Below are 57671 nucleotides of genomic sequence, written 5' to 3' on the forward strand. Positions count from 1 at the left end.
GACTTGCTTGCTTTGTTTCGCTGCGTCATCAGCTGAGGAGGCGAACTATACCCACCCCGCCCCACCTCGTCAACACCTCAAAACCAGAACAATCACACAAAGTGAACAAGTCATTGATTATAAAGCAACCACAAATGAAAAAAAGTTGGCCGCAAGAATGAATAAGCACTTTCGCCATAGCGGTATACTGCCGCTTTCTATTACGGAATAGACTTTTGCTGCGGCTAAGTCTGCGTTTCTCCCATGACACACACCACCGATAACGATGATTTCCTGTGGCTGGAAAGCCTGAGCTCCCAAGAAAGCAGTAATTGGGTCACGCAGCAGAATGCTGCCAGCCGTGCGCGCCTGGATAGCGATCCACGTTTCGAGGGGCTACAGGCCAGCATCCTTGGCAATCTGCGCGACACCCGCCAGATTCCGTTTTTTGCCGAGCACGATGGCTGGCTCTACAACTTCCATCAGGACGAGCAGCACCCGCGCGGTGTTTATCGCCGAACAACCTTAGATAGCTACCGTAATAACCATCAGGAATGGCAGATCGTTATTGATGTTGACCAGTTGGCCGCAGAGGAAGAGGTCGACTGGTATATGGATGGCGTATCGCACTACACCTTGCAACCGACACGGGTGTTGCTGAGCCTGACACCGGGTGGCAGCGATGCCACGGTCACCCGCGAATACGATCTGGACACTCAGGCCTTGGTCGAAGGGGGCTTTGCCTTCCCTTATGGCAAGAATCATATTGCCTGGCGTGATCTGGACAGCGTGTTTGTCTGCCCGGCATGGGAAGAGCCCCAATTGAGCCGCGCCGGTTATCCGCGTGAAGCCTGGCTGCTGGAGCGTGGCCAATCCTGGGAGGAGGCCAGCCTGCTGCTGGAGCTGGATGAAGAGGCGATGATGGTTGCCGCCTGGCGTTTTCTGGACGCCGGCGGCAATGCCGCCGCTACTACGCCGGTCGCATTCGACATCATCGAGGCATCGGATAGCTTCTATAGCAAGACTTACTATCTGTTGAATCAGGACCGCCTGTTTGCCCTGCCCTTGCCACCGCGTGCCGAGATCGAGGCGTACAGTCATGGCGATCTGATCGTGAAACTGGCCGAAGATTGGACCTTTGCTGGCCAGCACCATGCAGCGGGCAGCCTGCTGGCGGTCGCTTGCAGTGCCGAAAACGGCAAAGTTGGCCGCATCAGCACCCTGTTTACGCCGGGAGAGCGCCAATCGGTCGAGATGGTGGAGGCGACACTGAATCTGCTGGCCATTATCGTGATCGACAATGTGAAAAGCCGGCTGCTGACCTTGCGTCAGCAAGATGGTGAGTGGCTGCCTCACGCCAATCCCTTGCCGACTGGTGGCGTCATCGAGTTCGCCGATCAGCCGTGGCACAGCGATCTGCTGTATTACAGCTATAGCGATTTTCTGACGCCGGCTGGGCTGTATCGCGTCGACCTTGCGGCCAACCTTGCGCCGGAAGTGCTGCGTCAGCAGCCACCCGCATTTGATGCCAGCGGCTATCTGGCCGAACAGCTGCATGCACGTGCGCCGGATGGCACCGACATCCCCTACTTTGTTGTACACAAAGGTGAGCTGGCACGCGATGGCCATGCGCCCACGTTGCTATATGGCTATGGCGGTTTTGAAGTGCCGATGATGCCCTACTATATGGACAACTTCGGCCCGCAATGGCTGGAAAAGGGCGGCGTGTTTGTGGTGGCGAATATTCGCGGTGGTGGCGAGTTCGGCCCGGCCTGGCATCAGGCGGCGCAAGGTACAAAACGCCAGGTCAGCTTCGATGACTTTATTGCGGTTGCCGAAGACCTGATCTCGCGCGGCATCACCAGTCCGCGCCGGCTCGGTATCGAAGGTGGCAGCAATGGCGGCCTGCTGGTCGGTGCCTGCATGGTGCAACGACCGGAACTGTTCAACGCCGTGGTCTGCGAAGTGCCGCTATTGGACATGTTGCGCTACACCGAGCTGCTGGCCGGTGCCAGCTGGATAGACGAATACGGCGACCCGGCCGATCCGGATGAGCGTGCCGCGCTGGCCGCCTACTCGCCGTATCACCATATTGCGGCCAACGTTCAGTACCCGCTGGCGCTATTCACCACCAGCAGCAAGGATGACCGCGTACATCCGGCCCACGCGCGCAAGATGGTGGCGAAGATGCAGGCCATGGGGCACGAGGTGCTGTTCTACGAAACCGATGGCGGCGGACACGGCGGCAATACCGGACAGGAACAGACCGCGGCCGAGCTGGCACGGGTGCTGATTTATCTGTATCAGCAGTTGTTTGATTGATCAGCTGACTCCACTGCAAACGAAGCCGGCCCTGCTGACAGCAGCACCGGCTTTTTCATGCATGCTGGCATTGCCCGGATCAGCCAGCCTAACGGACAAGCTCCTTGCCTGCACCACCCCTCGCCCTTACCATGCCGGAATCATCAGACTCCCGTCATGAGTACCATGTCCGATCACAACCAGTTTGATCTGCTGCGCAGCCGGCGCTTTCTGCCGCTGTTCATTACCCAGTTTCTGGGTGCCTTCAACGACAATCTGCTGAAAAACGCCATCGTGGTGCTGATCAGCTTTCACGGCCTCAGCCTGTCGCACTTGCCGGCTGAAGTTACCATCCAGTTGGCCGCGGGGCTGTTCATCCTGCCGTTCTTTCTGTTCTCGGCCAGCAGCGGGCTGATTTGCGACAAATACGACAAGGCGCGGGTCGCGCGCTGGGTCAAGCAGCTCGAGATTGCCATCATGCTGGTGGCGGCTGTCGGCTTCTGGCTCGGCAATGGCCTGATCCTGCTATCCACACTATTTTTGATGGGTTGCCATTCCACCCTGTTCGGCCCGCTGAAATACAGCGTGCTGCCGCAGTATCTGCACAAGGATGAACTGGTCGGCGGCAATGGCCTGATCGAGATGGGCACCTTTGTTTCCATTATTCTTGGCCAGATTGCCGGCACGGTGCTGATCGACCTCGACCCGCAGCGCAATATCATCATTGGCGCGCTGCTGCTGTGTGCCTTGGCCGGCTATCAGTCTGCCCGCGCCATGCCACCCGCACCCAGCACCAATCCGGATCTGAAGCTCGACTGGGGCATCTTGCGGCCAACCTGGCAGATCATCCGCGAGGCCAAGCGCGATCGCGCCATCTGGCTGGCACTGATGGGCATTTCCTGGTTCTGGTTTCTCGGTGCGCTGTATCTGTCCAAGCTGCCGACCTTTGCCGACAAGGTGCTACACGGTGATGCCAGCGTCTACACCCTGCTGATGACACTGTTTTCGCTCGGTGTCGGCCTGGGTTCGATGTGGTGCGAAAAGCTGTCCGGCAAGCAGGTCGAGCTGGGCCTGGTGCCATTCGGCTCGCTGGGGCTGTGCCTGTTCGGTATCGACCTTTACTTTGCTACGCCGCTGCCAGCCGCCAGCCTGCTTGACTGGCAAAGTTTTGCCGCCGACAGCAGCCATTGGCGGCTGATGGCAGACTTCACCCTGATCGGCGTATTTGGCGGGTTTTACATCGTGCCGCTGTATGCGCTGATCCAGAGTCGCAGCGCGCCCGAATTCCGCTCGCGCACCATTGCAGCCAACAATATCCTGAACTCGCTGTTCATGGTCGGCAGTGCCGTTTTCGCTGCGGTACTGGCGATTAGCGGCATGGACACGCCGACAGTGCTGCTTATTGCCGCCATCCTCAATATCGTGGTGGCCATCTACATCTACAGCCTGCTGCCGGAGTTCCTGATGCGCTTTCTGGTCTGGCTGGGCATCAGCACGCTGTATCGCATCGACGAGCAGGATCTGGAGCAGATTCCCGAAGACGGCCCCTGCGTACTGGTCTGCAACCACGTCAGCTTCATGGATGCGCTGATTCTGGCCGGCTGCGTGCGCCGCCCTATCCGCTTTGTGATGGATCACCAGATCTTCAAGGTGCCGGTGCTGAACTTCATTTTCCGCACCGCGCGGGCGATTCCGATTGCGCCGGCCAAGGAAGACCCGCAGGCCAAGCAAAGAGCGTTTGATGAAGTGGCTGCGGCGCTGGCCGCCGGCGAGGTGGTCTGCATCTTCCCCGAAGGCAAGATCACCTACGATGGCAAGATCAATCCGTTCAAATCCGGTATCGAGGAAATCGTCGAGCGCACGCCGGTGCCGGTGGTACCGCTGGCGCTGTGCGGCATGTGGGGCAGTTTTTTCTCGCGCCGCTACGGCCCGGCCATGCTGAGTTGGCCGCGCCGCATCCGTTCGCGCATCGCCCTGCGCGCCCTGCCGCCGGTGCCGGCCAGCGCAGTCAGTGCGGCCAACTTGCAGCAACAAGTCAGCCAGTTGCGAGGTGACTGGCAATAGCCGCCGGGCGGCTTGCCAGCCGGCAAGCCGCGTGCCAAAGTGTCAAACATAATCAACAAGCCTTAAATAATATCGACACAGAGGAAAATCATGAGCCGCATTGCCGACATCATTCTGTTCCATCAGCAAGACATCACGCCTGACGAGTTTGCCGCCCCGCCAGAACGACGCCTGGCCGGCGAATGCCAGCAAAGTGTCGAGCTGCATTACAGTGATCCGACCGGCCAGTTTCATGCCGGCCTGTGGTCGGGTGGCGTCGGTGCCTGGCGCGTGCGCTACACCGAGAGCGAGTTCTGTACCCTGCTGGAAGGCCGCGTTCGCCTGCATGATGATGGCGGCGGCACCGTCGAGATTGTGGCGGGCCAGCACTTCGTGATTCCGGCCGGTTTCAGCGGCATCTGGGAAGTCATCGAACCGGCGAAGAAAACCTTCGCGGTCTTCGAGGAAGACCGGCTGGCACGCAAGGACTAGCGCCAAAGGTTGGCCGCAAGCCGCCGGCTCGCCACAGCAAATGCAAAAGCCGCAAACGGATGTCGTTTGCGGCTTTTTTCATCGCGACACAGGCAGCATCAGCCTGCGCTCAGAAGCGTTCGCCTTCCGGCAGGTAACGCCACTGGCCCGGGGCTAATTTGCCAAGGCGCACGCGGCCGATACGGATGCGCTGCACCGCCTCGACACGCAAGCCGACGGCTGCGCACATGCGCTGGATGTGGCGGCGTTTCTGGTCTTTCAGGATGAAACACAGCTGCTGCTCGCTCTGGCGGCTGACGCGCAGCGCACCGAGCAACTCGCCCTCGTCGCTCAGGCCTTTTTTCAGCCGCGCCAGCACGCCTTCGTCCAGGCGGCCATGCACCCAGACCAGGAATTCCTGCTCGTACTCGTTGGCTTTCAGCTTGCGCAGAATCCGCCCGTCCTGGCTCAGCACCAGCAGACCATGAGCATCGGCATCCAGCCAGCAACCTGCGGCCAACCTTTGCTGATGACGCTTGAGGAACACCAGCCCGCTGCGATCTTCGCTGCTGCGGCTGTCTTCCTTGATCAGGAACCACGCCGGCTGCTCGCCCGGGCGCTGGGCCGGGCCGCTGACAAAACCTGCCGGCTTGTTGAGCAGAATCGTCACGCGCTCGGCCTGCTGCTGATGTGCGGCAGCATCCAGCGTGATCTGCTGTTGCGGCAAGACGCGGCTGCCCAGCACATTGACCACCACGCCATCCACGCGCACCAGTCCTTGCTCGATATATTCATCAGCCTCGCGGCGCGAGCACAGACCGAGCTCGGTCATGCGTTTGGAGAGTCGTACGCTATCGTCAGACATGGTGTGGTTTCCGGTAATGGGCAGGGTGGCGGATTATCCGCTGATTCGCGGCCGAGGCCAATGAAAAGAGTATGGCCCCGAACATTGCCGGGGCCATCTTTATTTTCAGTCGCTGACGACCTGCCTGATCTGCTCGATACCGGCCGGATCATCCAGCGTGGTCAGATCGCCCGGATCCCGCCCTTCGGCCAGCGCCTGTATCGAACGGCGCAACACCTTGCCCGAACGGGTTTTTGGCAGCTGATTGACGAAATAGACACGCGCCGGATTGGCAATCGCCCCCAGCTGTGCCGCCACCAGTGCAATCACCTCTTTTTCGAGCGCGGCGCGACTGCTGCCATCGGCCAGCAAGGCCGGGTTACGCACCACGGCAAACGCCTGCGGCACCTGGCCTTTCAGACTGTCCTGCACGCCCACCACCGCCACCTCGGCAATCGCGGCATGACTGCTGACGGCCTCTTCAATCTCGCGGGTACCCAGACGATGACCGGCGACATTGATCACATCATCGGTACGGCCAAGAATGGTGAAATAACCGTCTTCGTCCTTGATGCCCCAGTCAAAGCTCGAATACACCAGCCGGTCCGGAAACAGCGAAAAGTAGGTATCAACAAAACGCTGATTCTGCTGCCAGATGGTGCTCATGAAGCCTGGCGGCATCGGCGGCAGCACACCAATCACGCCCTTCTCGCCGGGGCCGACTTCTTCGCCAGTCTGCTCGTTAAAAAGGCGCACATCGTAGCCATACACCGGCAGGCCGGGGCTGCCAAACTTCACCGCCTTGTCCTCCACCCCGCGACACAAGGTCAGCATTGGCCAACCGGTTTCGGTCTGCCAGTAGTTGTCGAGTACAGGGACATTCAACTCGCCGGCAATCCAGCTGGCGGTCGGCTCATCCAGCGGCTCGCCGGCCAGAAACAGCGCACGCAGACTCGACAGATCATATTTGTGCAACCAGGCTGCATCCTGCTTTTTCAGCACACGAATCGCGGTCGGCGCCGAGAACATCACCGAGACACGGTATTTCTCGACCAGTTGCCACCAGATGCCCGCATCTGGCCGGATCGGCAGACCTTCATACACCAGCGTGCTCATGCCGCAGATCAGCGGCCCGTAGACAATATAGGAGTGGCCTACCACCCAGCCGATATCCGAGGTGCTGAAATAACACTCGCCAGCCTTGCCGCCATAGATGTATTCCATGCTGGCGGCCAGGGCCACCGCATAGCCGCCGGTATCACGCTGCACGCCCTTGGGCTTGCCGGTGGTGCCCGAGGTATACAGGATGTAACTCGGATGGCTGGACTCTACCCACACCACGTCAGCACGGGCATCTCGGTATTGCTCGCGCAGGGTCGCGTAATCCAGATCACGACCCGGCTTCATCATCGGCGCCTCGGCCAGCCCGCGATTAACCACCAGCACTTTGCCCGGCGCGGCAGGGCCAGCCAGTGACAACGCTTCGTCGACCAGCGGCTTGTAGGCAATCACCTTGCCGCCGCGCATGCCGGCATCAGCCGTAATCATGACTTTGGGCGCGGCGTCCTCGATACGGGTCGCGAGGCTAGCGGAGGCAAAGCCGCCAAACACTACCGAATGGATCGCCCCCAGCCGGGTGGAGGCCAACATGGCAAAGATGGCTTCGGGGATCATCGGCATGTAAATCAGCACCCGATCACCCTTTTCCACCCCTTGCGCCTGCAGGATCGCGGCAAAACGGGAGACTTCCTCATGCAACTCGGTAAAACTGTACTGCCGCTCTTGTCCGGTTTCGGTCGACACATAGATCAGCGCCGGCTGATCGGCGCGCTCGGGCAAATGCCGGTCCACCGCGTTGTAGCAGAGATTGGTTTCACCGCCGGCAAACCATTGCCTGAACGGTGGCTGATCATGCTGCAAGGCTTGATCGAACGGTTTATGCCAGTGGATGCGGCCAGCTTCGGCAGCCCAGAACCCCGCCGGGTCCTGAGTCGAGCGCTGGTGAAAGTCCTGATACGAGCTCATGTCGGGAGTTCTCCTGTGTCTGCCGTGTTGGCACGGTCTTAACAACCAAGCGGTTGCTTGGTTCAACATAAAGCCTTTTTGTTACTGTGGTCAATCAATCGCTATGCTGGAAGAACAACGATCAAGTGTGCCCGTTGCAGAAAAACCCTGCCGCCTGCCCGCCATGCAAACTGGCTGATTCAGGTACAAAGTATGGCAAAGCTGTCGCTGATGACTGGCTTGAATCACGCGGTCTGGGTTAGGCTTGGCTTACTTCTATTTTCATCGTTTCCGGGATGCCAAGATGGACATCAAGCACTACATGAATATTGTCGGACAAGCCGCGCGTAAAGCCAGCCGCGCCATTGCCCGCGCCGATAGCCAGCAGAAGAACCGCGCACTGTTTGCCATCGCCGATGCAATCGAGCGTGATCTGGAACGACTGATTGCGGCCAACATGCAGGATCTGGACAAGGCACGACTGAATGGTCTGGAAGACGCCATGCTCGATCGCCTGACGCTGTCGGAGAAAACCATCCGCAGCATGGCCGATGGCGTGCGCCAGATCGCCGCCCTGCCCGACCCGGTTGGCGAGATGGATGATTTCAGCTTCCGCCCGTCCGGCATCCAGCTGGGCAAGATGCGCGTACCGTTGGGCGTGATCGGCATCATTTATGAAGCGCGCCCGAACGTCACCGCCGATGCGGCAGCGCTGTGCCTGAAGGCTGGCAATGCCGTGATCCTGCGTGGCGGTTCCGAGGCTTTCCACAGTAATCAGGCGATTGCCGCCTGCGTTCACGAAGGCCTGCGTCTGGCCGACCTGCCTTTGCATGTGGTGCAGGTAATCGAAACAACCGACCGCGCTGCCGTGGGCGAGCTGATCACCATGAGCGAGTACGTGGATGTGATCGTTCCGCGTGGTGGCAAGGGCCTGATCCAGCGCATCAGCAACGAAGCGCGCGTGCCGGTGATCAAGCATCTGGACGGCAACTGTCATGTCTATATCGATGACACGGCCAATCCGGAAAAAGCTTTCCAGATTGCGCTGAATGCCAAGACCCACCGTTATGGCACCTGCAACACCATGGAGACTTTGCTGGTGCATACCGCCTTTGCCGGATTCATTCTGCCAAGGTTGGCCGCAGCCTACTGGGAGAAAGGTGTCGAGCTGCGCGGATGCGAGCGCACGCAAGGCATACTCGGCGACAAGGTAGTACCGGCCTGCGAAGCCGACTGGGAAACCGAGTATCTGGCACCGGTGCTGGCTATCCGTGTTGTCGAGGATATGCACGAGGCTATCGAGCACATCAACCAGTACGGCAGCCATCACACCGATGCCATCGTCTCGGAAGACTACAGCCGCACCCGCCAATTCCTGCGCGAGGTAGATTCGGCCAGCGTCATGGTGAATGCCAGCACACGCTTTGCCGACGGTTATGAATACGGGCTTGGTGCCGAAATCGGCATTTCCACCGACAAGATCCATGCACGCGGCCCGGTCGGCCTGATCGGCCTGACCAGCCAGAAGTGGATCGTGCTCGGCGACGGTCAGATCCGTCAGTGAGCACGGCTATGTAACAGGGGGTTCCATGACAGAGCCGGCATCAGAAAGTCTGAATGTCCGCATCCTGCATGAGCGCATCAGGCTGGTCGCTAACCGCAGTTTTGTGGCCAGCCTGAGCACCCCTGTGGCAGCCTCCCTGTTACTTGTCATTTCCCGCCTCGAGAATCTGCAACAGGCCAGTGCTTTTCTCTGGTGGTTCGGATGGCTGCTATTCGCCGTGCTGCACAGCCTCAGCCTGACCTGGCCGATCTGGCGTCACGGGCGCACACCGCCAGAAGGCATGCGCTGGTTACGGCATTATTGTTTCAGCAAGTGGCTGCTCGGCACTTGCTGGGGCATCGTGGTCTGGTTTCTGCTGCCGGAAGCCAGTACTGCCATGACGCTGATGGTCTATCTGGTCTTGTGTGGTGTCGCGGCCGTCGTTGTCATTGTCCAGTCCATGTTCTGGTCGGCGGCGATGAGCTTTCTGTGCGGCATACTCTTGCCCATCATCATTCACGCACAACAACCGGAACACACGGTACTGGATTCATACGTTGCCATCTCGGGCACGGTTTACCTGATCCTGTTAGGCATTTACAGCCTGACCATCAATCGCCAGCTGATACGCGGCATACGGGCCATTGTCGAGGCCAATCAGCTGAGCAGCGAACTGATGGATGCCAATATCCGGACAGAACAGGCTCTCGCGGCGCTACAGGACGAGCACCGCAGACTGCAACATGCCCTGTCGACGATTACCCAGATGGCCAGACATGATGAACTGACCCAGCTACTCAACAGAAGAGCCATTCTGGCCTTGCTGCAGCAGTTCATGATGGAGGATGGGCCACTCTGCCTGGTGATGTTTGATATTGATCACTTCAAGAGAATCAACGACGAGCATGGTCACGACATGGGAGATCAGGTGCTGCAAGGCATGGCCAAACGGATATCTTCAACACTGCACTCTGGAGAGTATCTGGCCCGTCTGGGAGGGGAAGAGTTCTTGCTGGTATTCAGCATGAATGCAAGGGAAGCGTTACGGCGCTGCGAGTCGATCCGTACCCTGCTGATCAGCACACCGTTGGTTGAGACGCCACCTCTGATGATTACCGCATCTTTTGGTCTCGCCGATCGGCACCCGTCTGAATCACTTAGCGAATGGCTGAAACGCGCCGACCTGGCCATGTATGCGGCCAAACACGCAGGCAGAAACCGCATTCACGCATGGCATAACCAGACATCCGAAGACTGAAGACAATAACAATCAGGCTGGAACCGCCTGTGGCGCCAAGGAGCGTTCAGCCAGAATTTCAATTGCGTGAACACGAGTAACACCTGGCATCTGGCGCTGTAATTCAACGATCCAGAGCTCGACTTTTTGCCTGTCGCCATGTGCCATACGCAACAAGGCGCCATAAGCGCGACCAGTAAGATGTGTCTCCTGCTCGACGGCAACGGATTGGGTGTGCGCGGCATAGCGACGCTGCATCTGGCTATTGCGCAATAATGTGCGTACTTTTGCCTGCTCCCTCGCCGGGCGGATAAAGAAAACCCAGTAAAGAACCGCAAAAAATACCAATGCACCGACAACAAACCAAGTAAACAATGCAAGCACTCCTTCAAGCTGAGATACGAGTCTACTGCCAAAGGGTTTTAAATCAAATCCGTAAAAATACTAAATCATGAACTGTTAAACCTGTTTCAAGCATTTGTTTCCTATCAAGTTTATTTACATAAATTGCTGCAATAGACTCAACAACTGGCCACAATAGTATGACTATTGTTTACAGGGGAAGTTGCTCATGTACCGCCATATCACTATCGCTCTTGATGGAAGCCACAATGCCAATCCGGCGCTGATCGAGGCGGTGCGCCTGGCACAGCTATGCAAGGCACGACTCTCTCTCGTGCACGTTGTTTCCGTGCATGATTTTGCCATCGAAAATGTCGGGCTACTGGATAGCCAGGCCTTGTATGACGAAGCCCGCCAGCAAGGCAGCAAGATTCTGGAGGAGGCCGGCAAGCTGGCCGAAAGTCAGGGTGTACAAGCCGTTCCGGTGTTACTGGATGCCGCAGAAGGCGGTGCCGCGCTCGCCAGTGTGCTGGTCAGCTATACCCAAGCTGAAAACAGCGACCTGTTGGTAATTGGCACGCATGGTCGCAAAGGCTGGAAACACCTGCTGATGGGCAGTTTTGCCGAAGATGTGATGCGCCGCACCGCTGTACCACTGCTGGTTGTACGCAACCCGGAAGACGACGACAACCCTGCCGTCGTCACCGCAGGCTGATCAGCCAGCTCAGGCCAGACGGCGAGCGTGGATGAAAAATTCACGGTTGCCGTCGCCACCCTTGATCGGGCTGTCAAACCAGCCCAGCCGCTGAAATCCCAGTTCGTTCACCAGCGCAGTGATGCGATCCTCGACGCCGACATACAGCTTTTCATCTCGCACAATGCCGCCATGCCCAAGGCCGCTGCGGCCAACCTCGAATTGCGGCTTGACGAGGCTAAGCAAGGTTCCGCCCGGCTTGATCATCGGCAGTGCCGATGGAAACACCAGCTGCAAGGAGATGAAGGACACATCGCAGATCATCAGATCGAACAGCTCGCCGCCATTCGCTGCCTGAATGGCCTCGTGATCCAGCGCCCGCGCATTGATGCCTTCGAAAAACACCACGCGCTCGTCCTGTTGCAGTCGTTCGGCCAGCTGGCCATGACCCACATCCACCCCCACGACGCGTCGCGCACCGTACTGCAATACGCAATCGGTAAACCCGCCTGTTGACTGGCCGACATCCAGCACCGTCCAGCCATCAATTTCCAGACCGGCCTGCTGCAAGGCACCGGCCATCTTGAGACCGCCTCGCGACACATAGCGATCCGCTTCGTCAGGCTCGATGACAAAAACACTGTCTTCGGGGAATTTCTGGCTGGCTTTGCTGATCACACGAGCCACGCCGCCATCAGAAATACTCACGCGCCCAGCCGACAGCAGGGCCTGCGCCGCCGTACGGGAAGCCGCCAAACCCTGGGCGACCAGCAGCAGATCGATACGTTGCATTGTCAGGCTCCTGAAAAACCCGAAAGCGTGAGCAAATCTGCCTGCGCTGTCAAGCCGGCAAGGCCAGGCAGAATCCCTTATCATGGCCTGACAACTTACAAGGAGAAGCATTATGGAGAGCATGCAACTGAGCCCCGCCGCGGTACGCATTCTGGGGGCACTGATCGAAAAGCAGGCCCTGACCCCGGATAGCTATCCCCTGACCCTGAATGCCTTGCAGACTGCCTGCAATCAGCTGACCAGCCGCGAACCGGTGATGCAACTGGACGAAAGCGAGCTGTCGCGCACCCTCGACGAGCTGCTGCAGGACAAGCTGATCAATGTCCGCCTGCCTGCCGGCAGCCGTGTCAGCAAGTACGAACACCGCCTCAACTATGCCTGGAATATAGACGGCGCAAAGTTGGCCGCACTGGCCATGCTGATGCTGCGCGGCCCACAGACGGCGGCCGAAATCCGCACCCGCGCCGGCCGCGTCTACAATTTCTCCGGTGCCGAAGAGGTCGAAACTGCACTGCAAGCACTGGCAGACAAGTTTCCGCCGCTGGCTCACAAAATGGCCAAGCAAGCCGGCGCACGCGAGGCACGCTGGTGCCACCTGTTGCATCCACAAGATGAAAACGACCTTGCTACCGGCAACACTCAGCAAGACAATCCGGCGCTGCAGCAACGGGTCGAGGCACTGGAGCAGACCGTGGCCGAGCTATTGCAACGCATCGAATTGCTCGAACAAACCCGCTAAGCGCACTACACAAAAAAGCCGGACAAGTCCGGCTTTTTTATTGCAGGCACTCAATGGCCAAGACTGCGACGCAAGCGTCGCATGCTCCACCATACGCCAAGTGCCACCAGCGGCACTGACAGGCCGGTTGCCAGCTCGTAATTCAGCCCCAGCCCCGCGGCCTTCAGCGCCTTGAACAGATACGACAGCAAACCGACCGCGTAATAGGTCAGCACGCCAACCGACAAGCCTTCTACGGTTTCCTGCAAACGCAGCTGGATAGCCGCCCGCTTGTCCATACTGGCCAGCAAGGCACGATTCTGCGCCTCATGCACCACCTCCACCCGTGTACGCAACAAAGCCGTGCTGCGCTGCAAGCGCGCCATCAGCCGCTCCTGCCTTTGCGCCACGGTATTACAGGTGGCCATCGCCGGTGCAAGACGGCGCTCCATAAACTCGTGAAACGGCTGCAAACCCGGCAACCGCTGTTCGCGCAATTCGGCAATACGCCGCTCGACCAGCTGGTAATACGCACGCGCAGCCGCAAAACGGTACTGGCTCTCGGCAATCAATTGCTCGCCCTGTGCCGACAGCTCGGTCAGCTCGTCCAGCAACTCGCTGTCGATGTCGCTCTGCGCCGCCATCCGCTCGGTAATGCGGCGCAGCTGGGTTCCCAGCCGGCTGATTTCCGGCGTCTGCCGCTTGGCTTCCGGCAGGGCCAGCAAAGCCAGCATGCGATAGCTCTCCATCTCGAAAAGGCGCTGCAACATGCGGCCATTCTGCGACGGCCCCATCTTGCGATCCACCACCACATAGCGGCTGAAGCCTTCCGCCAGCCGCGCATCGGGGTGCAAGCGCAAATCGGTATAGGCGAGGCCATTGCCATCACCGATTTCGGCACCAATCAGCTCATGCCCGCCAAACCAGTCCGCCGACAAGGCCTTTGGCTCGCGCTCCTGCACCGCATCCAGCAGCACCGCATGCATGGCCACCAGCAACTGCCCGGGCAATGCGGCCAACCATGACTCGGGCAGACGATCCAGCACGGTCCGCTCGAACGGGTCGCCGTGATGACCGCTGATAATGAAGGTGTAACGGACAAACTCGGTATGCAGCGCCCAACGTATCGTCAGGTCACCAGCCACCAGCGTATGTTGCGCGCCCAGCTCCTGCGGCAAGGATTGCCCCAGAAGGCTGGCCAGCTGACGGAAGGCTTGGCGCTGCGCGACGCCTTCATCATCAAACAGCAGGGATAATGTAGAAATTCGGGCCGGCGACGGAATCGCCGCCGGCGGGCGGGCATGGGCCTCGTCATTCAAGACCCGCCGCCATGGATGTGAACTGAGCTGCATGAGCATACCGGTGTGAGGTTATTGCTTTGCAGCATAAGCAGTTCCAGCCTTGCCTATCCAGCAATCACTTCACCTTTGCTGTAATTGCTACGACAAAGCAACACTGGTATTCAAGTTGCCTGATTCAGCTGACCTTGAAATAGGCAACACTCTGGTTCAGGCCATCAGCCGTGGTAACCAGCCTCGTTACATTGTCGCTAAGACTCTCGGCCGCAGAGGCACTTTGCTCGGCCGAGGCAGCGACACGCTCCATGCTGGCCGCCAGATCACGACTCGCGGTCTGCTGCTCCTGCATGGCATCGGCCACGCTCTGCGCTTGCGACGCGCTCTTGGCACTGCTGTCAGCACTCTGCGCCAGCCCTTCGCTCACGCTTTGCACATACTCGCGGCTCTTGCCCAGTGCGGCCAACCCTTCGCCGATCGCGCCTTCCAGCGTGGCAGATTGCTGATCAAGCGACGCGGTTACCCTATCGATCTCGCTGGCCGAGGCCGAAGACTTCTCCGCCAGCTTGCGTACTTCATCCGCCACTACCGCAAAGCCACGGCCCTGCTCGCCCGCTCGTGCGGCCTCAATGGCAGCATTCAGCGCCAACAGATTGGTCTGGTCGGCAATGTCACGCACTTCGCGCGTCATACCGGCAATCTCGCGGCTCTTGGTCAGGAAGCTGGCAACCAGCTCGGCCACGTTCTGCACGATCTGCTCGACGTGATTTACCTCGCCAACCAGGGTGTGCAGTTCTTCATTACCCCGTTTGGCAATCTCTGCGGTATCCCCTGCGGCCAACTTCATGCCCTGACTGACCTCAGCTACGGCAGCAATGCTTTCGGACAGTTCTTCGATAGCTGCTGCGGAGTTGGCCGACGAATGTGATTGCTCTCTTGCCGTCGCCAACAGCTGGGTAGCCAGCTGCGACAGACCATCTGCCATGTCCTGCAACTCACAGGCACCATGTTTTACCTTGCCCACACTGTGCGACAGGCTGCCGGACATATTCTGCAGCGCATCAACCACCATGCCCGTCTCATCCTTGCCACCCTGCGGGAAATGCACACTCAGATCGCCAGCAGCGACGGCCTGAACTGCACTAACCATCTCGGCCATCGGCCGGGTAATACTGCGGGTAATCAGCCAGCCAGCCAGTGCCGACAACAACAGCAACACTGCACCACTTCCAAGACTCAGATAAAAGGCTTGGGTATAGCTGTCTTCAGCTGCCTGCAAAGCTTTGCCATTCAGTTCCTGCTCGGTACGGATCAGCGCCTCAAGACTCTCGCGCCAGGGCTTCACCGCCGGAATCAGCTCCTTGTTCATGACATCGATCGCGCCAGCCGTATCGCCTGCCAGACCCAGCTGCATCATCTTGTCGATCACCGGCTCGGCATGCTGACGCAACTGGGCGGCACGCGTCATCAGTTCGCGCTCGCCATTCTGGGATGGAAACTGCTGCCAGTGCGCCTCCATCTTCTTGATGACTTCATCGTACTGGGCACGCGTCTGCGCCATCTTGTCGATGGCTTTTTGCTTGGTTGGCTGATCCGGATACATCACGGCATCACGGTAAAGGGTGCGCTGGATCTGCAGGTTATAAGTCAGCTCGGTCGCCAGTTCGACCAGCTTGTTGTGATCTTTTGCTACATCGTTCATGCGGTCGCGCATGCTGGCAAGGCCACCCAGTTGCAGCAGCAGCATCACCACGACCAGCACAATGATGGCAATAAAGGCCATCGCCAGCCGTAAACCAATCTTGATATTTCGCATCGCTTCTCATGCCAGATTGCTGAAAAAATCAATTCTGACAAGATATTGCATGCGTATTACTTTTGATTGAAATATCGTTGATTTTAATCAATTTCAATAATTGATTATTTGTTCCGTCTTGCCAGCAATGCCTCAACCGCGGCCCGCACTTCCGGTACGCGCAACTTTTCCAGGCTCTGGGCAAAAGCCTCCAGACCGGCCTCGGACAACTGGAACGATTTTTGATGTTCACGTCGCGGCACGACCGGCATTACCTTGATACGCACGCTTTTCAGCGGATAGCCCTGCTTCAGCAAGGGTTGCAACAAACTGTTACCCAAGAGTCGCAAGCGGGCTGCTACCGTGCCGTTATGCGCATAAACGACCAGTTCCCCCTCCCGCACGCAGGCCACCTGACAGAAGGAACCCAGCGTCCCCGGCAAGATCCGCTTGAAGGCCTTGTCCAGCTGCAAAATAGCATGGGCACGATCCGTCAACGAGGCCAGTCGACTATCCCCCCGCGTAAAACTGCTCAGATGCTTGCTGCTCATGGCGATATGTCTCAATAGAAAGGCTTATGCCCATTTTAACCGAGCAAGCGCCCCTTGCCGAAAACTGGCAGAGATAGCGCGAAAAGCATCTCGCCCACTATTGACGTGACAACGCAATGCCCCCATGTTGGGAGGTTATTGCTGTGCTAAACTTTAAGCCATTTTTTTCGGCCTGCTGGCCGCTGGATGTCCCGATAATGATTTCGACCCTACTCAAGAAAGTATTCGGCAGTCGTAACGATCGTCTGCTGAAGGAATACCGGCAGGTCGTGGCGCGTATCAACGCCATGGAAGGCAGCATGGCTGCCCTGACCGACGAGGCACTGGCGGCCAAGACTCCTGAATTCCGCGAACGCCTGCAAAAGGGCGAAAAACTGGATGCCCTGCTGCCGGAGGCCTTTGCCGTCTGCCGCGAAGCGTCCAAACGCGTGCTGGGCATGCGTCACTTTGATGTACAGCTGATCGGCGGCATGGTGCTGCATCACGGCAAGATTGCCGAGATGCGTACCGGTGAAGGCAAGACCCTGGTCGCCACCCTGCCGGTTTACCTGAATGCCCTGAGCGGCAATGGCGTTCACGTCATTACCGTCAACGACTACCTGGCCAGCCGCGACGCCGGCATCATGCGCAAGCTGTACAACTTCCTGGGCCTGAGCGTTGGCGTCAACCTCAGCCAGATGTCGCATGACGACAAGCAGGCTGCCTACAATGCCGACATTACCTACGGCACCAACAACGAATTCGGCTTCGACTACCTGCGCGACAATATGGTGTTCTCCATCGGCGAGAAGGTACAGCGTCCGCTGCACTACGCCGTTGTCGACGAAGTAGACTCCATCCTGATTGACGAAGCACGTACCCCGCTGATCATCTCCGGTCCGGCCGATGACAATGTGGCGATGTACCAGCTGATGAACAGCGTTCCGCCGCAGCTCATCAAGCAGGAAACCGAAGACGGCGCTGGCGATTACTGGGTCGATGAAAAGGCACACAGCGTACTGTTGTCCGAAGCCGGCCACGAACACGCCGAGCAGATCCTTGGCAATATGGGCCTGCTGCAGGAAGGCGACAGCCTGTACTCTGCGGCCAACATCAGCCTCATGCATCACCTGAATGCCGCGCTGAAAGCCCATGCCCTGTTCCAGCTTGACCAGCACTACGTGGTACAAGACGGCGAAATCGTCATCGTTGACGAATTCACCGGCCGCCTGATGGCCGGCCGTCGCTGGTCTGACGGCCTGCACCAGGCGGTCGAAGCCAAGGAAGGCGTACAGATCAACCGCGAGAACCAGACTCTCGCCTCGATCACCTTCCAGAACTACTTCCGCCTGTACAGCAAACTGGCCGGCATGACCGGTACTGCCGATACCGAAGCTTTCGAATTCCAGAACATCTATGCGCTGGAAACCGTGGTGATCCCGACCAACCGCCCGATGGTGCGCAAGGATCATCAGGACAAGATCTACCGCTCTGCCCGCGAGAAATACGCTGCAATCATTGCCGATATCAAGGAATGCCAGCAAAAAGGCCAGCCGGTACTGGTGGGTACCACCAGCATCGAAAACTCCGAGTTGGTATCGCGCCTGCTGACTGAAGCCGGCCTCGCGCACAATGTGCTGAACGCCAAGGAACATGCGCGCGAAGCCGACATCATCACCCAGGCCGGTCGTGCCGCCATGATTACCGTCGCCACCAATATGGCCGGTCGTGGCACCGACATCGTACTGGGCGGCAATCCGGAAGCCGACATCAAGGCCGTCGAAGCCGATGACAGCCTGTCCGATGCCGACAAGCATGCGCGTATCGAAACCATCCGCACCGAATGGAAAAAGCGTCAGGAGCAGGTGTTGGCCGCAGGCGGTCTCTACATCATCGGTACCGAACGCCACGAATCGCGTCGTATCGACAACCAGCTGCGCGGCCGTGCCGGCCGTCAGGGCGATGCCGGTGCCAGCCGCTTCTACCTGTCGCTGGAAGACCCGCTGCTGCGCATCTTCGCCGGCGATCGCGTCGCCATGATCATGGACAAACTCAAGATGCCGGACGGCGAAGCCATCGAGCATACCTGGGTCAGCCGCTCGATCGAGAATGCCCAGCGCAAGGTGGAAGGCCGCAACTTCGACATCCGCAAGCAATTGCTGGAATACGATGATGTAGCCAACGACCAGCGCAAGGTGATCTACCAGCAGCGTAACGAAATCCTCGCCGATCTCGACGCCTCGCAGATCATCGAAAACATGCGCAATGACGTGATCGGCGAAGCCGTCGACCAGCACATTCCGCCCGAGTCGCTCGAAGAGCAGTGGGATCTGCCCGGCCTCGAAAAACTGCTGGAAACCGAATACCAGGTGCACGCACCGGTTGCCCAGTGGATCAAGGACGAGCCGACTCTGGATATTCCTGATATCCGCGAGCGCATCCTGAATCTGGCCAGCAGCGAATACCAGCGCAAGGTCGAGCTGGCCGGCGAAACGGCCATCCGTCAGTTTGAACACAGCCTGGTGCTGCAGATGCTGGACAACAACTGGCGCGAACACTTGTCGGCGATGGATCATCTGCGTCAGGGCATCCATCTGCGCGGCTATGCGCAGAAAAACCCGAAGCAGGAATACAAGCGCGAAGCCTTCGAGCTATTCGCCGGCATGCTGGATCGCATCAAGCGCAACGTCGTCGGCGTGCTGATGACCGTGCAAGTACGTTCCGAAGCCGATGCCGAAGCCGTTGCCCCGCACGCAGTCAGCGATATGCAGATGCAGCACGCTCATGCACCGGCACTGGCCGAGGGTGAAGAGAATCCGTTCTCGCCCGAAGCCCTCGCCGCCCAAGGCCTGCGTGTTGGCCGCAACGACCCTTGCCCTTGCGGCAGCGGCAAGCGCTACAAGCAGTGTCATGGCCAGCTGAGCTAAGCCGCTACACAGCATGAAAAAAGCCGGTGCGAACAATCGCACCGGCTTTTTTATTGGCAGACAGACAAGCAAGGGCTAGCAGCCAACTGCTTGCTTCAGCTTGCCGCCTGCAACAGATGACTGCGACTGCAGGTCTTTTCCGCCAAGGCCTTGTCATGCGTAACCAGCAGCAGCGCACAACCGATACGCGCCAGTTCATCCAGCAGGCAACGCATGGTCTGCTGCTGGCTTAGCGGGTCCAGCCGTGACGTTGGTTCGTCCGCAAACAGTAGCTGTGGGCGCAGCAAGAGCACACGAATCAGCGCCAGACGCTGCAGTTCGCCTCCGGATACTTGCGATGGCAAGCGATCCAGCAAGCACTCATCCAGCTGCAAACGCGCCATCAGATCGGCCAAGGGGGCGCGGGGCAGACGATGCCGCTGCAGCAGATCAGCAAATGCCGTACGCAGGCTGATGCGCGGGGCAAATGCCTGTACCGGGTCCTGATACAGTTTCTGCAGCCCGCTGGCGCTCACACTGGCGGAACGCAAGACCCGCCCCCGATCCGGCGGCAATAGCCCGATCAGCATATTGCCCAGCGTGGTTTTACCGATGCCACTTGGCGCCAGCAGTGCCACACGCTCTGCCTGATGCAAGACAATATCCTGCGGTGCAAACAGCGGCCGCCCTGCATAGCTTTTGCCCACGCCGTCGCCACGCAGCAGCCATTCGCCGGCCGGTGGATACTCTTCCGCTGGCCAGGCCTGCGGCTCGGCTGCCAGCAGCTGTCGGCTGTAGTCATGCTGCGGCTGTCGCAATAGCTGCATAGCCTCACCCTGCTCTACCACCATGCCAGCACGCATGACCAGGATCCGGCCACCAAGGGCACGTGCCACACGGATATCGTGGGTAATCGTCAGCAGGCATTGCTCGTTGGCCAGATGCTTTCGCAATTGCCAGATCAGCGTATCGCATGCTTCCTCATCCAGCCCCTTGGAAGGCTCGTCCGCAATCAGCAAGCGGGCACCGCCTATCGTGGCTGCCGCATAGGCGGCGCGCTGTGCCATGCCTCCCGAGATCTGGTGCGGATAATGCTGAGCCGCACGACTCAAACCCAGCGTCGCCAGTGCCTGACGCGCGTACTGCCATGCGCCTGCCGGCTCCTGCCAGCGCCCCTCGGCGACCTGCGGCAACAGCCTCATGGTCGGATCCAGCGCCATCACCGGCTCCTGCGGCAGAATGGCTAGCTCGCGTCCCCATAGTTGGCGAAGGTTGGCCGCATTGGCCAGATCATACTGACGCGTGCCGCAATGCAGCTGGCCACGCGCCTGCAACTCTGGCGGCAAGGTTCCCATGATGGCATGCGCCAGCAAAGACTTGCCGGAGCCGCTCTCACCCAGAATGGTCAACGCCTGACCAGGTTCGATCGCAAGATCCAGGGCCGACAACAGGCAATGATTACCCTGATAGACCGCAACACCCGAAAGATAAATCGTACTCATGTGCGGACTCCCTCCGGTCTGGCCAATACCAGGCCACTCAAGGTCATGGCCAGCAAGCCGACCGGCGCCAGCAACAGCCACGGGGCCTCATGATAAAAAGGGAGCGCCTCGGTCATCATTTGCCCCAACTCCGGAATCGGCGGTTTGACGCCGACCCCGACAAAGCCCAGCGTAGACAAGGCCACGATCGCGGTGGCCAGTCCGAAGCTCATCATGGTCAGCAGCATCGGTGCCAACTCCGGCCACAGGTGACGCCGCACAATGTAGGGCACACCAAAGCCCAGCAACTGCGAAGCCTCGACATGTGGGCTCGCCAGAATCTGCCGGCTTCGCGCACGCACCATCCGGTAGTATTCGACCCACTGTGCCAGCGCCAGGCCGATGTAAAGCGTGATGAAGCCGCCCTGCGTCATCGCAGAGAAAATCAGCACGATAAGCAAACCCGGCAACGCCAGCACGCCATCGGCAATACTGCGCAACACCATATCCATCCAACCGCCACGCCAGGCCGACAGCACGCCCAGCAAGGAGCCCAGCGCTGCCGCCGTCAACACGCACAGCACACCCAGCCACAACGATAGTTGCGCAGCACTGGCCAACCGCGCCATCACGCTGCGACCAAGGTGGTCGCGCCCGAACGGCTCGGCAAGATCCGGCGCGGCGAGAAACCGCATCAGATCCTGCGTCGCATAATCCGGCCACAACCACGGCCCCAGCGTGGCAAACAGCACCACGCCCGCCAGCAACAGCAAGCCGCAAACTTGCGGCCAACCTTTGTTTACACCATTCATCACCTACTCCGCCGCGCCGCGTGGATCGATGGCCAGACACAACACATCGGTAGCGGTATTCATCAACACAAACAGCCATGCCAGCACCAGCGTGCAACCCTGGATCATCGGCACATCACGCCAGAAAATGGCATGCACCAGCGCGTGCCCGATACCGGGCCAGGCAAACAGGCTCTCGACCACCACCACGCCTTCGATCAGCAAGATCAGCTGCACGCTGGCGTAAGACACCACGGTCACGCCGATATTGCGCAGACCATGCCGCCAGAACACCACGCGCGGCGACAAGCCCTTTGTCAGGGCAAAACGGTAGTAGTCCGACTGCACCACCTGCACCACGCTGTCGCGCACGATGCGGGCGGTCAGTCCGGACAAGCCCAGGCCCAGTGTCAGCGCCGGCAGGATCATGTTCGCCTCCTCGCCATGCCCAGCCACCGGCAGCCAGCCCAGCTGCACCGCCAGGCCCAGCATCAGCACCAGCCCCAGCAAAAACGGCGGCAAGGCACGCATGGCCACACTCCAGGCCAGCACCAGCCGGTCAGGCCAGCCCCCGGGCCGCAAGCCGCTGATTATGCCCAGAGGCAAGCCCAACAGCACCGACATGGCCATCGCCAGCAAGGACAGCTGCAACGTCGCCCCCAGCTGCAGCGCGATGTCGTCAACGACGGCCGCACCGGTCACCAGCGACTGGCCGAGGTTCCCCGTCGCCATTTGCTGCAACCATTGCCCGAACTGCTGCCAGGCCGGCAAGTGCAGGCCCAGCTCCTGTCGTACCGATTCCGCCGCGGCCGCATTCACATAGTCGTAGCCGTAACGGCCGGCCGCGATGCGGTATGCCATGTCGCCCGGCAGCTGCTGCACGATCAGAAAGCACAGCGCAGCCACCAACAGGGACACGATCAAGGCCTGCAGCAGGCGCTGCAGCAGAATCCTGCCCAGTCCTGCAGTCAAGGTTCCGGACATTATTTCACCCACGACATGCCGGTCAGACGATAGGAACGCTCTAGCGGATCCAGCACGACACCCTGCAGCTTTTTGCTGACTGCCGCGCTCTGGCGATACCAAGCAATCGGCATTACTGGTTGCTCGCTTTGCAGAATACCGGCAACTTTCAGTCGGGCTGCTGCCGCCTGTACCGGCGTCAAACCACCATGTGCCAATGCAGCCAAGGTCTTGCTCAGCTCGGCGTTCTGCCACTTCATCACGCCCCAGTCAGCACCGTCATCGGTAAAGTCCCCCAGCAGGGTCACCAAAGGCTCCGGCACCAAAGCGTAATTGCGCGCATACAGACCAAGTTCCAGCGAACCGTCCTTATGACCAGCCGGAATCTCGCTGGAATTGCCGATCTTCACATGCAGCTGGATGCCTACCTTACGCAGTTGGTCTTGCAAGGCCGTTGCCAGCACCGGCAGCTCTGGGCGATCCGGGAAGGTGCGCAAGGTCAGCTCGAAGCGTTCGCCATTGCGCTGCAAGATGCCGTCGCTACCCGGCGTCCAGCCTGCTGCGGCCAACTGCTTGCTGGCCTGCTGCGGCTGATACGCCAGTGCAGGCAGCGCTTTCTGATGCCACTGCCCCATGCTAGGCGGAAACAACTGGGTGGCAGCCATTTGCGGGTCACGCAGCAAGGCGGTGGCCATTGCCGGGCGGTTCAGCGACTGGCTGATGGCACGACGCACCTTCACATCACTCAGGAATTTGTGCCCGCCATTGAACTTGATCTGGATGGAACGCGGCAGGGTCACAGAGGCGATATTGACGCGAGCCTGCTGCTTCAAGCGCACCAGACTGACCGGATCCAGCCCCAGTGCAATATCGGCCTGGCCACTCTCGGCCATCAATGCGCGGCTTTCGCTGCGGCCAACGGCCATATAGCTGACTTCCTTGATCGCCGGCTTTGCACCCTGCCATTGCGAAAACGCCGACACGACAACCTTTTGCGGCTGCGCCAGCAGGGTGATCCGGTAAGGGCCGCTGCCGATCACGCCCTTCACCGCCCCATCCACCGCATATGCCGCAGGCGCCAGAATCTGGGTATTGGCATGGGCAAACACCGCCGGCAATGGCGAGAATGGCTTGCTCAAGCTGACGATGACCGCATGGCCGTCGGCGCTGATCTTGCTGATCGGCGCACTTTCCATCACGCCCGGCTTTTTGCGCGCCCGCTCCAGCGCCGCCACCACGCTGGCAGCCGTAACTGGCGTGCCGTCATGAAACACTGCACCGCGACGCAGGCTGAAGCGCCAGCTCAGCTGATCGGCAGACGACTGCCACGCCGTGGCGAGGCCGGGACGCAGCTTGCCGTGATCATCCGCATCAAGCAGCGTCTCGGCCACCTGCAAGCGGGTAAACATGATGCCGTTGCTGGTGGACGGATCAATACCGTGGATTTCCCACGGGCCAACCATCTGCAATGTCTTGCCATAAGCCGGTGCCACTAAGGCCACGCCTGCCAGCAGTGCCGCCACCGCGTTCGGGAAAACCTGTTTCTTTTGCATCTTTCTACACATCGTCAAAGTATTAAGAATCAATATCAAAATGAACGTTATATTATTACAATTTTCCGATAAAGTGAATGCCGCCCGCCAGGCCCCAGAGCCGCAAAGGCTTGAGCACCAGCCCAAAAACAAACGCCGTTCATCCCCATGGTGAACGGCGTTTGATCTTGCAAGCTTGGCCGCAAGGCTGACGGCCGGATTTGATATTGAGGCGAAAAGGATCAGAAAAACCGGCGCATCTCTGCTTTAAACCGACAGTTTCAGCTGCACCGACAGCCCTGTATCCACAGCTCAGTCAGATATTCTGCATGGCCTTGTGATAGAGATTGAGTACGAAATTTCTTGGCAAGATGCGATTCAGGAAAACAAAGAGCTTGTTTTCAAAAGTCGGAATTTCACGGAATTTGCCGCGGAACAAGGCATTCAGGCCAAGTCTTGCCACTTTGACCGGAGAAATCCGGTGTTTGGCAGCAAACGTCCCCTTGCCGCCCTTGCCAAGATCACTACCGTTCAGTTTGAAAAAATCCGTATCGGTGCGTCCCGGGGACAAAACCATCAGATGCACGCCAAGCGGCTTCATTTCCATCGCCAGCGCTTCGGTAAAGTGCGCCACAAATGCCTTGCTTGCCGCATAAGCCGCCATGAGTGGCTGCGGCTGGTAGGCTGCCGTCGAGGCGACATTCAGGATATGGCCCCCACCTTGCGCACTCATGCGAGCAGCAAAATAACGACTCAGCTTGATCACTGCCATCTGATTCACCGCCAGCATGGCGTCGATGTCGGCACTCGGCAAATCAAGACACTTGCCATACAAGCCATAACCCGCATTATTGATCGCCACATCAATCCTGCCCGGATACTGCGCGAGGTTTGCCAGCAGATCGTCTTGCTGCGTCGCATCGGCCAGATCCGCCGCGATGACCAGGCTGACATTGGCAAGCCTGTCTTGCAGCTCGGCCAACTTCGCGGCATTGCGTCCATGAAGGATCAATGCGTAGCCCTGCTGCGACAATTGCTGCGCCATAGCCAGACCAATCCCTGATGTTGCACCGGTAATGAAAGCGGTTTTCATGCTGCGTCTCCTCGTGTTTGTCATCGAGTACCCAGCGTAAACCCTCCCCCTAACAGGAGAGTCAAGACGGTTTTTGCAGCGATTGCAATAAACACTCATTGTGCTGAATCACGCTCTGCTCCAGCTGTACCAGCCCCTCTAGCATGCCATTGATTTGATCCCGTTGCGCCGTCAGGCTGGCCCGCTTGATGCCGATTTCTTGCCGCAGCAAGTCCATGGGCACCAGACCTTGCCGGGTCTTGGCTTTCGCAATGGTTTGCAGTTCAAGCAAGGAAAAACCCAAGCTTTTCGCCAGGGTAATCATGCCAAGCAGCGGCACATAGCTCTGGTCATAAATCCGGTACTGCCCCTTGCGGGCCGGGGCCTTGATCAGGCCGATTTCTTCATAATGGCGAATGGCCTTGATACTCAGGCCGGTAATGTTTGCCAACTCCCCGATATACATAGCCTACCCTGCGGTGAATGCTGATAGAAACGGATTCTATCGTGCAAAATGCATATTGCAGCGCACATTGTCACGGCATGCACAACATCACTGACACACAGCACAACACCGCTGCCGCGAATCGCTGAATTGGCTTCGGGCCTTATGCTGACAACGCTACGGCTGCCGGCAGGCAACAACACAAGATGCCAAGTCCGAACTTCACCCGCAGATACACAACTTCGACTTGCCAATAAAAAACGCCGCTCATACAGGATGAGCGGCGTTTTTTATTGGCAAGGTTGGCCGCATGACTTGCGGCCAACCTTTGTTACAGCATCAGGACAGAATGCAGGAGCACTGGGTTTCTGCGTTCAGACGACGCAGCACCGGACGCTCGCCGGCACACTTGTCCACCGCCTGCGGGCAGCGGGTACGGAACACGCAACCGGATGGCGGATTCATCGGGCTTGGCAAATCGCCTTGCAGGATCTGGATCACCTTGTTGCGCTCGAGCTTAGGATCCGGAATCGGAATCGCCGACAGCAAGGCACGGGTGTACGGATGCGTCGGGTTATCGTACAGCGCGTGCTTCTCGGCCAGTTCCATTTCGCGGCCCAGATACATCACCAGGATGCGGTCGGAAATGTGCTTCACCACGGCCAGATCGTGCGCCACGAAAATCAGCGCCAGGCCCATTTCGCGTTGCAGCTCTTTCAGCAGGTTGATGATCTGCGCCTGAATCGACACGTCCAGTGCCGATACCGGCTCGTCACAGATAATCAGCTTGGGCTCGAGAATCAGCGCACGGGCGATGCCGATACGCTGGCACTGGCCACCGGAAAACTCGTGCGGGTAGCGGTTGATCATCTGCTCGCGCAAGCCGACCTTCACCATCATGGCACGCACGCGCTTCATGATTTCGTCCGGGCCCAGCTCCGGACGATGCACGCGCAGCGGCTCGCCGATGATCTGGGCAATGGTCATGCGCGGGTTCAGCGAAGCCAGCGGATCCTGGAAGATCATCTGGATGTCCTTGCGCACGTTCAGCCAGTCTTTCTTGCTGCCCTTGCGCAGGTCTTTGCCCATCCACACGATTTCACCACCGGTCTCGGCGGTATCCGGAATCAGGTTCAGGATCGCACGCGACAGGGTGGATTTGCCGCAACCGGATTCACCCACAACACCCAGTGTCTCGCCTTCGTACAGGTCGAAGCTCACGCCATCAACGGCTTTCAGCGTTCTTTTCGGTGTCCACGGCCAGTCCTTGCCGCCCTTGACCTTGAAGTGCACCTTGGCGTCGCGTACCGACAGAAGCAGTTTTTTCTCAGCCATGGCTGCTCTCCACAATCAATTCGGCAACCGGCTTGTGACAGGCGCGCAGTACCGCAGGGTTGGCCGCAGACGGCAACAGGTCAGGACGGACGTTGGCGCAATGCTCGGTGGCATGGCTGCAACGCTCGGTAAACGGACAGCCTTTTGGCATGTTAGCCATATTAGGCGGGTTGCCCGGAATGCTGACCAGTTCGCTGCCATCATGGTCCAGACGCGGCAGCGCGCCCAGCAAACCGATGGTGTACGGATGGGATGGCTGATAGAAGATATTGTCGGCGGTGCCGTATTCCATCGCGCGGCCACCATACATCACCATCACTTTTTCACACAGACCGGCTACCACGCCGAGATCGTGGGTAATCATGATGATGGCGGTACCGAAGTCACGCTGCAGATCCTTCAGCAGGCTGAGGATCTGCGCCTGAACGGTTACGTCCAGTGCGGTGGTTGGCTCGTCGGCGATCAGCACTTCCGGCTCGCACAGCAGGGCCATGGCGATCATCACGCGCTGACGCATACCGCCGGAGAACTCGTGCGGGTACATGTCGATACGACGGGCGGCTTCAGGAATGCGTACGGCTTCCAGCAGCTCGATCGCGCGCTTTTTGGCTTCGCGACGGGTCATGCCCTTGTGCAGCTCGAGTACCTCGGTCATCTGGCGCTCTACCGTCAGGTAGGGGTTCAGCGAGGTCATCGGGTCCTGGAAGATCATCGACACACGGTCACCACGAATGGTGTTGAGCTCTTTCGGGCTCATGGTCAGCAGATTCTTGCCGTTGTACAGCGCTTCACCGGTGGTGCGGCCATTCTTGGCCAAGAGGCCCATCATGGCGAGTACCGACTGGCTCTTGCCCGAACCGGATTCGCCCACGATACCCAGGGTCTGGCCGGCATCCAGCTCGAAATTGACGCCGTTTACTGCATTGACGATGCCGTCCGGAGTCTGGAACTGCACGCCAAGGTTGTTTACTTTCAGAAGACTCATGGCGTTTCCTTAACGATCTTTCGGGTCCAGCGCATCGCGCAGGCCGTCGCCGATATAGTTGGCGCAGTACAGGGTGATGGACAGCATGGCTGCCGGGAACAGCAGAATCCACGGAGTGGTTTCCATCACGCCGGTACCATCTTCGATCAGTACGCCCCAGCTGGTCATCGGCTCTTGTACGCCCAGGCCCAGGAAGGACAGTACCGACTCGGTCAGGATCACGCCCGGTACGGTTACGGTGGTGTAGATCACCACGATGCCCAGCAGGTTAGGCACGATGTGGCGGAAGATGATGTTAGGAGTGGAAACGCCGATGGCGTGTGCCGCCTCGATGAACTCCTTGGACTTGATCGACAGGGTCTGGCCACGTACTACACGCGCCATATCCATCCACGAGAACACGGTGATGGTCAGTACCACCAGGTAGAACTCGCGACCCAGCAGGGTCACCATCAGGATGGCGATTAAGAGGTAAGGCACGGCATACATCATGTCGACCAGACGCATCATGATGGCGTCAACCTTGCCACCCATGAAGCCGGCAATCGCACCCCAGGTGATGCCGATGGTCACCGACGCGATGGTTGCCAGCAGGCCAACCATCAGCGAGATACGACCACCGATCAGGCAGCGTACCAGCAAGTCACGACCCAGTTCGTCAGTGCCGAAATAGTGGGCATTCAGCATGGTCGGCGGCATGCTCATTGCATCCCAATCGGTATCCTCATAGGAATGAGGCAGGACCATGGGCCCGAAAATACAGGCCAGGGCAATGATGGTCAGCAACACCAGGCTGATGACGGCGGCCTTGTTGCGGAAGAAGCGCTCGCGCGCATCGCGCCACGGGCTGCGACCTTCAACGGCAGCGGCGTTGATGTTGGCCTCGATAACCTGGGCCAGATCACGTTGTTTCTGTTTGGAAAGCATGAAGAAATCCTCGCTAAATCACGTTGGCTGACACGCTTAGTAGCGAATCTTCGGGTCAAGCAGTGCGTAGCACAGGTCGACCAGCAGGTTGATCAGGACAGCCACCACAGTTACCAGCACCACCAGACCCAGCACCAGGGTGTAGTCACGGTTGGAGGCACCATTGATGATCAGCTTGCCAAGACCTGGCAGCGAGAACACCGACTCGGTCACCACGGCACCGGTAATGGTACCGATGGCAATCGGGCCGACTACCGAGATGACCGGCATCAGCGCAGGCTTCATCGCGTGACGCAGTACGATGGTCGCCATCGGCAGGCCTTTGGCCTTGGCCGTGCGGATAAAGTTGGAGTTCATCACTTCAATCAGGCTGCCACGCATCACACGGCCGATGGTCGACACGTTGATGAAGGTCAGCAGCGCAACCGGCAGGATCATGTAGCTCAGCTGGAAGTCGTTCCAGCCACCGGCCGGCAGCACGGACAACCAGATGGCGAACACCAGGATCAGCACCGGGCCAACCACGAAGGACGGGAAGGCACTACCCATATTGCCGATCAGCATCACGAAGTAGTCGACAATGCTGTTCTGACGCAAGGCGGCAATGGTGCCCAGCACGATGCCGATGATTACGGACAACACCAGGGCCGAACCGCCGATAAGGGCAGACACTGGCAAGGCGTTGGCCACCAGATCGTTCACGCTCCAGTCCGCATAACGGAAAGATGCACCCAGATCACCTTGCAACAGGCTCTTCAGGTACAGCAGATATTGTTGCCACAGGGGCAGATCGAGATTGTATTTGGCCTGCAAGTTGGCCAGAACCGCCGCCGAGATCTTGCGCTCGGAATCAAACGGGCCACCGGGGGTGGCATGCAACATCAGGTAACAGACGGTAATGACGAGCAACAATGTTGGGATCGTCATCAATACACGCCGGAAGGTGTAAGACCACATGGAAAAACTCTCCAGATCGGAAGCAGTTGCATGACCCCTTGGGTAAAGCGGGTCACATGACGGGTGTTCTGGCCGCAACCACCACCTCTTGTAAACCAGACCGGGTGGTCCCGAATAGGGAAACACCCGGTCGTTTTTGCCGGATCAGGTCCGGCCTGTCATCACAAGCTTAGCGCTTGATGATGTACAGATCCTTGTTGCGATAGCGATCCAGCGGGTTCTTGCCGGTGTAACCGCCCACGTATGGCTTGACCAGACGCGGAGTGGTGTACGACAGCAACGGGATGATCGGATATTCATCCATGATCATCTGGGTAGCCTGGGTCAGCAGCTTCTTGCGAGCCGCAGCATCCTTGGCCTGGTTACCCTGCTTGATCAGCTCTTCCGCTTTCGGGTTGCAGTTGGCGTTGTCGTTCTGGTCGGAACCACACTGAACCAGCGTCAGGAAGGTAGTCGCATCGTTGTAGTCAGCGATCCAGCCGTTACGCGCGATCTGGTACTCACCGTCATGACGCTTCTTCAGCAGCACCTTGAATTCCATGTTTTCCATCTCGGTGTTCAGGCCGAGCTTGGTCTTCCACTCGGAAGCAGCGAAAATCGCCATCTTCTTGTGGTATTCGGAAGTGTTGTAGGTGAACTTGATCTTGGTGCCTGGCTGAACACCAGCAGAAGCCAGCAGTTTCTTGGCTTCTTCTACACGCTTGGCCATTGGCCACTTGGCCCATGGGTAGCTGGTAGCGTCAGCACCGGCGGTACCGGAAACCACTACGCTGTATGCCGGCATCTGACCGTCGGCAGTGATCTTGGCAGCCAGAATGTCACGGTCGATAACCATGGACAGCGCCTGACGAACGCGCTTGTCCTTCATTACCGGATCCTTGTGGTTCAGGCTGTAGTAGCGCAGACCCAGCATAGGCGAATTGCGGATTTCTTTCGGCAGCTCACCCTTGTACTTTTCAAAGGTGCCTGGTGGCAGCTGGTAAACCCAGTCGTTTTCGCCGGACTGATACATCTTCACGTCAGCGAAACCATCTTCGATAGCCAGGTAGGTTACCTTGTTCAGTACCACGGACTTGGCATCCCAGTAAGTCGGGCTCTTCTCAACCACGATCTTGCTGTTTACCTGCCAGTCTTTCAGCACGAATGCGCCGTTACCAACGATCTTGCCCGGCTTGGTCCAGTCTTTGCCGTGCTTCTCGATAACGTGCTTAGGCACCGGGCCCAGCTGGTTGTTGGACATCACTTCCGGCAGGAAGGCAACCGGATACGGCGTGGTGATTTCCACGGTGTACTTGTCTACGGCCTTGACGCCAACATCGGTCAGGGCTTTCTTGCCTTCGGAGGCTTCAACGCCATTCAGCAGGAAGGCGCCATAGGTAGAAGCATAGGTAGAAGCAGTCTTCGGATCCAGGAAGCGGCGGATACCGTAAACCACGTCGTCAGCAGTCACGCCAACACCGTCAGACCACTTGGCATTCTTGCGCAGCTTGAAAGTCCAGGTAGTCGGAGCAGTCTGCTTCCAGGATTCGGCCAGACCCGGAACGATCTTGCCTTCGTTGTTGGCCGCAGTCAGGGCTTCGAACAGGTCACGAGCGATGTTGTTGGCGCCAACGGATTCGGCCAGTGCCGGATCCAGCGACTCAGGCTCGGAACCGTTGTTACGGATCAGTTCCTGCTTGGCATCCAGCTTGACGCCGGCTGGTACTTTGGCGGCGTGAGCGGCGCTAACGCCGAGGCCCAGAGCGATGGACGCAGCCAATACGCTGATAGTCATGGTTTTTTTCATATTTCTCCTGCTCTCCTTGTGTTAACCGGCGCAAGCCCATCGGCTGCAAGCCGGTTAGGTATGGATACATTACGCAAAGGCGGGGCAAATTATGCACAGCCAGAAAGTGCGTCACAAGCACTAAAACACGAACGACCAGCCACGGCGGATTGAAACCGTAGCATTTCTTTCACAAAAATCTTAATCGTCACGCGACTTCATGCCAAGATATGAGTAATACTCATCACAGGCATTTCCAGAGGACATGATCCCCTGCGCGCAACGGTACAAGAACATCGTCACCATACGTCATTTCAGCATCAACCTGCCAACTCTCTTTGCGTAAAGTCACGGTATCGCTATTGCGCGGCAGACCATAAAACGCCGGGCCATTGAAGCTGGCAAAGGCTTCCAGCTTATCGAGCGCATTTACCGATTCAAAGGCTTCGGCATACAGCTCGATGGCGGCGTGGGCGGTATACATGCCGGCACAGCCACAGCTGGCTTCCTTGGTGTGCTTGGCGTGTGGTGCGCTGTCGGTGCCGAGGAAGAACTTCGGGCTGCCGCTGGTCACTGCGGCCAACAGGGCTTCGCGATGCTGCTCGCGCTTGAGCACCGGCAGGCAGTAGTGATGCGGACGGATACCGCCGGTAAACAGCGCATTGCGGTTCATCAGCAGGTGGTGAGCAGTAACAGTTGCCGCTACGTTGGCCGCAGACTGCAGGACGAACTCGGCTGCCTGGGCCGTGGTAATGTGCTCGAACACCACACGCAGGGTCGGCAGCTTCTGCAGCAGCGGCTTCATCACGTTTTCGATGAACACCGCCTCGCGGTCGAACACATCGACGGTATGATCCGTCACCTCGCCATGTACCAGCAGCGGCATGCCGACTTCGGCCATGGCTTCCAGCGCTTCCATCGCATTGGCCACGTCACGCACACCAGCATCCGAGTTGGTGGTCGCACCGGCCGGGTACAGCTTGATGCCGTGAATGAAACCGCTGGCCTTGGCCTTGCGCACTTCTTCCGCGCTGGTTTTTTCGGTCAGATACAGCGTCATCAGCGGCTCGAACTGGCTGCCGGCCGGACGAGCCGCCAGAATGCGCTCGCGATAGGCCGCGGCCTGCTCTACCGTGGTCACCGGCGGCTTGAGGTTAGGCATGATGATGGCACGCCCCATCTGGCGACAGGTGTCGGGCAAGACCGCTTGCAGCGCTTCGCCATCACGGACATGCAAATGCCAGTCATCTGGGCGGGTAATCGTCAATTCCATGGAAAACCTTTCGGACAGAAAAAAGGCGCCACCGCTTGCAAAGCGTGGCGCCGATAGATCACTTACGGCGAATAATCAGGCGATAACGACCGGCGTCATCGGTCGTGGATTCCAGCAAGGCATTGCCGGTCTGGCGGCAGAATGCCTCGAAGTCTTTTGGTGCGCCGGGGTCGGTCGCAACCAGGGCCAACACCTGGCCAGTCTGCATGCCGGCCAGCGCCTTTTTGGCGCGCAGGATGGGCAAGGGGCAGTTCAGTCCGGACAAATCCAGATCAAGATCGGGCTGCATGAAACTTTCTCCAGCCAAGAAGCGTTACAATGAAGCCCTCTATTCTAAGGTCTGGGCAGAAAATGCCCAAGTACGGATTCCGACATGTGTGTGATAGCACTGGCTTATCAGACCGCGTCCTGCGGCCAACTGTTGTTGCTGGCCAACCGCGACGAGGCCTATGCCCGACCGACGGCAGCGCTGGACCGCTGGCCCGAACACCCCGGCATGCTGGCAGGCAAGGATTTGCAGGCTGGCGGCAGCTGGCTGGCCATCGATGATCGTGGCCGCTTTGCTGCCGTCACCCATATCCGCGAAGGCTACCCCAAGCCCGGTGCCAGCCTGTCGCGCGGCGAGCTGGTACGCCGCTTTGTCACTGGCAACGAGAGTTCGCTCGAGTTTGCCGACTGGCTGCGCGGCCAGTTGCCGAATCTGGCCCCGTTCAACCTGATCTTCGGCGATATCCGCAACTTGCTGCATTTCAACAGCCGCCAGGGCAGGCTGACCCGCCTGTCGCCCGGCATCCATGCACTGTCGAATGCCGATCTGGATACCCCGTGGTTCAAAGCCGAACAACTGCGCACCCAGCTGCAAAACTGCAAGCGCATCCCGCCCGAGCAGGACATGCTGCGCTGGCTGTCAGACCCTACCCCGGCACCGGTAGAACGACTACCCAATACCGGCGTCGGCCTGGCCATGGAAAAAACGCTCTCCCCCGTCTTTATCGTTGGCCGCGACTATGGCACGCGCGCCTCCAGCATCATTACCGTCAGTAACCGTGGCGACATCGGTTTTACCGAAGTCAGCTGGGGCCTCGGTGGCCGTGAAACCGGCCGCCGCCGCCATACCATGCGTATCGACCCGACCAGGATCAATAAATGAAAAAAAGCCTCTTGCTGCTCTCCCTGCTGTTTCTGGCCACCCAAAGCCAGGCCGAAGGTTACAACCTGAACAACCGTGGCAGCATTTCGCCAGACACCCCGTGGGAAGAAGCCGAAGCGCAGATTCCACCCTACACCCAGGCTGACTGGGCCGTGCTGGACATGCCTGACCAGATCAAGATGCAGATCTTTATCGACAAACTCTCGCTGCAGCCCGGTGCCGATGGCGTAGTCCGCTTCAGCCTGCGCCAGCTCAGCGCCAAGGGCGTCGAAAACATCAGCCGCGAAGGCATACACTGCAATCAGCGCACTTATCGCAGCTATGCCTTTGCCGACACCTATGGCAAGCGCTGGATCGTCTCGACCCGCAGCAACTGGCAAAAGCTGACCATGCACGACGCTATGCGCCGCACCCTTCTGAATAATGTCTGCCCTGGCCAGGTATTTCCGCGCGATACCGATGCCATCCTGCGCAATCTGAACAAGGACACGCTGAAACCGAACAATTTCATCGATGTCGATTGATCCGGCGCAATTTTTCACGCGCAAGCGCCAGACTGGCTTTTATAATGCCCGCTTGATCTAGCTACCCAGGAATGCATTGTGTCCGACCGTCTGGCCGTACTGCCGCAGTATCTCATCCCGAAACAGGCTCTGACCGAGCTCGCCGGCAAGGTTGCCGGCTGGCGTGGCGGCAAAATGACCACGGCGCTGATCCGCCATTTCATCCAGCGTTATCGTGTCGACATGAGCGAGGCGGCCAACCCGGATCCGGCCGCCTACGCGACATTTAACGAATTCTTTACCCGCCCGCTGCGTGCCGGCATCCGCCCGCTGGCCGCTCGTCAGCAGGTGTGCCCGGTTGATGGTGCCATCAGCCAGTTTGGCCGTATCGAGCGTGACCAGATTTTCCAGGCCAAGGGCCATCACTACAGCACCACCGCCTTGGTTGGCGGTGATGCCAGCCTTGCCGCCGCCTTTGATGACGGCGAATTCGCCACCATCTACCTGAGCCCGCGTGATTACCACCGCATTCACATGCCTTGCGATGGACGTCTGACGCGGATGATTTATGTGCCGGGCGAGCTGTTCTCGGTCAACCCGACTACCGCACGTGGTGTACCCGGACTGTTTGCCCGTAACGAGCGCGTGGTTTGCGTGTTCGACACCGCCAATGGCCCGATGGTGCTGACTCTGGTCGGTGCGACCATCGTCGGCAGCATGGCGACCGTCTGGCATGGCGTGGTTAACCCGCCGCGTCGTGGCGAAGTCACCGAGTGGCGTTATGAAGATCAGGATATCCGCCTGAAACAGGGCGAAGAGATGGGGCGTTTCCTGCTCGGTTCCACCGTGGTGCTCCTCTATCCGAAAAACAGCATGCAGTTTGTCGCCGACTGGCAGCCGGCCCGGCCGGTACGTCTGGGCGAGGCCATGAGCGTAGCCTGAGGCCCAAACAAAAACCGCCAGTGATACTGGCGGTTTTTCTTGCCTTGCGGCCAACCTTGTCAGGTTCAGGCCGTCTCGGGCAGACGATGGAAGCTGGATGGTACTTCCGACTCGTCGCCATAGCTGACAAACTCCCAGGCGTCCGGCGTATCCAGCAGCACGCGCAGCAGCTTGTTGTTCAACGCATGGCCGGACTTGTGGCCGGCAAAGGCTGCAATCAGCGGATGACCAACGATGTAAAGATCGCCAATCGCGTCCAGAATCTTGTGACGCACAAACTCGTCAGGGAAACGCAAGCCTTCCGGGTTCAGCACATACTCGTCATCGATCACGATGGCGTTATTCAGATTGCCACCCCGCCCCAGACCATGCTGGCGCATGTATTCGACTTCATGCATGAAGCCGAAAGTGCGGGCACGGCTGATCTCGTCGATATAGGAGCGGCTGGCAAAGTCGATATTGACGGTTTGCGGCGCACGATTGAAGGCCGGGTGATTGAACTCGATCGACAGCTGCACGGAAAAACCGTCATGCGGTGTCAATCTCACCCATTTGTCGCCCTCGATCACTTCGACCGGCTTGAGCACGCGGATAAAGCGCTTGGGCTTGTCCTGCTCGACGATGCCGGTACTTTGCAGCAGATAGATGAAGGGGGCAGCAGAGCCATCCATGATAGGAATCTCTGCTGCCGTCACATCAATCAGCAAATTGTCGATGCCCAGGCCCGCAAAGGCCGACATCAGGTGCTCGATGGTTCCGACACGCACACCGGCGTCATCCACCAGCGTCGAGGAGAGACGCGTGTCGTTTACCAGATCGGGCACTGCCTTGATCACAACCGGTTCCGCCAGATCGGTGCGGCGGTACACGATGCCGGTGTCAGGCGCAGCCGGATGCAGGGTCAGTTTGACCCGTTCGCCCGAATGCAAGCCAACACCGGTGGCGGTCACCGTTGATTTCAAGGTTCTCTGCAGAATCATGTTTTACTTCCAGCAAGACTATTCGACGCCGATTCTACCATGGCGCCCATTGGCGAATTATTGATTAATTCGTCAACAATCATAGCTCTCTACTATCAGTCAGCCTGTTTGCGCAGGAAGGCCGGAATATCGTAGGACTCGCTGACGCTTGGATCAGAGAAGTCTGCCGGTGCCGACGCACGACGGCGATTGCCACGCATCACGGCCGGGGTATTGCTCAGATCACCATAATCAACGTTACCGGCGATCAGATCATCAGTACCGGTTTTTACCAGCTTGATGAAGTCCTGCTGACGCTCTTCGCGCTTGATCGGCTGCTGGCCCAGGCCAGTCGCAATCAGGGTCACGCGAATTTCGTCTTCGGACATGCCTTCAACTTCGGCAGTACCAAACTTCACCTGTGCATCTTCATCGGCGTACTCGCGGATGATGCTCATGATTTCGCGGTATTCGCTCATCTTCAGGCCGCCCGGTACGGTGGAGATATTCACCAGTACGCCACGTGCGCCTTCCAGCGTGATGTTGTCCAGCAGCGGGCTGGCGACAGCCTGTTCGGCAGCCACACGCGCACGGTCAATACCGGAAGCGTAGGCAGAACCCATCATCGCCAGACCCATCTCGCTCATCACGGCGCGCACGTCGGCAAAGTCGACGTTGATCAGGCCCGGGCAGGTAATCACTTCGGAGATACCGGCAACCGCACCACGCAGCACGTCATCAGCGGCGCGGAAGGCTTCACGCATGGAGATGTCTTCGCCCAGCACATCCATCAGCTTTTCGTTAGGGATCACGATCAGCGAGTCAACGTGCTTTTTCAGCAGCTCGATACCGTCATTGGCGACCTTGTGACGCTTGCCTTCGTGTTCGAACGGACGGGTCACTACGCCAACGGTCAGAATGCCCAGTTCCTTGGCGATTTCTGCCACGACCGGGGCCGCACCAGTACCGGTACCACCACCCATGCCGGCAGTCACGAATACCATATTCGCCCCGCGCAGCATCTCGGCGATGCGCTCGCGGTCTTCCAGCGCGGCACTGCGGCCAACCTCTGGATTGGCACCGGCCCCCAGACCCTTGGTCAGGCTGTTGCCCAGTTGCAGCTTCTGTGCGGCGCTATTGCGCTTCAGTGCTTGTGCATCGGTGTTGGCACAAATGAACTCGATGCCGTTAACCTGGGCATTGATCATATTGTCAATTGCGTTGCAGCCGCCACCGCCCACGCCGATTACCTTGATCACTGCCTCACTGGCGGTGTCTTGCATTACTTCGAATACCATGCTCATTTTTTCTCTCCTGTTAAAAGATGAGCTATTCAAATCACGGGTTGCCGGCTTAGAAAGTGCCGGCGAACCATGCCTTCATACGCTGGAACATCTGGCCGACTCCTGCGGACTCGGACTTCAGTACCAGACGCGGATTCATCTGGTCCTTGCCGTACTGCAGCAGACCCACACCCGTCGAGAAGCGCGGGTTCTTCACTACTTCGGACAAGCCACCTACATACTTCGGTACGCCGATACGCACCGGCATGTGGAACACTTCTTCAGCCAGTTCCACCATGCCTGGCATCAGGCTGGCGCCACCGGTCACTACCATGCCGGAGGACAACACTTCTTCGAAACCGCTGCGGCGCAGCTCCTGCTGCACCAGCTGGAACAATTCGTCCACGCGTGGCTCGATCACCTCGGCCAGCGTCGCGCGCGACATCTGGCGCGCACCACGATCACCCACGCCCGGCACTTCGATCATTTGTGCCGGATCAGCCAGCGACACCAGCGCCACACCGTGCTGGATCTTGATGTCTTCGGCTTCCTTGGTCGGGGTCCGCAGCGCCATCGCGATATCGTTGGTGATCTGGTCACCCGCAATCGGAATCACGGCGGTATGGCGAATCGCGCCATTGGTGTACACCGCGATATCGGTGGTACCGCCACCGATATCGATCAGGCACACACCCAGTTCTTTCTCGTCTTCGGACAGCACCGCCATGGCCGAGGCCATCGGCTGCAATACCAGATCCGACACTTCAAGGCCGCAACGACGCACGCATTTGGCGACATTCTGCGCAGCCGACACCGCGCCGGTGACGATGTGCACCTTGGCTTCCAGTCGTACCCCGCTCATGCCCAGCGGCTCGCGCACGCCTTCCTGACCGTCGATGCTGTACTCCTGGGTCAGGATGTGCAGCACCTGATGATCCGGCGGAATCGTCACCGCCCGCGCGGTTTCGATCACGCGATCGATATCCATGGTGGTTACCTCGCGATCCTTGATCGCGACCATGCCGTGCGAGTTCACACTCTTGATGTGACTGCCGGCAATACCGGTAAACACCTGGTTGATCTTGCAGTCGGCCATCAGCTCGGCCTCTTCCAGCGCGCGCTGGATCGCCTGCACGGTCGACTCGATATTCACCACCATGCCACGCTTGAGCCCGCGCGAAGGCACCTGGCCCATACCGATGATGTTGATCTGGCCTTCATCCAGCACCTCAGCCACGATCGCCACGATCTTGGAAGTGCCGATGTCCAGCCCAACCAGCATGTTCTTGCTTTCTTTCGGTTTGCTCACCTTACGCTCCACCACTCAAAGCTTCTTACCCTTGACCATCGCCGGCTTGAAATCCGGCATCTTGACGGCAAACCCATTCGGATATCGCAGATCCACATACTCGATGCGATACGGCAGCGTACCCAGACTACGCGGCCAGTACTCGACAAAGCGCTGCAATCTTTCCTTGCTCTGCCCTCTGCCCAGCTCCAGCATCACACCGTTGTTCAGCTCCAGCCGCCAGGCCCGCCGCTCGCTCAGCCAGATGCGCTGTATCTGCAAATTTGCCTGCCGCAATTGCGCCGAATAGCCATTCAGCGCCTGCACCATTTCCTTTTCACTACCGGACGGCCCGTAAAACACCGGCAAAGGCTGATCGCTTGCCGCATCAAACCACCGCCCATCCTTGCTGATGAGACCGCTATCCCCCCAGCGGGCTGCCGCTTCGTGCTCGACAATGCTGATTTCCAGCTTGTCCGGCCAGGCCCGTCTGACTTGCGCTTCCTTCACCCACGGCAACTTTTCGAAAGCGGCGCGTGTCTTGTTGATATCCAGCGTAAAAAACGTACCGCTCAACTCGTGCCGCGCAATGTAGTTCAACTGCACCGGCGTCACCCTGGCAAACTGCCCGCCAATGTGAATCTTGTTGACCGGAAACAGCGGTGAATGTGTCAGCCACAACACCCCGCTGTAAACCAGTACACCAAAAGCCGTCAGCAGCAGCAGATTCGCCAGCGCCCGCAAGATGGCATGGTTATCCCACATGTGTCGCTGCCAGCACCTTCACGCACAAATCTTCGTAGCTCAGACCTTCCGCCCGCGCCGCCATCGGCACCAGGCTGTGGCTGGTCATGCCCGGGTTGGTATTGGCTTCCAGCAGGTAGATGCCACCAGCCTCATCCATCAGGAAATCAATCCGCGCCCAGCCCTGGCAACCCAGCACCTTGAAGGCCTGCAGCGCCAGTTCACGCGCGCGCGCTTCAACGTTGGCCGCAAGGCCACTCGGGCAGCGGTAAACCGTGTCATCACGGAAATACTTGGCCTGATAGTCGTAATACTCGGTCGCCGGCTCGATCTTGATGGTCGGGTAGGCCTTGCCATCAATCACCGCGCAGGTGAACTCGCCGCCACCAACAAACTTCTCGGCGATCACGATGCTGTCGTACTTGCTGGCTTCTTCATAAGCCGCTTTCAGACCGCCGTGCTCTTTTACCTTGGTAATGCCAATGCTCGAGCCTTCAGTCGATGGCTTGACGAAAATCGGCAGACCCAACTGCTGTTCGATCGCATCAAAATCACTGTCGGCAGTCAGCAGCTCGAATTCGGGGATAGGCAGACCGGCACCCTTCCACAACAGCTTGGTGCGCCACTTGTCCATGCAGATGGCCGAGGCCATCACACCGCAACCGGTATACGGCATGCCCAGTGCCTCCAGCGCGCCTTGCAGCGTGCCATCTTCGCCAAACGGGCCATGCAGGATGTTGAACACCCGCGCAAAACCTTCTTCTTTCAGCGCCGACAGCGGCTTTTCTGCCGGGTCAAACTTGTGCGCATCCACGCCCTTGCTCAGCAGGGCACTCAGCACACCCTCGCCGCTCATCAACGACACTTCGCGCTCGGCCGAGCTGCCGCCCATCATTACTGCTACTTTGCCTAATTCTTTCATCTTGCCCTCTGCCTTGCGGCCAACCTTACTCGCCTGCAGCCGCCTGCAGTTTTGCCGGAATAGCACCGATCGAGCCGGCACCCATGGTGATCACCACATCGCCATCGCGCGCCTGTTCGGTAATCACCTGCTGCATATCGGCGATCTGCTCGACAAACAGCGGCTCGACCTTGCCACCGACGCGAATCGCACGCGCCAGCGCGCGACCATCAGCAGCAACCAGCGGCGCTTCGCCAGCGGCATACACCTCGGCCAGCAGCAGGGCATCGACGGTGCCCAGTACTTTCACGAAGTCTTCAAACAGGTCACGGGTACGGCTGTAACGGTGCGGCTGGAAAGCCAGCACCAGACGACGGCCAGGGAAAGCGCCACGCACGGCGGCCAAGGTTGCCGCCATCTCGACCGGATGGTGGCCGTAGTCATCGATCAGGGTGTAAGTGCCGCCATCACGCGCCGGCAGGTCGCCGTAACGCTGGAAGCGACGGCCCACGCCGGCAAACTCGGCCAGACCTTGCTGGATCGCGGCGATATCGGCCCCGCATTCCAGACCGATCACCGTCGCCGCCAGCGCATTCAGCACATTGTGGCGACCCGGCATATTGACGGTGACGGCAAAGCGCTGATTGTCGGCCTTCACCACCACATCGAAATGCATGCGGCCGGCGTCGGCAACCACGTTTTCGGCGTAGACGTCGGCACTGTCATCGAGACCATAGGTCGTGACCGGTTTTTTCAGGGACGGCAGGATGCTGCGTACATGCTCGTCATCGACACACAGCACGGCACGACCATAGAACGGCAGGTGATGGATGAAGTCCACAAAGGCCTGCTTCAGCTTGTCAAAGCTGTGGTCGTAGGTGTCCATGTGGTCGGCGTCGATATTGGTAATCACCGACATCACCGGCTGCAGATACAGGAAGGAAGCGTCCGATTCGTCGGCCTCGGCCACCAGGAACTCGCCACTACCCAGACGGGCATTGGTGCCGGCTGCCGTCAGCTTGCCGCCGATCACGAAGGTCGGATCCAGCTTGGCCGCTGCCAGTACCGAAGCGGTCAGGCTGGTGGTGGTGGTCTTGCCGTGGGTACCGGCAATGGCGATGCCCTGCTTGAAGCGCATCAGCTCGGCCAGCATCATTGCACGCGGAATCACCGGAATATGCTGCTCGTTGGCCGCCAGCACTTCAGGGTTGTCAGCCTTCACCGCGGTGGAGGTCACCACCACGTCGGCACCCTGCATATGGCTGGCCGCATGACCAAGATGAATGGCCGCGCCCTGTGCGCTCAGCCGCTGGGTCGCGGCATTGCCGGCCATGTCGGAGCCGGAAACGGTATAACCGAGATTCAGCAGTACCTCGGCAATGCCGCACATGCCGACGCCGCCGATACCGACAAAATGTATGTGTTTGACGCGATGTTTCATCTGTTTCTACTCAAGCTGTACCCGCCACCTGGCCGGCACTGTCAGTCCTGATCAGCCAGGCGGCGGCAAAGCTCGGCGACACTGGCCGCCGCCCCCGCTCTGGCCAGGCTTCGCGCCTTTTCGGCGTAAGCCAGCAATTGTTCGCGCGACAGGCCGGACAACATTCCGGCCAGTTGCTGCGCATTCATGTCCTGCTGTGGCAGATGGATGGCGGCGCCCTGGGCTGCCATCCATGCTGCGTTATCCTTCTGGTGCGAGGTTGTCGACACCACCAGCGGCACCAGCACGCTGGCCACACCGGCCGCGCACAGCTCGCTGACGGTAATCGCACCGGCGCGGCACACTATCACATCGCACGCGGCCAACCTTTGCGGCATGTCATCCACAAAGGGCAGCAAAGTGACATCCTTGCCCACCACAAAGCCGGCGGCTTCATAAGCGGCTTTCACCTCGGCAAAATTCTTCTCGCCAGTCTGGTGTACCAGCTGCGGACGCTGCCCCGCCGGCAGCAAGGCCAGCGCCTGTGGCAAAGTCTCGTTCAGCACCTTGGCACCAAGACTGCCTCCGACAACCAGCACCTGCAGCGGGCCGCTACGGCCGGCAAAACGCTGGGCTGGCGCGGCCATTTCCTCGATCTCGCGGCGTACCGGATTGCCGGTTACCACCGCTTTCGGGTGACGGGCAGCCTCGCCGTCAAAGCCACAGGCCAGATGATCGGCAAACGGCAACAATGCCTTGTTGCTGAGCAGAAAGCCGGCATCGGCATTCACCATCACCAGCGGCTTCCACAGCAAGGCGGCGGCCAAACCTGTCGGCAGGCAGACGTAACCGCCCATGCCCAGCACCACGTCCGGGTTGTGCCGGAACATCAGCGCGAGGCTGCGCGCAAAACTCGCCACCAGGCCGAATACGCCCTTGACCGAGCCCAGCAGGCCCTTGCCACGCACGCCATGAAAAGCCAGACGCACCAGCTCGAAGCCGGTCGGCGGCACCAGCTTGTTTTCCATGCCACGCTCGGTGCCGATCCAGATCACCTTCCAGCCATGGCTTTCCAGTTCACGCGCCACGGCGATGCCGGGGACGATGTGTCCACCCGTGCCTGCCGCCATGACCATGACTGTCCGTTTTGACATTGTTTCTTCTCTTCAAATCACGCGATGCCGTGCATCGTCCAAGCCATCTTCAGCCCCGCGCCAGCGCAAGGCACCATCTATTCTTTAAAGCCGCGCATCAGCCGCCGGTTTTCGTAATCCACCCGCAGCAGAATCGCCAGCGTGGCGAGGTTACAAACCAGCGCCGAACCACCATAAGACATCAGCGGCAGGGTCAGACCCTTGGTTGGCAGCAAACCCATATTCACCCCCACATTGAAGAAGGTCTGGATCGCCAGCCAGATGCCGATACCCTGAGCCACCAGCGCCGCGTAGTAACGCTCAAGCTTTTTCGCCTCGGTGCCGATATGGAAGGCACGCCGCACAATCCATGCATACAACCCCAGCACGATACAGATACCGATGAAGCCGAACTCCTCCGAAATCACCGCCATGATGAAGTCGGTATGCGCCTCCGGCAGGTAGAACAATTTCTCGATACTGCCACCCAGGCCCACGCCATGCCATTCGCCGCGGCCGATCGCAATCAGCGAGTGGCTAAGCTGATAGCCCTTGCCATACGGGTCTTCCCACGGGTCGAGAAAACCCAGTACCCGCTTCAATCGATAGGGCGAGGTGATAATCAGCGTGATCACCGCCATGACCGCCATAAGCGCCAGACCGGCAAAAATCCGCAAGTTTACCCCGCCTAGGAACACAATGCCCATGGTGATGCACATCACCACCACCAGCGCGCCAAAGTCAGGTTGCGACAGCAGTAACAAGGCCACCGCCACAATCGCGCCCAGAATCGGCAAAAAGCCTTCACGGAAGCTGTGCAGCTTGCTGGCCTTGCGCACCGTGTAGTCGGCCGCATAAATCACCGCCGCAATCTTCATCAGCTCCGAAGGCTGGAAGTTCAGCAGCGGCAGGTTGATCCAGCGCCGCGAGCCATTCACCACCTTGCCGATGCCCGGAATCAGTACCAGCACCAACAGTACGATTGCCAGCAGAAAGAACTTGCCCGCGTATTTTTCCCAGACTGCCACCGGCACCTGAAAGGTGATCGCCGCACCGGACAGGGCGATGATCACGAAGGCCAGCTGGCGGAACAGATAAAAATAAGCGCTATCCAGCGTGGCCTCGGCGCTGGCAATCGATGCCGAAAACACCATGATCACGCTGATCGACAACAGCAAGGCAATCGCCCAGATCAGGGCCTCGTCCATGACGGTAATTGCCGATACGCTGTAGCGCCCCTGTGCCGCCTGCATCACGCCCCCTGCCCAGCCTTGATCTCTGCCACGGTATCGATAAACACCTGGGCGCGATGGGCATAATTTTTAAACATATCGAGACTGGCGCAGGCCGGCGACAGCAGTACCACATCGCCGCTTGCGGCCAACCCTGCCGCGGCACGCGTCGCGTCTTCCAGCGTGGCGCAATCCTGCAGCGACACACCGCTATCAGCCAGTGCCGCACGAATCTGTGGCGCATCACGACCAATCAACACCACCGCGCGGGCGATGCGCTGACAAGCCGGTGCCAGTGGCGAAAAATCCTGACCCTTGCCATCGCCACCGGCAATCAGCACCACCTTGCGGGTCATGCCGTTGAGCGCCGCTTCAGTCGCACCGACATTGGTGCCCTTGGAGTCATCGATAAAGGTCACGCCGGCAATCTCGTCGACAAACTCGACACGATGCGCCAGACCCTTGAAGCTTTTCACCGCCGCCAGCAACACTTCACGTTCAAGGCCGATTGCCTCGCACAGTGCCAGCGCTGCCAGTACGTTGGCCGCATTGTGCAGGCCCTGCAGTTGCATATCGGCGGTGTCGAACACCTGCTCGCCATTCACGCTCAGCCAGTACTGGCTGCCGGTCTGCTGCAAGGCGTATTCGGCCGCTTCACGCAACGAGAACCACGCCACGCGACGACCGGCACGCACCATGGCACGGCAGAATACGTCGTCACGATTCAGCACCTGCACGCCGCTGCCACTGAAAATGGCGGTCTTGCTGTGCGCGTAATCGAGCAGATCGTTATAACGGTCGAGGTGATCCTCGGAGATATTCAGTACCGTCGCCGCGTCCGCATTCAGACTGCGGGTGGTTTCCAGCTGGAAGCTCGACAGCTCGACCACCCACACGTCCGGCTGCTTGCCGCTGGCTTCACGCTCGGCCAGTGCATCCAGCACCGGCAGGCCGATATTGCCGGCAACGACGGTATCGAGGCCGGCAGCCTCGCACAGATGCCCCACCAGACTGGTCACCGTGGTTTTGCCGTTTGAGCCGGTAATCGCAATCACCTTGCTGCCGCTAGCGGCAATCGCGCGCGCCCACAGCTCGACATCGCCCACCACGTCGCCACCACGGGCGGCAAAGGCAGCAATCGCCGGCGTGCGGATGCTGACACCGGGGCTGACCACCAGCATGTCGGCGTCAAGAAAAGTGCTGTCGCTGAACGCCCCCAGACGGGTAGCCACACCAAGGTTGGCCGCAACGGTGGCGGCATTGGCCGGATTGTCGCGGCTGTCAGCGATGGTGACGCGCGCGCCATGCGCCAGCAGCCAGCGCGCGGCAGACACGCCGGTGTCGCCGAGGCCGATGACGATGATGTGGCGGTTATCAAAACGCATCACGCAATCCTTAACGCAGTTTCAGGGTGGCAAGACCTGCCAGCACCAGCATCATGGTGACAATCCAGAAGCGAACCACCACCTGGGTTTCCTTCCAGCCCTTCAGTTCGTAGTGGTGATGCAGCGGTGCCATGCGGAACACGCGCTTGCCGGTCAACTTGAACGAGGCGACCTGAATCATTACGGACAGCGCTTCCATCACGAACAGACCACCCATGATCAAGAGCACGATTTCCTGACGCACGATGACTGCTACGGTGCCCAATGCCGCGCCCAGTGCCAGCGCACCGACGTCGCCCATAAACACCTGCGCCGGATAGGCGTTGAACCACAAGAAGCCCAGACACGCGCCGCACATCGCCGCGCAGAACACCACCACTTCGTGCGCGCCCGGCACAAAAGGCATGCCCAGATATTTGGAGAACACCGCGTGGCCTGCGACATAGGCAAAAATGGCGAGGCCGGCGGCTACCATCACCACTGGCAGCGCAGCCAGACCATCGAGGCCGTCAGTCAGGTTCACCGCATTGGAGGTGCCGACAATCACGAAATAGGTCAGCACGCAGAAGCCGATGGCACCCAGCGGATAAATGACATTCTTGAAGAACGGAATGATGAACTCGGTCGAAGCCGGTAGCTTGGCGGTGGTAATCAGGAACACGCCGGCGGCAATGGCAATGGTCGACTGCCACGCCATCTTGAAGCGGGCCGACACGCCGTTCGGGTCCTTGTACACCACCTTGCGCCAGTCATCGTAAAAGCCCAGCGCACCGGTACCCAGCGTCACCGCCAGCAGCAGCCACACATACTGGTTGGACAGATCCGCCCACAGCAGCGTGGTAATCGACATCGACAGCAGAATCAGCGTGCCGCCCATGGTCGGGGTGCCGGTTTTCACCAGATGGGTTTGCGGACCATCCTTGCGCACCGCCTGACCGACCTTGAGTTCGGTCAGTTTGGCAATCACGCGCGGCCCCAGCCACAGCGATATCGCCAGCGCCGTCAGCGCGGCCATCACCGCCCGCAGCGTGACGTAGTTGAGTACATTGAATGCGCGGACATATTCGCCGAGCAGATCAGCCAGAATCAGCAGCACGTTTAATCCTTCCCGTGTTCTTGTTGTGTTTGCAGAAAATCAATCACGCGCTCCATGCGCATGAAGCGAGAGCCTTTCACCAGCACGCTGGCCTGCGGAGTGACCGCAGCTTTCAAGGAGGCATGCAGCTCATCGATATCATCAAAGTACTCTGCACCCGCGCCATAGGCAGTCGCCGCTTCACGCGCCAGCTCGCCAAGGCAGAACAGTTGCTCGATGCCCAGCGCGCGCGCATGCGCGCCGACTTCGGCATGCAGTTGCGGCGCGGTGTCGCCCAGCTCGCCGATCTGACCCATCACGAAGATGCGCGGTGCTGGATAGGCGGCCAGCACGTCAATACCGGCCTTCATTGAGTCCGGATTGGCGTTGTAACTGTCGTCGATCAGCGTCGCGCCGTTGGCCGCCCGCTTGAGCTGCAAGCGCCCCTTCACACCACCAAATGCAGCCAAGCCGGCAGCAATCGCCGCCAGCGGCACATCCAGCGCCAGCGCGACACTGGCGGCAGCCAGTGCATTGCGCACATTGTGTTCGCCGGCGGCCGGCAGCTCGATCAACTGCTCGCCTGCCGCGCAGTGCAGCACAAAGCGGCTGCCGGTGGCACTCGCGACGATGTCACGGGCAGTCACGTTGGCCGCAGCATCTAGGCCAAAACGCAGCTGGCGATGCTGGCCGGCGGCGGCATCGAAAATGGCCAGCTGGGCATCATCGGCATTGATGATGGCGATGCCGTCTGCGGTCAGCCCTTCAAAAATCTCGCTCTTGGCACGGGCAATATCGGCGGTACTGTCAAAGCCGCCGCCCAGATGGGCGCGCATGGCATTGTTGACCAGTGCCACTTGCGGCCGCGCCAGCTGGCTCAGATAACGGATTTCGCCGAAATGGTTCATGCCCATCTCGATCACGGCGTAACGATGGGCGGCAGTCAGCTTGAGCAAGGTCAGCGGCAGGCCGATGTCGTTATTGAAATTTCCGGCGGTGGCATGCACTGCGGCGTCGCCAGCGTGGGCGCGCAAAATGGCGGCAACCATTTCCTTGACGGTGGTCTTGCCGTTGGAGCCGGTGATGCCGATACGTTTCACATCCAGCGAGGCGCACCAGGCTGCGGCCAAGGTCCCCATCGCCAGACGCGGATCCGCCACGCGAATCAGGCTGCCCTCGCCCGCGTGCGGATAATCCTCGCGCACCATGGCAAACGCACCCTTGGCCAGCACCGCCGGCACGAAGTCATGCGCATCAAAACGATCGCCCTTCAGCGCGACAAACAGATCCCCCGCCTGTACTTCGCGGCTGTCCGTCACCACGCGCAGCAAGGTGGCATCAGTACCCTGCAGCTGGCCACCAGCCAGTGTGGCAGCCTTAGCGAGCGTCAGCATGCTGCTCTCCCCAGGCGGTCAGTGCATCTTCCGCCACGCGGAAGTCGGAGAACGGCTGCTTGACGCCACCGATGTCCTGATATTCTTCATGGCCCTTGCCGGCAATCAGCACCACATCACCGACGCGGGCCTGGGCAACCGCCCAGTGAATCGCGCGGGCGCGATCCAGCTCGACATGACCCGGTTTGCTCATGCCAGCCAGAATGTCGTCAAGAATCGCCTGCGGGTCTTCGAGGCGCGGGTTGTCGCTGGTGACCACGGCCACATCGGCGATCTTCTCGGCAATGCCACCCATCAGCGGGCGCTTGCCGCTATCGCGATTACCGCCGCAACCAAAGACGCAATACAGATTGCTGCCGGCCGGGCGAATGTCGGCCAGGGTGCCCAGCGCTTTTTCCAGCGCATCCGGGGTGTGGGCATAATCGACCACTACCAGCGGCTCGCGACTGGAACCGATGCGCTGCATGCGGCCACGCGCCGGCTGGATCTTGCCCAGCACCCGCGCGGCATCAGCCAGCGGGACGCCGCCTGCGCACAGGGTAGCTAGGCAGGCCAGCATGTTTTCGGCGTTGAAGCGGCCCAGCAGCGGGCTCTTGATCTCGGCCTCGCCCCACGGCGTGGCGACCCGCATCTGCAAGCCATCAAGGTTGGCCGCAAGGCTCAGCGGGCGGACTTCACCGCTATTGATGCCATAACTGATCACGCGGGTATCACTACCCTGCAGCTGGGCAATCAGCTCGCGACCGAAAGCATCATCGCTGTTGATGACGGCATTTTTCAGGCCCTGCCAGTGGAACAGCTTGGCCTTGGAGGCGCCGTACTCGGCCATCGAACCGTGATAGTCGAGATGATCGCGTGTGAGGTTGGTGAAGACAGCCGTGGCGAACTCGACGCCGTTGACGCGGAACTGGTCGAGGCCGTGGCTGGAGACTTCCATGCTGACCACCGATGCGCCTTGGCGGCGGTATTCGGCCAGTTTCTGCTGCACGGTCACCGGATCAGGCGTGGTATGGGTGGTTTCGGTCAAGGCACCATAAAAACCGTTACCGACCGTACCGATCAAGGCAGCCTTCTCGCCCAACAAGGCATGAGCCTGCGCCAGCCAATGGGAAATCGAGGTCTTGCCATTGGTACCGGTAATGCCGATTACCTGCATCTGGCGGCTGGGGTTGCCATAGACATGCGCGGCAACAATGCCGGCACGCTCGCGCAGCTGGCTGACCGGCAGATTGGGCAGCTGCCAGCTGTCTTGCCAGACAAAACCATCGGCATCGTCCCAGATAACGGCTGCAGCGCCGTTTTCGATGGCCTTTTCGATGAAGCTGCGGCCGTCGACGTACTCCCCGCGACAGGCAAGAAAGGCATCGCCCGGCAAAATGCGACGGCTATCGCTCTCGACACGCGTCACAGCAACGGGCAAACCCTGCAGGCTTGCAGGGTCCCAGTCCGGCATGTCGATCAATCTGGTTCTCATGTTTCTTCCCGTACTTCCGGAATCTGGCTTTCCGGAATCAAAGTGTTATTGGAGGGAGCATCCGGCTCGACCCCCAGAATCCGCAAGCTGCCTGCCATCACGTTGGAGAACGCCGGACCGGCTACGGTGCCACCGTAGTAAGAACCACCCGTCGGCTCATCCACCATCACAGCCACAATCAATCTTGGCGAAGTTGCCGGTGCAAAACCGACAAACAGGCCGATATGCTTGTTCGACGCATAACTGCCACCTACCAGTTTGCGCGCCGTACCCGATTTGCCACCCACGTTGTAACCCAGCACTGCTGCGCGGGTGCCGGTACCACCTGGTTGCGTCACCGTTACCATCATGTCGCGCATCTTGCGCGCCGTATCCGGCTTGAGCAGCTGCTTGCCCGGCACCGCTGCGGCCAACTTCATGAACGACACCGGCAACAAGGCGCCATCATGGGTAAAAATGGTGTAGGCCCTCGCCTGCTGCAGCAGACTCAGGGACACGCCATAGCCGAACGACATGGTGGCCTGCTCGATCGGTCGCCAGCCTTGCCAGTCACGCAGTCGCCCCGATGTCTCGCCAGGAAAACCGGACTGCGGGCTCACGCCGAAACCGACCTGGCGGTAAAACGTCCACATCTGCTCGGGCGAAAACATCGCCGCCATGCGCGAGGCACCAACGTTCGACGACTTCTGGATCACCTCGGTTACCGTCATGGCCGGCTTGGTATGCGTATCGCGCACTGTCGCCGGGCCGATGCGGTAAGGTTTGGTGTCAAATACCGTATCCGGTGTTACCTTGCCGGCATCCAGCGCCATCGAAATCGGGAACGGCTTCATGGTCGAGCCAGGCTCGAACATATCGACCACCGCACGGTTACGTCGCATTTCCGGATTCAGTACCGCACGGTTATTCGGGTTGTACGAAGGCACATTGGCCAGCGCCAGCACCTCGCCGGTTACCGCATCCAGCACCACCACACCGCCAGCCTTGGCCTTGTTCGCCTCGACCGCAGCCTTCAATTCGCGATAAGCCAGATACTGGATACGCTTGTCGATCGACAAGGTCAGCGTCTGGCCATCTCTCGGCGGCTCGATCACCGCCAAATCCTCGACAATATTGCCGCGACGATCTTTAAGCACAGTCCTGCTACCCGGCTTGCCGGCCAGCATCTTTTCACGCGTCAGCTCCAGCCCTTCCTGCCCCTTGCCATCCACACCGGTGAAGCCGATGACATGAGCCAGCATTTCACCCGACGGGTAAAAACGGCGGAACTCCTGCTGCTTGGCTACCCCGGGGATCTGCAGTGCCAGCACTTTTTGCGCCAGCGCAGGGCTGATCTGCCGCTTCAAAAACACAAACTCGCGCTTGCTATCCGACAGCTTGCTCACTACCTCATCCATCGGCAGAGACAAGAGCTGCGCCAGCGCGACCAGTTTCTCTCGCGGGATCGTTTTCAGATCCATGTCTACCGGACTTGCCCAGATCGACTGCACCGGGGTGCTGATCGCCAGAGGCTCGCCATTACGGTCGATAATCGTGCCGCGGTTGGCTTCCAGCACCAGCGAGCGGCGAAAACGCGCATCCCCCTGATCCTGCAAAAAGTCCTGCTGCACCACCTGCAGATAGATGGCGCGGGCCAGCAAAGCCAAAAACAGCGCACCAAGCGCCAGCAACACAATCGAAACCCGGCTTTGCTCCAGATGCATCACCGGCTTCAGATCCTGCCGGTAACGCGGGGTATAAACCTTGCTCATCTCACCCCATCCGGCGTTATCACATGCACCTGACGTTGGTCAGGTGTCAGCATCTTCAGCCTGGCAGCCGCAGTCTTTTCAATCAGCGCATGCGCGCCCCAGGTACTTTGTTCCAGCATCAACTGGCCATACTCCACATCCAGCTGTCGCGACAGTCGCTGTTCTTTTTCCAGCTCGTGATACAGCTTGCGCGCCATATGGGTGGACTTGACCACCCCCAGCGCGCACAACACCAAAATCAGCAGCAGAACAGCGTTCAGCTTGTTCAGGCTCACTGCCCACCTCGCCACACACCTGCCGTACGCTCCGCCACCCGCATGATGGCGCTGCGCGATCTGGGGTTGGCCGCAACCTCAGCCTCAGACGGCCGGATAGCCTTACCTACCGCCGCAATCGGTGCCAACTCGATATCGGCAGCACGCACCGGCACCCACGAGGGCAGCTTGTCGGTGGTGGCCGTATCGCGAATGAAATTCTTCACAATGCGGTCTTCCAGCGAATGAAAACTGATCACCGCCAGACGGCCACCTTCGCTCAGCAGACCGATAGCCTGCGGCAGGATATGCTTCAGCTCGTCCAGCTCGCGATTGATGAAAATCCTTATCGCCTGGAAGGTTCGCGTCGCGGGGTCCTGACCCTGTTCGCGAGTACGGACGTTTTTCCCAACGAGCACAGCGAGCTCACGCGTGGTTTCGATGGGACTTTCAACCCTGTGCGCAACAATGGCTGCTGCGATCTTGCGAGCAAACCGCTCTTCACCATAAGTCTTGATAACCTCTGCTATTTCAGCCTCGCCGGCAGTTGCCAGCCATTGCGCAGCCGTCTGGCCGCGTGTGGTATCCATCCGCATATCGAGTGGCGCATCGAAGCGGAAACTGAAGCCGCGACGACCATCGTCGATCTGTGGCGAAGAGATCCCCAGATCCATCAACACCCCGTCCACACTGGCCACGCCAAGGCGGCCCAGCTCGTCAGCCAGGGTTTCAAAACCGTTATGTACAATCGTGAAACGTGAATCTTCTGCGGCCAGCGCTGTGGCAACCGCAATCGCCTCCGGATCCTTGTCAAACGCAATCAGGCGCCCATTAGCGCCCAGCTTGGACAGGATCAGACGACTATGTCCGCCACGACCGAAGGTGCAGTCGACATACACACCATCCTCGCGGATGGCCAATGCCGCTACGGCCTCATCAAGCAGCACCGTACGGTGCTCGAAAACTGCATCGGTCAAAGCGTAAAATCTCCAAGATGCTGAGCCAGCTCAGCAGGATCAATCTCAAGGGCATCAAGGGTCTGCGCCTCCCATCCGGCGCCATCCCACAATTCAAAGCGGTTACCCATCCCGACCAGCGCGACATCCTTGTCGAGCTTCACCAGTTCGCGCAGACGTGCCGGCAGCAGAATCCGCCCCGCACCATCCATTTCCAGCGTTTCGGCATGGCCAAGCACCAGGCGCTGATAGCGCTTGAGCACCGGATTACCGGCAGGCAAGGCCAGCAGGCGCTCCTGCACAGGTTTCCAGCACGACTCCGGGTAAATCAGCAAGTGATCGGCGGACTCCAGTGTTACCACCAGCTTGTGACCATAAGCAGACAACAGCGTCTCGCGGTGCCTGGCCGGAATCGCCAGTCGCCCTTTGCTGTCGAGGGAAATCATGCTTACGCCGTTAATCATCGTGTCTGACTTTTTGCCGCCGGTATTGGATTTTTACTCCACTTCCACCCACTTTGCCCCACTTTCCGCCACTATAGGGAAACGACATTTGCCGGTCAATATCGCGATCCGGCAATTAGCCTTTTGCGACAATGACTTAGCAAATTAAAAAACAAGGAAAACGAGGGAAATCAGCGGCTTACGAATGAAACTGCAGAATGACCTTCAAGAAATGCCAACGACAACTAATGCGACAAGAAAAAACGGCACTCCGCCCGCAGGCAGAATGCCGTTTTATCGAGATAAAGCTCAGGCCAGCTTCTGCTTCAGGATCTCTTGCACCTGAGCCGGATTAGCCTTGCCTTTCGAAGCTTTCATCACCTGACCGGCAAGTGCCTGCAGCGCCTTCTCCTTGCCGCCGCGATACTCCTCGACAGCCTTGGCGTTGGCCGCAAGGACTTCATCGACCATCTTCTCGATGGCACCGGAATCCGTCACCTGCTGCAGACCATCGCGCTCGATGATGGCATCTGCATCCAGCTCGCTGTCCCACATGGTGTCAAACACCTGCTTGGCCAGCTTGTTGGACAAAGTACCGTCGGCAATACGTACCAAGAGGCCCGCCAGACGCTCGGCGCTGATAGGCAGCGCAGCCGCATCCAGACCTTCGCGATTCAGACGCGCGGCCACATCACCGTTCAGCCAATTGGCGGCCAACTTGCCTTGACCGGAACGCTGCGCCACTTCATTGAAGTATTCGGCCTGCGTGCGGCTGGAAGTCAGCACGGCCGCATCATAGGCAGTAATGCCGTAAGCCTCGACAAAACGCGCCTTCATCTGGCCCGGCAGTTCCGGCATCTCGCTGCGCACTTTTTCGATCTGCTCGCTGGCGATACGCACCGGCAGCAAGTCCGGATCCGGGAAGTAGCGGTAATCGTGCGCATCTTCCTTGCTGCGCATCATGCGTGTTTCGCCCGAATCTGGATCGAACAGCACGGTCGCCTGCTGCACCTTGCCACCGTCTTCGATGGTTTCGATCTGCCACTGGATCTCGTACTTGATCGCCTGCTCGAGGAAGCGGAAGGAGTTCAGGTTCTTCACTTCGCGACGGGTGCCAAACTCGGCCTGACCAAACGGACGCACCGAGACGTTGGCATCCACACGGAAGCTGCCTTCCTGCATATTGCCGTCGCAGATGCCCAGCCAGGTCACCAGCGTGTGCAGCGCCTTGGCGTAGGCCACCGCCTCTTCCGGCGAGCGCATATCCGGCTCGGATACCACTTCCAAGAGCGGCGTGCCGGCGCGGTTGAGGTCGATACCGGTCATGCCATGGAAGTCTTCGTGCAGCGATTTGCCGGCATCTTCTTCCATATGTGCGCGCGTGACGCGAATCACTTTTTCTTCTTCACCCACCTGGATGGTCAGCTTGCCGTGCTCGACAATCGGCAGTTCCATCTGGCTGATCTGGTAGCCCTTGGGCAGATCCGGATAGAAGTAGTTTTTACGCGCGAACACGTTTTTCTGGTTGATGGTAGCGTCCAGCGCCAGACCCAGACGAATAGCCTTGTCGACCACCGCCTTGTTCATCACCGGCAATACGCCCGGCAGCGCCAGCTCGACCAGCGAAGCCTGGGTGTTCGGCTCGGCACCAAATGCGGTGCTGGCGCCGGAGAAAATCTTGGAGACGGTGTTGAGCTGCACATGCACCTCAAGACCGATAACGACTTCCCATTTCATGGTTGGAAAATCCTTCTTCTGTTGAAGGTTGGCCGCATGCGGCCAACCCTGCATTGATCGCGATTACAGAGCCGGCGTGCGGGTGTGCCAGTCAGTCACTTGCTGGAACTGGTGAGCCACATTCAGCATCTTGGCTTCGGCAAAGTAGTTGCCAATGATCTGCAGGCCCACCGGGCGGCCGTTATCCGAGAAACCGGCCGGCACGCTCATCGCCGGCAGACCGGCGAGGTTGACCGACAGCGTATAGATATCGGACAGATACATCTGTACCGGATCGCCCGACTTCTCGCCCAGATTGAAGGCCGCGGTCGGCGCCACCGGCCCGAGGATCACGTCGCAACCGGCAAAAGCAGCAGCAAAATCATTGGCGATCAGGCGGCGGATCTTCTGCGCCTTGATGTAGTAGGCATCGTAGTAACCGTGGCTCAGCACATAAGTGCCCACCATGATGCGACGCTTCACTTCGCTACCGAAACCTTCGGCACGGGTCTTCTCGTACATGTCGACCAGATCGCGATACTCGCCGGCACGATGGCCATAACGCACGCCATCAAAGCGCGACAGGTTGGCCGAAGCTTCGGCCGGCGCGATTACGTAGTAAGCCGGAATCGACAGCTGGGTATTCGGCAGGCTGATCTCGACCACTTCCGCACCCAGCTTTTTCAGCTCGGCCACGGCATTGTCGATGATGCGGCCAACGTCGGAAGCCAGACCTTCGGCGAAATACTCGCGCGGCAGGCCGACACGCAGACCGGCCAGCGGCTTGGCCAGATCGCGGGCGTAGTCTTCTTTTGCACGCTCGAGGCTGGTGGAATCGCGCTCGTCAAAGCCAGCCATCACGTTCAGCATCAGCGCGCAGTCTTCGGCGGTTTGCGCCATCACGCCGCCCTGATCCAGCGAGCTGGCATAGGCAACCATGCCGAAACGCGACACCACGCCGTAAGTCGGCTTGATACCGGTCACGCCGCAATGGCTGGCCGGCTGGCGGATCGAACCGCCAGTATCCGTCGCGGTCGCTACCGGCGCGAGGCGCGCAGCAACAGCAGCAGCCGAACCACCAGAAGAGCCACCCGGAATCGCATTCAGATCCCACGGGTTTTTCACCGCGCCGTAGAAACTGTTCTCGTTGGACGAGCCCATGGCGAATTCGTCCATATTGGCGCGACCCAGTGTCACGAGGCCGGCGGCCTGACACTGCTCCACCACATGGGCGTCATACGGCGAAACGAAGTTGTCGAGCATCTTCGAACCACAGCTGGTTTTCCAGCCCTGCTGGCAGAAGATGTCCTTGTGTGCGATCGGCACGCCGGTCAGCAGACCGGCATTGCCGGCAGCGCGGCGCACGTCAGCGGCGGCGGCCTCAGCCAGGGTCTTGTCGCGATCGACGGTAATGAAGGCATTCAGCTTGCCATCCAGCGCCGCGATGCGGTCCAGATAGGCTGTAGCCAGCTCGACCGCCGAAATCTGCCCGGCCGCCAGCTGCTGGCTCAATTGTTTGAGTGTGGCGTTAATCATTGCTTGCAATCCATGCATGAGGCCCGCAGGCCTGCGGCCAACCTTGCGCCGCGTTATTCGATAACCTTGGGAACCAGGAACAGGCCTTTTTCTACCTGTGGCGCCACTGCCTGGCAGGCCTCGCGACGATCCGGCTCGGTCACGGCATCATCGCGCAGGCGCAGGCTCACATCCTGCGGGTGCGCCATCGGCTCGATACCGTCGGTATTTACTGCCTGCATCTGTTCGATAAGACCCAGAATATTATTGAGTTGGCTATTTACGGCAGCGATCTCGTCCTCGGTCACCGCGATGCGGGACAGGCGCGCGATGCGTGCAACATCCTGATGGCTCAGCGACATGATGTCCTCGTCAAAATCTTTAGTATTTCAAGCGTTGTAGGGTATCATAACTGGTTACTTTATCCCAAGATTCCGGGATGCCGGCGCAGGTGCAACTTCACCCGTTTGTCACAATGACAAACCCTGCCGGAAAACTGCCAGTAAGCAAAAGAACGAACAGACTATTGCGCCGCAAAGGCCCACTCACCAACACTCAGGATCGATTTCATGCTCCGCTCGCTCACCGGCTATTTCTCCAACGATCTGGCTATTGACCTCGGCACTGCCAACACCCTGATTTACATGCACAACAAGGGTATCGTTCTGGACGAACCCTCTGTCGTGGCCATCCATAACGATGCGCCGAGCAACAAGAAATCCATACTTGCCGTCGGCGCTGAAGCCAAGAAAATGCTGGGCCGCACGCCGGGCAGCATCCAGGCTATCCGCCCGATGAAAGACGGCGTGATTGCCGACTTCACCGTGACCGAACAGATGCTCAAGCAGTTCATCAAAAAGGTCACCCCAAGCCGCTTCTTTACCGCCAGCCCGCGCATCGTGATTTGTGTGCCTTGCGGCTCGACCCAGGTAGAGCGTCGTGCGATCAAGGATTCGGCACTGGCTGCCGGTGCACGTCGTGTCGAGCTGATCGAAGAAACCATGGCAGCCGCCATCGGTGCCGGCCTGCCGGTTGAAGAGCCAACCGGCTCGATGGTGGTGGATATCGGCGGCGGCACTACCGAAGTCGGCGTGATCTCGCTGGGCGGCGTGGTGTACTCCAATTCGGTACGC

At 59.2% G+C, this 57671-nt stretch carries 52 protein-coding genes (1 of these 52 running past the window's edge); 13 read left to right on the top strand and 39 right to left on the bottom strand.

From position 1 onward, the window contains the following. The 4 genes from ACZ9W6_RS02345 to ACZ9W6_RS02360 all read left to right on the top strand — a co-directional run. A partial coding sequence (locus ACZ9W6_RS02345; protein ID WP_465189464.1) for a hypothetical protein occupies positions 1-211 on the top strand: 211 nt, incomplete at its 5' end. 32 nt (positions 212-243) lie between these two features. Beyond that, complete coding sequence (locus ACZ9W6_RS02350; protein WP_465189465.1) at positions 244-2301, top strand: prolyl oligopeptidase family serine peptidase; 2058 nt, start codon at positions 244-246, stop codon at positions 2299-2301. 156 nt (positions 2302-2457) lie between these two features. Next, positions 2458-4344, top strand: coding sequence for an MFS transporter (locus ACZ9W6_RS02355; protein ID WP_465189466.1), 1887 nt, complete (start codon positions 2458-2460; stop codon positions 4342-4344). Between the two features lie 90 nt (positions 4345-4434). Continuing rightward, positions 4435-4815 (top strand): cupin domain-containing protein, encoded by a 381-nt coding sequence (locus tag ACZ9W6_RS02360; protein WP_465189468.1) that lies wholly within the window; start codon positions 4435-4437, stop codon positions 4813-4815. 109 nt (positions 4816-4924) lie between these two features. On the opposite strand, the gene ACZ9W6_RS02365 is transcribed toward ACZ9W6_RS02360, so the two are convergent. Then, positions 4925-5659, bottom strand: a complete 735-nt coding sequence (locus ACZ9W6_RS02365) for a pseudouridine synthase (protein ID WP_465189469.1) — start codon at positions 5657-5659, stop codon at positions 4925-4927. Positions 5660-5764: 105 nt separating this feature from the next. Next, positions 5765-7732: a propionate--CoA ligase gene (locus ACZ9W6_RS02370; RefSeq protein ID WP_465189470.1), complete on the bottom strand. Its 1968-nt coding sequence runs from the start codon at positions 7730-7732 to the stop codon at positions 5765-5767. A gap of 214 nt (positions 7733-7946) precedes the next feature. Between ACZ9W6_RS02370 and ACZ9W6_RS02375 the strand changes: the two genes are divergently transcribed. Next, positions 7947-9206: a glutamate-5-semialdehyde dehydrogenase gene (locus ACZ9W6_RS02375; RefSeq protein WP_465189471.1), complete on the top strand. Its 1260-nt coding sequence runs from the start codon at positions 7947-7949 to the stop codon at positions 9204-9206. Positions 9207-9231: 25 nt separating this feature from the next. Continuing rightward, positions 9232-10443, top strand: coding sequence for a GGDEF domain-containing protein (locus ACZ9W6_RS02380; protein ID WP_465189472.1), 1212 nt, complete (start codon positions 9232-9234; stop codon positions 10441-10443). Positions 10444-10455: 12 nt separating this feature from the next. On the opposite strand, the gene ACZ9W6_RS02385 is transcribed toward ACZ9W6_RS02380, so the two are convergent. Further along, entirely contained in the window at positions 10456-10797 is a 342-nt protein-coding gene (locus ACZ9W6_RS02385) for a hypothetical protein (RefSeq protein ID WP_465189474.1), read from the bottom strand. Between the two features lie 196 nt (positions 10798-10993). Between ACZ9W6_RS02385 and ACZ9W6_RS02390 the strand changes: the two genes are divergently transcribed. Beyond that, positions 10994-11479: a universal stress protein gene (locus tag ACZ9W6_RS02390; protein WP_465189476.1), complete on the top strand. Its 486-nt coding sequence runs from the start codon at positions 10994-10996 to the stop codon at positions 11477-11479. Between the two features lie 9 nt (positions 11480-11488). On the opposite strand, the gene ACZ9W6_RS02395 is transcribed toward ACZ9W6_RS02390, so the two are convergent. Next, on the bottom strand, positions 11489-12250 hold the full coding sequence (locus ACZ9W6_RS02395; protein WP_465189478.1) for a TlyA family RNA methyltransferase: 762 nt from the start codon (positions 12248-12250) through the stop codon (positions 11489-11491). 112 nt (positions 12251-12362) lie between these two features. On the opposite strand from ACZ9W6_RS02395, the gene ACZ9W6_RS02400 reads away from it, so the two are divergent. Then, a complete protein-coding gene (locus tag ACZ9W6_RS02400) occupies positions 12363-12989 on the top strand; it encodes a YceH family protein (RefSeq protein WP_465189479.1) in 627 nt (208 codons plus the stop codon). Positions 12990-13039: 50 nt separating this feature from the next. Here the strand turns inward: ACZ9W6_RS02400 and ACZ9W6_RS02405 are convergent, their stop codons facing one another. From ACZ9W6_RS02405 to ACZ9W6_RS02415, 3 genes are all read right to left on the bottom strand, one after another. Beyond that, positions 13040-14320: a DUF3422 family protein gene (locus ACZ9W6_RS02405; protein WP_465189481.1), complete on the bottom strand. Its 1281-nt coding sequence runs from the start codon at positions 14318-14320 to the stop codon at positions 13040-13042. 124 nt (positions 14321-14444) lie between these two features. Further along, positions 14445-16079: a methyl-accepting chemotaxis protein gene (locus ACZ9W6_RS02410; protein WP_465189483.1), complete on the bottom strand. Its 1635-nt coding sequence runs from the start codon at positions 16077-16079 to the stop codon at positions 14445-14447. 104 nt (positions 16080-16183) lie between these two features. After that, the gene (locus ACZ9W6_RS02415; protein WP_465189485.1) at positions 16184-16609 is read right to left on the bottom strand and encodes a DciA family protein; all 426 of its coding nucleotides are present in this window, start codon (positions 16607-16609) and stop codon (positions 16184-16186) included. 197 nt (positions 16610-16806) lie between these two features. Here ACZ9W6_RS02415 and secA point away from each other — a divergent pair, with 197 nt between their 5' ends. Continuing rightward, positions 16807-19515 carry a preprotein translocase subunit SecA gene (gene secA, locus ACZ9W6_RS02420; RefSeq protein ID WP_465189487.1) on the top strand — a complete coding sequence of 903 codons (2709 nt, stop codon included), beginning with the start codon at positions 16807-16809 and terminating at the stop codon, positions 19513-19515. 95 nt (positions 19516-19610) lie between these two features. On the opposite strand, the gene ACZ9W6_RS02425 is transcribed toward secA, so the two are convergent. From ACZ9W6_RS02425 to ACZ9W6_RS02485, 13 genes are all read right to left on the bottom strand, one after another. Beyond that, on the bottom strand, positions 19611-20996 hold the full coding sequence (locus ACZ9W6_RS02425; RefSeq protein ID WP_465189489.1) for an ABC transporter ATP-binding protein: 1386 nt from the start codon (positions 20994-20996) through the stop codon (positions 19611-19613). Beyond that, positions 20993-21787, bottom strand: coding sequence for an ABC transporter permease (locus ACZ9W6_RS02430; RefSeq protein WP_465189490.1), 795 nt, complete (start codon positions 21785-21787; stop codon positions 20993-20995). The genes ACZ9W6_RS02425 and ACZ9W6_RS02430 overlap by 4 nt, the downstream gene beginning before the upstream one ends. A 3-nt stretch (positions 21788-21790) precedes the next feature. After that, a complete protein-coding gene (locus ACZ9W6_RS02435) occupies positions 21791-22750 on the bottom strand; it encodes an ABC transporter permease (protein ID WP_465189491.1) in 960 nt (319 codons plus the stop codon). Then, positions 22750-24282, bottom strand: coding sequence for an ABC transporter substrate-binding protein (locus tag ACZ9W6_RS02440; RefSeq protein ID WP_465189492.1), 1533 nt, complete (start codon positions 24280-24282; stop codon positions 22750-22752). The genes ACZ9W6_RS02435 and ACZ9W6_RS02440 overlap by 1 nt, the downstream gene beginning before the upstream one ends. A 295-nt stretch (positions 24283-24577) precedes the next feature. Continuing rightward, entirely contained in the window at positions 24578-25354 is a 777-nt protein-coding gene (locus ACZ9W6_RS02445; RefSeq protein ID WP_465189493.1) for an SDR family NAD(P)-dependent oxidoreductase, read from the bottom strand. Positions 25355-25415: 61 nt separating this feature from the next. Further along, positions 25416-25799: a MerR family DNA-binding transcriptional regulator gene (locus ACZ9W6_RS02450; RefSeq protein ID WP_465189494.1), complete on the bottom strand. Its 384-nt coding sequence runs from the start codon at positions 25797-25799 to the stop codon at positions 25416-25418. 318 nt (positions 25800-26117) lie between these two features. Further along, entirely contained in the window at positions 26118-27113 is a 996-nt protein-coding gene (gene oppF / locus ACZ9W6_RS02455) for a murein tripeptide/oligopeptide ABC transporter ATP binding protein OppF (RefSeq protein WP_465189495.1), read from the bottom strand. Then, positions 27106-28098, bottom strand: coding sequence for an oligopeptide/dipeptide ABC transporter ATP-binding protein (locus ACZ9W6_RS02460; protein WP_465189496.1), 993 nt, complete (start codon positions 28096-28098; stop codon positions 27106-27108). The genes oppF and ACZ9W6_RS02460 overlap by 8 nt, the downstream gene beginning before the upstream one ends. 9 nt (positions 28099-28107) lie before the next feature. Next, on the bottom strand, positions 28108-29025 hold the full coding sequence (locus ACZ9W6_RS02465; protein ID WP_465189497.1) for an ABC transporter permease subunit: 918 nt from the start codon (positions 29023-29025) through the stop codon (positions 28108-28110). 36 nt (positions 29026-29061) lie between these two features. Then, the gene (gene oppB / locus ACZ9W6_RS02470; RefSeq protein WP_465189498.1) at positions 29062-29982 is read right to left on the bottom strand and encodes an oligopeptide ABC transporter permease OppB; all 921 of its coding nucleotides are present in this window, start codon (positions 29980-29982) and stop codon (positions 29062-29064) included. Between the two features lie 169 nt (positions 29983-30151). Further along, the gene (locus ACZ9W6_RS02475; RefSeq protein WP_465189499.1) at positions 30152-31756 is read right to left on the bottom strand and encodes a peptide ABC transporter substrate-binding protein; all 1605 of its coding nucleotides are present in this window, start codon (positions 31754-31756) and stop codon (positions 30152-30154) included. A gap of 235 nt (positions 31757-31991) precedes the next feature. Further along, on the bottom strand, positions 31992-33020 hold the full coding sequence (pyrC, locus tag ACZ9W6_RS02480) for a dihydroorotase (RefSeq protein WP_465189500.1): 1029 nt from the start codon (positions 33018-33020) through the stop codon (positions 31992-31994). Between the two features lie 58 nt (positions 33021-33078). Then, positions 33079-33309, bottom strand: a complete 231-nt coding sequence (locus tag ACZ9W6_RS02485; protein WP_465189501.1) for a sulfurtransferase TusA family protein — start codon at positions 33307-33309, stop codon at positions 33079-33081. 84 nt (positions 33310-33393) lie between these two features. Between ACZ9W6_RS02485 and ACZ9W6_RS02490 the strand changes: the two genes are divergently transcribed. From ACZ9W6_RS02490 to asd, 3 genes are all read left to right on the top strand, one after another. Then, positions 33394-34170: an NRDE family protein gene (locus ACZ9W6_RS02490; RefSeq protein ID WP_465189502.1), complete on the top strand. Its 777-nt coding sequence runs from the start codon at positions 33394-33396 to the stop codon at positions 34168-34170. Continuing rightward, positions 34167-34694 (top strand): CNP1-like family protein, encoded by a 528-nt coding sequence (locus ACZ9W6_RS02495; protein ID WP_465189503.1) that lies wholly within the window; start codon positions 34167-34169, stop codon positions 34692-34694. Before ACZ9W6_RS02490 ends, ACZ9W6_RS02495 begins: the two co-directional genes overlap by 4 nt. A gap of 78 nt (positions 34695-34772) precedes the next feature. Beyond that, complete coding sequence (asd, locus tag ACZ9W6_RS02500) at positions 34773-35615, top strand: archaetidylserine decarboxylase (protein WP_465189504.1); 843 nt, start codon at positions 34773-34775, stop codon at positions 35613-35615. A 65-nt stretch (positions 35616-35680) separates the two neighbouring features. On the opposite strand, the gene lpxC is transcribed toward asd, so the two are convergent. The 19 genes from lpxC to gatC all read right to left on the bottom strand — a co-directional run bounded on the left by lpxC (position 35681) and on the right by gatC (position 56900). Beyond that, positions 35681-36592, bottom strand: coding sequence for a UDP-3-O-acyl-N-acetylglucosamine deacetylase (gene lpxC, locus ACZ9W6_RS02505; protein WP_465189798.1), 912 nt, complete (start codon positions 36590-36592; stop codon positions 35681-35683). 98 nt (positions 36593-36690) lie between these two features. After that, positions 36691-37878 (bottom strand): cell division protein FtsZ, encoded by a 1188-nt coding sequence (gene ftsZ, locus ACZ9W6_RS02510; RefSeq protein WP_465189505.1) that lies wholly within the window; start codon positions 37876-37878, stop codon positions 36691-36693. A gap of 49 nt (positions 37879-37927) precedes the next feature. Next, positions 37928-39139: a cell division protein FtsA gene (gene ftsA, locus ACZ9W6_RS02515; RefSeq protein ID WP_465189799.1), complete on the bottom strand. Its 1212-nt coding sequence runs from the start codon at positions 39137-39139 to the stop codon at positions 37928-37930. A gap of 42 nt (positions 39140-39181) precedes the next feature. Then, positions 39182-39910 (bottom strand): cell division protein FtsQ/DivIB, encoded by a 729-nt coding sequence (locus ACZ9W6_RS02520; RefSeq protein ID WP_465189506.1) that lies wholly within the window; start codon positions 39908-39910, stop codon positions 39182-39184. Then, a complete protein-coding gene (locus ACZ9W6_RS02525; protein WP_465189507.1) occupies positions 39900-40811 on the bottom strand; it encodes a D-alanine--D-alanine ligase in 912 nt (303 codons plus the stop codon). Before ACZ9W6_RS02525 ends, ACZ9W6_RS02520 begins: the two co-directional genes overlap by 11 nt. Positions 40812-40836: 25 nt before the next feature. Further along, positions 40837-42231, bottom strand: a complete 1395-nt coding sequence (gene murC, locus ACZ9W6_RS02530; protein ID WP_465189508.1) for a UDP-N-acetylmuramate--L-alanine ligase — start codon at positions 42229-42231, stop codon at positions 40837-40839. A gap of 41 nt (positions 42232-42272) precedes the next feature. Beyond that, positions 42273-43364 (bottom strand): undecaprenyldiphospho-muramoylpentapeptide beta-N-acetylglucosaminyltransferase, encoded by a 1092-nt coding sequence (gene murG, locus ACZ9W6_RS02535; protein ID WP_465189509.1) that lies wholly within the window; start codon positions 43362-43364, stop codon positions 42273-42275. A 77-nt stretch (positions 43365-43441) separates the two neighbouring features. Next, entirely contained in the window at positions 43442-44596 is a 1155-nt protein-coding gene (ftsW, locus tag ACZ9W6_RS02540; protein ID WP_465189510.1) for a putative lipid II flippase FtsW, read from the bottom strand. Next, the gene (gene murD / locus ACZ9W6_RS02545) at positions 44596-45960 is read right to left on the bottom strand and encodes a UDP-N-acetylmuramoyl-L-alanine--D-glutamate ligase (RefSeq protein ID WP_465189511.1); all 1365 of its coding nucleotides are present in this window, start codon (positions 45958-45960) and stop codon (positions 44596-44598) included. The genes ftsW and murD overlap by 1 nt, the downstream gene beginning before the upstream one ends. A 10-nt stretch (positions 45961-45970) precedes the next feature. Further along, the gene (mraY, locus tag ACZ9W6_RS02550; RefSeq protein ID WP_465189800.1) at positions 45971-47053 is read right to left on the bottom strand and encodes a phospho-N-acetylmuramoyl-pentapeptide-transferase; all 1083 of its coding nucleotides are present in this window, start codon (positions 47051-47053) and stop codon (positions 45971-45973) included. Positions 47054-47058: 5 nt separating this feature from the next. After that, entirely contained in the window at positions 47059-48429 is a 1371-nt protein-coding gene (locus tag ACZ9W6_RS02555; RefSeq protein ID WP_465189512.1) for a UDP-N-acetylmuramoyl-tripeptide--D-alanyl-D-alanine ligase, read from the bottom strand. Next, entirely contained in the window at positions 48413-49903 is a 1491-nt protein-coding gene (locus ACZ9W6_RS02560) for a UDP-N-acetylmuramoyl-L-alanyl-D-glutamate--2,6-diaminopimelate ligase (RefSeq protein ID WP_465189513.1), read from the bottom strand. Before ACZ9W6_RS02560 ends, ACZ9W6_RS02555 begins: the two co-directional genes overlap by 17 nt. Next, positions 49900-51654, bottom strand: coding sequence for a peptidoglycan D,D-transpeptidase FtsI family protein (locus ACZ9W6_RS02565; protein WP_465189514.1), 1755 nt, complete (start codon positions 51652-51654; stop codon positions 49900-49902). Before ACZ9W6_RS02565 ends, ACZ9W6_RS02560 begins: the two co-directional genes overlap by 4 nt. After that, entirely contained in the window at positions 51651-51929 is a 279-nt protein-coding gene (ftsL, locus tag ACZ9W6_RS02570) for a cell division protein FtsL (protein WP_465189515.1), read from the bottom strand. Before ftsL ends, ACZ9W6_RS02565 begins: the two co-directional genes overlap by 4 nt. Beyond that, complete coding sequence (rsmH, locus tag ACZ9W6_RS02575; RefSeq protein WP_465189516.1) at positions 51926-52885, bottom strand: 16S rRNA (cytosine(1402)-N(4))-methyltransferase RsmH; 960 nt, start codon at positions 52883-52885, stop codon at positions 51926-51928. The genes ftsL and rsmH overlap by 4 nt, the downstream gene beginning before the upstream one ends. After that, positions 52882-53328 (bottom strand): division/cell wall cluster transcriptional repressor MraZ, encoded by a 447-nt coding sequence (gene mraZ / locus ACZ9W6_RS02580; RefSeq protein ID WP_465189517.1) that lies wholly within the window; start codon positions 53326-53328, stop codon positions 52882-52884. The genes rsmH and mraZ overlap by 4 nt, the downstream gene beginning before the upstream one ends. A gap of 288 nt (positions 53329-53616) precedes the next feature. Continuing rightward, the gene (gene gatB / locus ACZ9W6_RS02585; RefSeq protein ID WP_465189518.1) at positions 53617-55044 is read right to left on the bottom strand and encodes an Asp-tRNA(Asn)/Glu-tRNA(Gln) amidotransferase subunit GatB; all 1428 of its coding nucleotides are present in this window, start codon (positions 55042-55044) and stop codon (positions 53617-53619) included. Between the two features lie 63 nt (positions 55045-55107). Beyond that, complete coding sequence (gatA, locus tag ACZ9W6_RS02590) at positions 55108-56559, bottom strand: Asp-tRNA(Asn)/Glu-tRNA(Gln) amidotransferase subunit GatA (RefSeq protein WP_465189519.1); 1452 nt, start codon at positions 56557-56559, stop codon at positions 55108-55110. A gap of 53 nt (positions 56560-56612) precedes the next feature. Further along, the gene (gene gatC, locus ACZ9W6_RS02595; protein ID WP_465189520.1) at positions 56613-56900 is read right to left on the bottom strand and encodes an Asp-tRNA(Asn)/Glu-tRNA(Gln) amidotransferase subunit GatC; all 288 of its coding nucleotides are present in this window, start codon (positions 56898-56900) and stop codon (positions 56613-56615) included. A gap of 207 nt (positions 56901-57107) precedes the next feature. On the opposite strand from gatC, the gene ACZ9W6_RS02600 reads away from it, so the two are divergent. Continuing rightward, positions 57108-57671, top strand: the 5' portion of a protein-coding gene (locus ACZ9W6_RS02600) for a rod shape-determining protein (protein WP_465189521.1). 480 nt of this gene lie beyond the right edge of the window; 564 of the gene's 1044 nt are visible here — the first part of the coding sequence; its start codon is at positions 57108-57110; the stop codon falls past the right edge of the window.

This window comes from Vogesella lacus (assembly GCF_979366295.1).

Coding starts and splice junctions, on each gene's coding strand:
- ftsZ (WP_465189505.1), bottom strand. CDS start 37,878: ATGAGCATGGTATTCGAAGTAATGCAAGACACCGCCAGTGAGGCAGTG.
- ACZ9W6_RS02390 (WP_465189476.1), top strand. CDS start 10,994: ATGTACCGCCATATCACTATCGCTCTTGATGGAAGCCACAATGCCAAT.
- ACZ9W6_RS02525 (WP_465189507.1), bottom strand. CDS start 40,811: ATGAAAGAATTAGGCAAAGTAGCAGTAATGATGGGCGGCAGCTCGGCC.
- ACZ9W6_RS02490 (WP_465189502.1), top strand. CDS start 33,394: ATGTGTGTGATAGCACTGGCTTATCAGACCGCGTCCTGCGGCCAACTG.
- ACZ9W6_RS02450 (WP_465189494.1), bottom strand. CDS start 25,799: ATGTATATCGGGGAGTTGGCAAACATTACCGGCCTGAGTATCAAGGCC.
- ACZ9W6_RS02370 (WP_465189470.1), bottom strand. CDS start 7,732: ATGTTGAACCAAGCAACCGCTTGGTTGTTAAGACCGTGCCAACACGGC.
- ACZ9W6_RS02555 (WP_465189512.1), bottom strand. CDS start 48,429: ATGCTGACGCTCGCTAAGGCTGCCACACTGGCTGGTGGCCAGCTGCAG.
- pyrC (WP_465189500.1), bottom strand. CDS start 33,020: ATGGAATTGACGATTACCCGCCCAGATGACTGGCATTTGCATGTCCGT.
- ACZ9W6_RS02380 (WP_465189472.1), top strand. CDS start 9,232: ATGACAGAGCCGGCATCAGAAAGTCTGAATGTCCGCATCCTGCATGAG.
- ACZ9W6_RS02360 (WP_465189468.1), top strand. CDS start 4,435: ATGAGCCGCATTGCCGACATCATTCTGTTCCATCAGCAAGACATCACG.
- murG (WP_465189509.1), bottom strand. CDS start 43,364: ATGTCAAAACGGACAGTCATGGTCATGGCGGCAGGCACGGGTGGACAC.
- secA (WP_465189487.1), top strand. CDS start 16,807: ATGATTTCGACCCTACTCAAGAAAGTATTCGGCAGTCGTAACGATCGT.
- ftsA (WP_465189799.1), bottom strand. CDS start 39,139: ATGCTGGTTGGGCTGGACATCGGCACTTCCAAGATCGTGGCGATCGTG.
- ftsW (WP_465189510.1), bottom strand. CDS start 44,596: ATGCAGGCGGCACAGGGGCGCTACAGCGTATCGGCAATTACCGTCATG.
- mraZ (WP_465189517.1), bottom strand. CDS start 53,328: ATGATTAACGGCGTAAGCATGATTTCCCTCGACAGCAAAGGGCGACTG.
- ACZ9W6_RS02495 (WP_465189503.1), top strand. CDS start 34,167: ATGAAAAAAAGCCTCTTGCTGCTCTCCCTGCTGTTTCTGGCCACCCAA.
- gatB (WP_465189518.1), bottom strand. CDS start 55,044: ATGAAATGGGAAGTCGTTATCGGTCTTGAGGTGCATGTGCAGCTCAAC.
- ACZ9W6_RS02355 (WP_465189466.1), top strand. CDS start 2,458: ATGAGTACCATGTCCGATCACAACCAGTTTGATCTGCTGCGCAGCCGG.
- ACZ9W6_RS02400 (WP_465189479.1), top strand. CDS start 12,363: ATGGAGAGCATGCAACTGAGCCCCGCCGCGGTACGCATTCTGGGGGCA.
- ACZ9W6_RS02445 (WP_465189493.1), bottom strand. CDS start 25,354: ATGAAAACCGCTTTCATTACCGGTGCAACATCAGGGATTGGTCTGGCT.
- murC (WP_465189508.1), bottom strand. CDS start 42,231: ATGAAACATCGCGTCAAACACATACATTTTGTCGGTATCGGCGGCGTC.
- ACZ9W6_RS02350 (WP_465189465.1), top strand. CDS start 244: ATGACACACACCACCGATAACGATGATTTCCTGTGGCTGGAAAGCCTG.
- ACZ9W6_RS02465 (WP_465189497.1), bottom strand. CDS start 29,025: ATGCTTTCCAAACAGAAACAACGTGATCTGGCCCAGGTTATCGAGGCC.
- oppB (WP_465189498.1), bottom strand. CDS start 29,982: ATGTGGTCTTACACCTTCCGGCGTGTATTGATGACGATCCCAACATTG.
- gatC (WP_465189520.1), bottom strand. CDS start 56,900: ATGTCGCTGAGCCATCAGGATGTTGCACGCATCGCGCGCCTGTCCCGC.
- ACZ9W6_RS02395 (WP_465189478.1), bottom strand. CDS start 12,250: ATGCAACGTATCGATCTGCTGCTGGTCGCCCAGGGTTTGGCGGCTTCC.
- ACZ9W6_RS02560 (WP_465189513.1), bottom strand. CDS start 49,903: ATGAGAACCAGATTGATCGACATGCCGGACTGGGACCCTGCAAGCCTG.
- ACZ9W6_RS02475 (WP_465189499.1), bottom strand. CDS start 31,756: ATGACTATCAGCGTATTGGCTGCGTCCATCGCTCTGGGCCTCGGCGTT.
- ACZ9W6_RS02430 (WP_465189490.1), bottom strand. CDS start 21,787: ATGAATGGTGTAAACAAAGGTTGGCCGCAAGTTTGCGGCTTGCTGTTG.
- oppF (WP_465189495.1), bottom strand. CDS start 27,113: ATGGCTGAGAAAAAACTGCTTCTGTCGGTACGCGACGCCAAGGTGCAC.
- ACZ9W6_RS02485 (WP_465189501.1), bottom strand. CDS start 33,309: ATGCAGCCCGATCTTGATCTGGATTTGTCCGGACTGAACTGCCCCTTG.
- ACZ9W6_RS02425 (WP_465189489.1), bottom strand. CDS start 20,996: ATGAGTACGATTTATCTTTCGGGTGTTGCGGTCTATCAGGGTAATCAT.
- gatA (WP_465189519.1), bottom strand. CDS start 56,559: ATGATTAACGCCACACTCAAACAATTGAGCCAGCAGCTGGCGGCCGGG.
- ACZ9W6_RS02435 (WP_465189491.1), bottom strand. CDS start 22,750: ATGTCCGGAACCTTGACTGCAGGACTGGGCAGGATTCTGCTGCAGCGC.
- ACZ9W6_RS02375 (WP_465189471.1), top strand. CDS start 7,947: ATGGACATCAAGCACTACATGAATATTGTCGGACAAGCCGCGCGTAAA.
- ACZ9W6_RS02440 (WP_465189492.1), bottom strand. CDS start 24,282: ATGCAAAAGAAACAGGTTTTCCCGAACGCGGTGGCGGCACTGCTGGCA.
- ACZ9W6_RS02460 (WP_465189496.1), bottom strand. CDS start 28,098: ATGAGTCTTCTGAAAGTAAACAACCTTGGCGTGCAGTTCCAGACTCCG.
- ACZ9W6_RS02520 (WP_465189506.1), bottom strand. CDS start 39,910: ATGTGGGATAACCATGCCATCTTGCGGGCGCTGGCGAATCTGCTGCTG.
- ACZ9W6_RS02405 (WP_465189481.1), bottom strand. CDS start 14,320: ATGCAGCTCAGTTCACATCCATGGCGGCGGGTCTTGAATGACGAGGCC.
- ACZ9W6_RS02415 (WP_465189485.1), bottom strand. CDS start 16,609: ATGAGCAGCAAGCATCTGAGCAGTTTTACGCGGGGGGATAGTCGACTG.
- ACZ9W6_RS02565 (WP_465189514.1), bottom strand. CDS start 51,654: ATGAGCAAGGTTTATACCCCGCGTTACCGGCAGGATCTGAAGCCGGTG.
- ACZ9W6_RS02365 (WP_465189469.1), bottom strand. CDS start 5,659: ATGTCTGACGATAGCGTACGACTCTCCAAACGCATGACCGAGCTCGGT.
- ACZ9W6_RS02410 (WP_465189483.1), bottom strand. CDS start 16,079: ATGCGAAATATCAAGATTGGTTTACGGCTGGCGATGGCCTTTATTGCC.
- murD (WP_465189511.1), bottom strand. CDS start 45,960: ATGCGTTTTGATAACCGCCACATCATCGTCATCGGCCTCGGCGACACC.